This window comes from Vibrio makurazakiensis (assembly GCF_050337375.1).
GTDB classification, from domain to species: Bacteria; Pseudomonadota; Gammaproteobacteria; order Enterobacterales; family Vibrionaceae; genus Vibrio; species Vibrio makurazakiensis.
Genome location: NZ_JAKJSW010000030.1, coordinates 1 through 56169, shown reverse-complemented (window position 1 = coordinate 56169; position 56169 = coordinate 1). Strand labels below are relative to the sequence as shown.

At 42.4% G+C, this 56169-nt stretch carries 52 protein-coding genes, 1 tRNA gene, 1 rRNA gene, 3 pseudogenes and 1 riboswitch; of the genes and pseudogenes, 40 read left to right on the top strand and 17 right to left on the bottom strand.

Translation table 11 applies throughout. The features are described 5' to 3' along the window. Nucleotides 1-2: 2 nt before the first annotated feature. Nucleotides 3-79, top strand: a tRNA-Asp gene (locus L4C33_RS05250). 514 nt (nucleotides 80-593) lie between these two features. On the opposite strand, the gene L4C33_RS05245 is transcribed toward L4C33_RS05250, so the two are convergent. The 4 genes and pseudogenes from L4C33_RS05245 to hemC form a co-directional block, all read right to left on the bottom strand. Further along, complete coding sequence (locus L4C33_RS05245) at nucleotides 594-1775, bottom strand: heme biosynthesis protein HemY (protein WP_428811395.1); 1182 nt, start codon at nucleotides 1773-1775, stop codon at nucleotides 594-596. Further along, nucleotides 1775-2830: pseudogene (locus tag L4C33_RS05240) on the bottom strand (uroporphyrinogen-III C-methyltransferase); the annotation flags it as partial. The pseudogene L4C33_RS05240 and the gene L4C33_RS05245, both read right to left, overlap by 1 nt. Before the next feature lie 192 nt (nucleotides 2831-3022). Continuing rightward, nucleotides 3023-3751 carry a uroporphyrinogen-III synthase gene (locus L4C33_RS05235; RefSeq protein WP_428811394.1) on the bottom strand — a complete coding sequence of 243 codons (729 nt, stop codon included), beginning with the start codon at nucleotides 3749-3751 and terminating at the stop codon, nucleotides 3023-3025. Nucleotides 3752-3753: 2 nt separating this feature from the next. Continuing rightward, nucleotides 3754-4692: a hydroxymethylbilane synthase gene (gene hemC / locus L4C33_RS05230; RefSeq protein ID WP_428811393.1), complete on the bottom strand. Its 939-nt coding sequence runs from the start codon at nucleotides 4690-4692 to the stop codon at nucleotides 3754-3756. 344 nt (nucleotides 4693-5036) lie between these two features. Between hemC and L4C33_RS05225 the strand changes: the two genes are divergently transcribed. Continuing rightward, nucleotides 5037-7565 (top strand): class I adenylate cyclase, encoded by a 2529-nt coding sequence (locus L4C33_RS05225; RefSeq protein ID WP_428811392.1) that lies wholly within the window; start codon nucleotides 5037-5039, stop codon nucleotides 7563-7565. A 65-nt stretch (nucleotides 7566-7630) separates the two neighbouring features. Here L4C33_RS05225 and cyaY read toward each other — a convergent pair whose 3' ends face one another. Continuing rightward, nucleotides 7631-7945, bottom strand: coding sequence for an iron donor protein CyaY (gene cyaY / locus L4C33_RS05220; RefSeq protein WP_428811391.1), 315 nt, complete (start codon nucleotides 7943-7945; stop codon nucleotides 7631-7633). A gap of 75 nt (nucleotides 7946-8020) precedes the next feature. On the opposite strand from cyaY, the gene lptM reads away from it, so the two are divergent. The 8 genes from lptM to L4C33_RS05180 all read left to right on the top strand — a co-directional run bounded on the left by lptM (nucleotide 8021) and on the right by L4C33_RS05180 (nucleotide 17911). Next, complete coding sequence (gene lptM / locus L4C33_RS05215) at nucleotides 8021-8149, top strand: LPS translocon maturation chaperone LptM (RefSeq protein ID WP_428811390.1); 129 nt, start codon at nucleotides 8021-8023, stop codon at nucleotides 8147-8149. Between the two features lie 41 nt (nucleotides 8150-8190). Continuing rightward, entirely contained in the window at nucleotides 8191-9444 is a 1254-nt protein-coding gene (gene lysA, locus L4C33_RS05210) for a diaminopimelate decarboxylase (RefSeq protein ID WP_428811389.1), read from the top strand. A gap of 11 nt (nucleotides 9445-9455) precedes the next feature. Further along, the gene (gene dapF, locus L4C33_RS05205) at nucleotides 9456-10286 is read left to right on the top strand and encodes a diaminopimelate epimerase (protein WP_428811388.1); all 831 of its coding nucleotides are present in this window, start codon (nucleotides 9456-9458) and stop codon (nucleotides 10284-10286) included. A gap of 28 nt (nucleotides 10287-10314) precedes the next feature. Beyond that, on the top strand, nucleotides 10315-11019 hold the full coding sequence (locus L4C33_RS05200) for a DUF484 family protein (protein ID WP_428811387.1): 705 nt from the start codon (nucleotides 10315-10317) through the stop codon (nucleotides 11017-11019). Then, nucleotides 10985-11917 (top strand): tyrosine recombinase XerC, encoded by a 933-nt coding sequence (xerC, locus tag L4C33_RS05195; protein ID WP_428811386.1) that lies wholly within the window; start codon nucleotides 10985-10987, stop codon nucleotides 11915-11917. Before L4C33_RS05200 ends, xerC begins: the two co-directional genes overlap by 35 nt. Nucleotides 11918-11929: 12 nt before the next feature. Beyond that, entirely contained in the window at nucleotides 11930-12646 is a 717-nt protein-coding gene (gene yigB, locus L4C33_RS05190) for a 5-amino-6-(5-phospho-D-ribitylamino)uracil phosphatase YigB (RefSeq protein WP_428811385.1), read from the top strand. 124 nt (nucleotides 12647-12770) lie between these two features. Continuing rightward, complete coding sequence (locus L4C33_RS05185) at nucleotides 12771-15266, top strand: bifunctional diguanylate cyclase/phosphodiesterase (RefSeq protein ID WP_428811384.1); 2496 nt, start codon at nucleotides 12771-12773, stop codon at nucleotides 15264-15266. A gap of 161 nt (nucleotides 15267-15427) precedes the next feature. After that, nucleotides 15428-17911 (top strand): bifunctional diguanylate cyclase/phosphodiesterase, encoded by a 2484-nt coding sequence (locus L4C33_RS05180; protein ID WP_428811383.1) that lies wholly within the window; start codon nucleotides 15428-15430, stop codon nucleotides 17909-17911. A 125-nt stretch (nucleotides 17912-18036) separates the two neighbouring features. On the opposite strand, the gene L4C33_RS05175 is transcribed toward L4C33_RS05180, so the two are convergent. Together L4C33_RS05175 and L4C33_RS05170 are read right to left on the bottom strand one after the other, a co-directional pair. Then, complete coding sequence (locus tag L4C33_RS05175) at nucleotides 18037-18651, bottom strand: tRNA-uridine aminocarboxypropyltransferase (protein WP_428811382.1); 615 nt, start codon at nucleotides 18649-18651, stop codon at nucleotides 18037-18039. An 18-nt stretch (nucleotides 18652-18669) separates the two neighbouring features. Further along, nucleotides 18670-19599: pseudogene (locus tag L4C33_RS05170) on the bottom strand (COG3650 family protein); the annotation flags it as partial. A gap of 5 nt (nucleotides 19600-19604) precedes the next feature. On the opposite strand from L4C33_RS05170, the pseudogene L4C33_RS05165 reads away from it, so the two are divergent. Beyond that, nucleotides 19605-19808 (top strand): annotated as a pseudogene (locus L4C33_RS05165) (EVE domain-containing protein); the annotation flags it as partial. A 71-nt stretch (nucleotides 19809-19879) separates the two neighbouring features. On the opposite strand, the gene L4C33_RS05160 reads toward L4C33_RS05165, so the two are convergent. Both L4C33_RS05160 and L4C33_RS05155 read right to left on the bottom strand, forming a co-directional pair. Next, complete coding sequence (locus L4C33_RS05160; protein ID WP_428811381.1) at nucleotides 19880-20710, bottom strand: Cof-type HAD-IIB family hydrolase; 831 nt, start codon at nucleotides 20708-20710, stop codon at nucleotides 19880-19882. Between the two features lie 156 nt (nucleotides 20711-20866). Next, entirely contained in the window at nucleotides 20867-21862 is a 996-nt protein-coding gene (locus L4C33_RS05155; protein ID WP_428811380.1) for an alpha/beta fold hydrolase, read from the bottom strand. Nucleotides 21863-21952: 90 nt separating this feature from the next. On the opposite strand from L4C33_RS05155, the gene rhtB reads away from it, so the two are divergent. The 7 genes from rhtB (at nucleotide 21953) to L4C33_RS05120 (ending at nucleotide 28377) form a co-directional block, all read left to right on the top strand. Then, on the top strand, nucleotides 21953-22570 hold the full coding sequence (rhtB, locus tag L4C33_RS05150; protein WP_428811379.1) for a homoserine/homoserine lactone efflux protein: 618 nt from the start codon (nucleotides 21953-21955) through the stop codon (nucleotides 22568-22570). Nucleotides 22571-22605: 35 nt separating this feature from the next. Further along, entirely contained in the window at nucleotides 22606-23829 is a 1224-nt protein-coding gene (locus tag L4C33_RS05145) for an EAL and HDOD domain-containing protein (protein ID WP_428811378.1), read from the top strand. 95 nt (nucleotides 23830-23924) lie between these two features. Then, entirely contained in the window at nucleotides 23925-24266 is a 342-nt protein-coding gene (locus L4C33_RS05140; protein WP_428811377.1) for a metalloregulator ArsR/SmtB family transcription factor, read from the top strand. A 16-nt stretch (nucleotides 24267-24282) separates the two neighbouring features. After that, a complete protein-coding gene (locus L4C33_RS05135; protein ID WP_428811376.1) occupies nucleotides 24283-25284 on the top strand; it encodes an ArsJ-associated glyceraldehyde-3-phosphate dehydrogenase in 1002 nt (333 codons plus the stop codon). A 41-nt stretch (nucleotides 25285-25325) separates the two neighbouring features. After that, complete coding sequence (locus L4C33_RS05130) at nucleotides 25326-25817, top strand: cyclin-dependent kinase inhibitor 3 family protein (protein ID WP_428811375.1); 492 nt, start codon at nucleotides 25326-25328, stop codon at nucleotides 25815-25817. A gap of 203 nt (nucleotides 25818-26020) precedes the next feature. Beyond that, nucleotides 26021-27241: an organoarsenical effux MFS transporter ArsJ gene (gene arsJ, locus L4C33_RS05125; RefSeq protein WP_428811374.1), complete on the top strand. Its 1221-nt coding sequence runs from the start codon at nucleotides 26021-26023 to the stop codon at nucleotides 27239-27241. Nucleotides 27242-27363: 122 nt separating this feature from the next. After that, the gene (locus L4C33_RS05120) at nucleotides 27364-28377 is read left to right on the top strand and encodes an acyltransferase (RefSeq protein ID WP_428811373.1); all 1014 of its coding nucleotides are present in this window, start codon (nucleotides 27364-27366) and stop codon (nucleotides 28375-28377) included. Between the two features lie 62 nt (nucleotides 28378-28439). On the opposite strand, the gene L4C33_RS05115 is transcribed toward L4C33_RS05120, so the two are convergent. Further along, on the bottom strand, nucleotides 28440-28769 hold the full coding sequence (locus L4C33_RS05115; RefSeq protein ID WP_428811372.1) for a DUF2500 domain-containing protein: 330 nt from the start codon (nucleotides 28767-28769) through the stop codon (nucleotides 28440-28442). 242 nt (nucleotides 28770-29011) lie between these two features. Here L4C33_RS05115 and L4C33_RS05110 point away from each other — a divergent pair, with 242 nt between their 5' ends. From L4C33_RS05110 to L4C33_RS05095, 4 genes are all read left to right on the top strand, one after another. Continuing rightward, entirely contained in the window at nucleotides 29012-29386 is a 375-nt protein-coding gene (locus L4C33_RS05110) for a DUF4145 domain-containing protein (RefSeq protein ID WP_428811371.1), read from the top strand. A gap of 922 nt (nucleotides 29387-30308) precedes the next feature. Continuing rightward, complete coding sequence (locus tag L4C33_RS05105) at nucleotides 30309-30929, top strand: lysoplasmalogenase (protein ID WP_428811370.1); 621 nt, start codon at nucleotides 30309-30311, stop codon at nucleotides 30927-30929. Between the two features lie 83 nt (nucleotides 30930-31012). After that, nucleotides 31013-31249, top strand: a complete 237-nt coding sequence (locus L4C33_RS05100) for a YecH family metal-binding protein (protein WP_428811369.1) — start codon at nucleotides 31013-31015, stop codon at nucleotides 31247-31249. 82 nt (nucleotides 31250-31331) lie between these two features. Beyond that, complete coding sequence (locus L4C33_RS05095; protein WP_428811368.1) at nucleotides 31332-31916, top strand: YhgN family NAAT transporter; 585 nt, start codon at nucleotides 31332-31334, stop codon at nucleotides 31914-31916. Between the two features lie 59 nt (nucleotides 31917-31975). Here the strand turns inward: L4C33_RS05095 and L4C33_RS05090 are convergent, their stop codons facing one another. Both L4C33_RS05090 and rsmD read right to left on the bottom strand, forming a co-directional pair. Next, nucleotides 31976-32242, bottom strand: a complete 267-nt coding sequence (locus L4C33_RS05090) for a DUF1145 domain-containing protein (protein ID WP_428811367.1) — start codon at nucleotides 32240-32242, stop codon at nucleotides 31976-31978. Beyond that, entirely contained in the window at nucleotides 32239-32838 is a 600-nt protein-coding gene (rsmD, locus tag L4C33_RS05085; RefSeq protein WP_428811366.1) for a 16S rRNA (guanine(966)-N(2))-methyltransferase RsmD, read from the bottom strand. Before rsmD ends, L4C33_RS05090 begins: the two co-directional genes overlap by 4 nt. Nucleotides 32839-33052: 214 nt before the next feature. Between rsmD and ftsY the strand changes: the two genes are divergently transcribed. The 6 genes from ftsY to glpG all read left to right on the top strand — a co-directional run bounded on the left by ftsY (nucleotide 33053) and on the right by glpG (nucleotide 38603). After that, nucleotides 33053-34294 carry a signal recognition particle-docking protein FtsY gene (ftsY, locus tag L4C33_RS05080; RefSeq protein WP_428811365.1) on the top strand — a complete coding sequence of 414 codons (1242 nt, stop codon included), beginning with the start codon at nucleotides 33053-33055 and terminating at the stop codon, nucleotides 34292-34294. A gap of 64 nt (nucleotides 34295-34358) precedes the next feature. After that, the gene (ftsE, locus tag L4C33_RS05075; protein WP_428811364.1) at nucleotides 34359-35033 is read left to right on the top strand and encodes a cell division ATP-binding protein FtsE; all 675 of its coding nucleotides are present in this window, start codon (nucleotides 34359-34361) and stop codon (nucleotides 35031-35033) included. Further along, nucleotides 35023-35991, top strand: a complete 969-nt coding sequence (gene ftsX / locus L4C33_RS05070) for a permease-like cell division protein FtsX (protein ID WP_428811363.1) — start codon at nucleotides 35023-35025, stop codon at nucleotides 35989-35991. Before ftsE ends, ftsX begins: the two co-directional genes overlap by 11 nt. A 181-nt stretch (nucleotides 35992-36172) precedes the next feature. After that, nucleotides 36173-37030 carry an RNA polymerase sigma factor RpoH gene (gene rpoH, locus L4C33_RS05065; protein ID WP_428811362.1) on the top strand — a complete coding sequence of 286 codons (858 nt, stop codon included), beginning with the start codon at nucleotides 36173-36175 and terminating at the stop codon, nucleotides 37028-37030. A 405-nt stretch (nucleotides 37031-37435) separates the two neighbouring features. Next, entirely contained in the window at nucleotides 37436-37756 is a 321-nt protein-coding gene (gene glpE, locus L4C33_RS05060) for a thiosulfate sulfurtransferase GlpE (RefSeq protein WP_428811361.1), read from the top strand. Between the two features lie 7 nt (nucleotides 37757-37763). Beyond that, nucleotides 37764-38603 (top strand): rhomboid family intramembrane serine protease GlpG, encoded by an 840-nt coding sequence (glpG, locus tag L4C33_RS05055; protein WP_428811360.1) that lies wholly within the window; start codon nucleotides 37764-37766, stop codon nucleotides 38601-38603. 100 nt (nucleotides 38604-38703) lie between these two features. On the opposite strand, the gene L4C33_RS05050 is transcribed toward glpG, so the two are convergent. After that, entirely contained in the window at nucleotides 38704-39114 is a 411-nt protein-coding gene (locus L4C33_RS05050) for a flagellar basal body-associated protein FliL (protein WP_428811359.1), read from the bottom strand. A gap of 161 nt (nucleotides 39115-39275) precedes the next feature. Here L4C33_RS05050 and L4C33_RS05045 point away from each other — a divergent pair, with 161 nt between their 5' ends. Then, a complete protein-coding gene (locus tag L4C33_RS05045; RefSeq protein WP_428811358.1) occupies nucleotides 39276-39815 on the top strand; it encodes a chorismate lyase in 540 nt (179 codons plus the stop codon). Further along, on the top strand, nucleotides 39816-40670 hold the full coding sequence (gene ubiA, locus L4C33_RS05040) for a 4-hydroxybenzoate octaprenyltransferase (protein WP_428811357.1): 855 nt from the start codon (nucleotides 39816-39818) through the stop codon (nucleotides 40668-40670). A gap of 80 nt (nucleotides 40671-40750) precedes the next feature. Here ubiA and plsB read toward each other — a convergent pair whose 3' ends face one another. Further along, a complete protein-coding gene (gene plsB, locus L4C33_RS05035) occupies nucleotides 40751-43174 on the bottom strand; it encodes a glycerol-3-phosphate 1-O-acyltransferase PlsB (protein WP_428811356.1) in 2424 nt (807 codons plus the stop codon). Between the two features lie 220 nt (nucleotides 43175-43394). Between plsB and L4C33_RS05030 the strand changes: the two genes are divergently transcribed. The 4 genes from L4C33_RS05030 (at nucleotide 43395) to dinF (ending at nucleotide 46859) form a co-directional block, all read left to right on the top strand. Next, the gene (locus L4C33_RS05030) at nucleotides 43395-43757 is read left to right on the top strand and encodes a diacylglycerol kinase (protein ID WP_428811355.1); all 363 of its coding nucleotides are present in this window, start codon (nucleotides 43395-43397) and stop codon (nucleotides 43755-43757) included. Nucleotides 43758-43852: 95 nt separating this feature from the next. Next, nucleotides 43853-44473: a transcriptional repressor LexA gene (gene lexA / locus L4C33_RS05025; protein ID WP_428811354.1), complete on the top strand. Its 621-nt coding sequence runs from the start codon at nucleotides 43853-43855 to the stop codon at nucleotides 44471-44473. 100 nt (nucleotides 44474-44573) lie between these two features. Beyond that, entirely contained in the window at nucleotides 44574-45413 is an 840-nt protein-coding gene (locus L4C33_RS05020) for a class I SAM-dependent methyltransferase (RefSeq protein ID WP_428811353.1), read from the top strand. Nucleotides 45414-45554: 141 nt separating this feature from the next. Next, nucleotides 45555-46859 carry an MATE family efflux transporter DinF gene (gene dinF / locus L4C33_RS05015; RefSeq protein ID WP_428811396.1) on the top strand — a complete coding sequence of 435 codons (1305 nt, stop codon included), beginning with the start codon at nucleotides 45555-45557 and terminating at the stop codon, nucleotides 46857-46859. Between the two features lie 112 nt (nucleotides 46860-46971). Here the strand turns inward: dinF and sthA are convergent, their stop codons facing one another. Then, nucleotides 46972-48372, bottom strand: a complete 1401-nt coding sequence (gene sthA / locus L4C33_RS05010; protein ID WP_428811352.1) for a Si-specific NAD(P)(+) transhydrogenase — start codon at nucleotides 48370-48372, stop codon at nucleotides 46972-46974. A gap of 330 nt (nucleotides 48373-48702) precedes the next feature. On the opposite strand from sthA, the gene fabR reads away from it, so the two are divergent. Next, nucleotides 48703-49344: an HTH-type transcriptional repressor FabR gene (gene fabR, locus L4C33_RS05005; protein WP_428811351.1), complete on the top strand. Its 642-nt coding sequence runs from the start codon at nucleotides 48703-48705 to the stop codon at nucleotides 49342-49344. Then, entirely contained in the window at nucleotides 49344-49715 is a 372-nt protein-coding gene (locus tag L4C33_RS05000) for a YijD family membrane protein (RefSeq protein WP_428811350.1), read from the top strand. Before fabR ends, L4C33_RS05000 begins: the two co-directional genes overlap by 1 nt. Before the next feature lie 85 nt (nucleotides 49716-49800). Here the strand turns inward: L4C33_RS05000 and trmA are convergent, their stop codons facing one another. Next, the gene (gene trmA / locus L4C33_RS04995) at nucleotides 49801-50916 is read right to left on the bottom strand and encodes a tRNA (uridine(54)-C5)-methyltransferase TrmA (RefSeq protein ID WP_428811349.1); all 1116 of its coding nucleotides are present in this window, start codon (nucleotides 50914-50916) and stop codon (nucleotides 49801-49803) included. Between the two features lie 153 nt (nucleotides 50917-51069). Further along, nucleotides 51070-51275, top strand: a riboswitch (cobalamin riboswitch). A 41-nt stretch (nucleotides 51276-51316) separates the two neighbouring features. Between trmA and L4C33_RS04990 the strand changes: the two genes are divergently transcribed. Genes L4C33_RS04990 through murI form a run of 3 tightly spaced genes read left to right on the top strand, consistent with a single transcriptional unit; the run spans nucleotide 51317 to nucleotide 54844 of the window. After that, on the top strand, nucleotides 51317-53260 hold the full coding sequence (locus L4C33_RS04990; protein ID WP_428811348.1) for a TonB-dependent receptor: 1944 nt from the start codon (nucleotides 51317-51319) through the stop codon (nucleotides 53258-53260). Between the two features lie 45 nt (nucleotides 53261-53305). Then, entirely contained in the window at nucleotides 53306-53980 is a 675-nt protein-coding gene (locus L4C33_RS04985) for a Dph6-related ATP pyrophosphatase (protein WP_428811347.1), read from the top strand. 60 nt (nucleotides 53981-54040) lie between these two features. Beyond that, nucleotides 54041-54844 carry a glutamate racemase gene (gene murI / locus L4C33_RS04980; protein ID WP_428811346.1) on the top strand — a complete coding sequence of 268 codons (804 nt, stop codon included), beginning with the start codon at nucleotides 54041-54043 and terminating at the stop codon, nucleotides 54842-54844. Here murI and L4C33_RS04975 read toward each other — a convergent pair. Next, the gene (locus L4C33_RS04975) at nucleotides 54807-55259 is read right to left on the bottom strand and encodes an RNA recognition motif domain-containing protein (protein WP_428811345.1); all 453 of its coding nucleotides are present in this window, start codon (nucleotides 55257-55259) and stop codon (nucleotides 54807-54809) included. The two genes, murI and L4C33_RS04975, sit on opposite strands and share 38 nt — an antisense overlap. 620 nt (nucleotides 55260-55879) lie before the next feature. Here L4C33_RS04975 and L4C33_RS04970 point away from each other — a divergent pair. Next, a 16S ribosomal RNA gene (locus L4C33_RS04970) occupies nucleotides 55880-56169 on the top strand; the annotation flags it as partial.

Below are 56169 nucleotides of genomic sequence, written 5' to 3'. Positions count from 1 at the left end.
GCGGAGTGGTAGTTCAGTTGGTTAGAATACCGGCCTGTCACGCCGGGGGTCGCGGGTTCGAGTCCCGTCCACTCCGCCACTTATACTAAGCCCAAGTCGAAAGACTTGGGCTTTTTTACGTCTGGATTATCAATACTCTATCCCACAGATAATATAATCACCCCTCATTAGCACGACCTAAAATAAAATTTACTACTTCTTCATGTCCTTTCTTCTGAATACTTATCAGATCTAACGTAAACACAGATATGAAGCCTAGCTAGTCTCAGGCTTGCTATGTATTCATAATGCCAATCGCTGTCCCTACAACCCAAGGGGTGTATCTTCCCTCTGGCCCCCCCTTATGGGCGGGCGCAAACAAGCTATTGAATTTACTTAGTTCCTATGTCGTTTGGAGCTTAAAAACGTTTCTAGAAGGAAGTATTAAGGATCTACGAGTCAGTATTTAATGTTTACTTGTGGAGTCTTACGATAGGGCTCTACGAGGGTAGTGAGCTATATGATGGGCAGACACTTGCAGGTAATAAAAAAGCCAACAGCGAGTGCTATTGGCTTTGGTTTAGTCAAATTATCACGAATTCTTACATGCTTATTTAAGCGGACTTAACTAGTGTTAAGGCTTTACGAGACACTTCATGCGCAGCCTTAGTTAGGTTCTGTTTTTCTAGTGCATCAGATAAGTAACTGTAATCAGAAACGTTGGTTCTAACTGCCAGAGCTTTTTCTAAGTGAAATTGCGCTTCAGGCCATTTATTATCACGCATGAAAAATTGTGCAAGAGCGCTGTGTGCTTCTGCGTTGTTATCATCCTTTTTCAGTGTTGCTTGCAGCATTACAATTACTGGATGGTGATCTGGTAGATTCATTTCAGGAAGCAAAGCATAAAGTTCCGGTGTTGGAGACTTCTTAATTGCTTCTTTAATCACGGTGTAAGCATCTGAATCAGCTTTACGGGTGATAAGTTGTTTAGCAAAACAAGCGATAAGATGTGAGTTTTGCTTTTGCTTCTTCGGTAATTTATCCCAGTGGGTTATTAGCCCTTCACTGCCCTGTTGCTTCGCTACATCATGTAGTAATCCACACTGAGCTTTTTGTTCAAGCTCTTGTTTTTCATCAGTAGTTAACAGCTTACTCTTAATAAGCTTTGGTGTTAGCTCTAATAGAGGCTTCCATAGCTTTAGCTCTATATAGGTCACTTTGAGTAAACCTAAAACCGCAGTGTTGCTTGGATAACTACCCTTTAAAGATGACAGTGTATCAAAGGCATCACTATAGTTGTTTTCACTGATTTGCTGCTTGGCTTTCGTTAATTCAACTGCAAGCTGAGAATCGTCTTGTTGGTTCGCTAATTCAAGGTATTTATCACGTTGAGCTGTATTACCTTGCTCATGTGCAGCCTGAGATGCGACTAGGTAACATAGTAGTGGCATGTCGTGATGATTCGCCCAGCGAGTAACTTTCTTCTCTGCAGCTTTCCAGTCACCTTCAAGAAGTTTCACAATCCCTTCGTTTGTATAGCGACGTGAACGTTTAAGTTTGCGAACACTAAACCAGTTCCAAGTTGTTGAGCTAGCTCTTAGTGCTTTTTTTAATAAGAACTCTAGGCCAAATAGACCAGCTAGAAGTGCAACAATGAAAATAACGAGTGTAGTTACACTCATCTCAACGGTTTTGTTGGCAATCGAGATGAGCACGTACCCTTGCTGACCTGCGAACTGAGTCCCTGCAAATAAACCAGCCCCTAAAACGGCTAATAGAAAAATCCAACGTATCATTATTTAGCCTCCGCAGGAGTCATTGTTGTGACTTCACGGCGAAGACGCTCACGAATGACATCAGACAATGAGTTTTGAGATTCAAGCTTAGCTGGGTAGTTAACCGTAATGTTTTGTTCACTTAGCTGTTTAATGGCTTTTTCAAACTCGATGACGGAATTGTTGTCTTGATTTAAGTAAGAAGTGGACCATTCGTTTGCTGTTTTAAGTGCAGCTGAATAAATGTCTCCTTGCTCTTTATATACTGCGCGAATAGCCGTTTCTAATTTTCCTTTAATATTCTCACGTAGGTAGAAATGCTGCTCTGGGGATAAAAGCGGAACCACTTCTCCATCACGGCTCCTGAATGTAATGAAGTTTTCAGAAAAGCCTTTTAATGAAGTCATTAAGTTGTTTTGCCAATCATTAATGTCTTGAGAGACGACTTTCTTTTCTTCTACCGTAGCTTCAGGAAGAATCGCGTTCGCGAGAGGCAATGAGTCAACTTGCTGTTGAAGGCTAGTTAGACGTAGAACTAGGCCGTCTTGGTCAATAAGAGGAATGGTGCGTAGCTTAGTAATATCATTAGCCATTGATTGACGAAGAGTTACCAAGCTAGGGTCATTAAGGGCTGCGATACGTTGATCGGCACTTTCCATTAATTTTGTCGCACTAACTGCATCATGCTCTAGGAATAATTTACGGCCTGCGAGTTTTACAAGGTAATCAGCTTCTGCCAATAGCCAGTCGTTCGGTCGTCGCCCTTTAACGTCTGCGACTGCCAGTTGTAGGCTCTGAATGCTTTTTTGTTGTTGGGACTGAATGACTTGAGTTTTTTCAACTGCTTGAGATACTTCTTGAATGGTTTGCTGTTTGACTGCTTGTAGGTCGTTATTTACCGCTGATTGGGTACTTTGCAGTTGTGCTTGCAAACTTGCTATTTGAGTAGCGTATTCTGCATTCTTTTGCTGCATCTGGAAGGCAATACCACCACTGAAAATGATAGAAATTGCTATAGCAATCGCCCCCAGTTTTACGCCGCGCTTACCCTGTTTTTGAGCTTGCTCGATCTGGTCGTCTTTCGCTTTGTTCGAATCAATGGTTGTTTCTATTTTGTTTGACTCTGTTTGTTCTGGTATTTCTTTAACCTGCTCAGCTTTCGTTGACTCTGTAGTGTCTTCTTTAACTGCAGGTTGGTTGTCTTGTTTTTTCCCAGGTTCATTATGCTCATTATTGTTTTTGCTTGTCATGCTTATGTCCTGTGTTAACTATGGCCGGAGAGTCGCCAGTAATGTTTGGTTGTTCGCACTTAACGYGTTTTCAACATGAGAAAACCCTAGTTGAAGTGCTCGGGCAGCAATACGTTGGCTAGGTACAAATAATTGTTGTTGTTGGAGCCAAGGTAAAAATTCTTTTGGGGTCGAAGAGGTAAGGAACTCTAATTGCCCCTGACTGGTGATCACAACTTGATTAATGTTGTGTGCTTTCCATTTTAGAAAGGTGTGCTTATCTTGAATTTCAATAAACTCACGGCGATAAGTTTCACAATATAAAACATGTGCGCCTAGGGATAATAGAGTCTCACGTATGAGTTCTCTTCCGCCGTTACCTCGTAAAATGGTAATGGTTTTCCCTGTAATAGCTTTGAGTTCATTTAATTGGAGAAGGTGCTCACTATCACTCGTTTCGGGGTAGTTTACGATTTGTTGAGTGACTTTGCTTAATTCGTGTGCGGTTTTTTGACCAACACCAAGGTAAATAGCGTGTTTTGGCCAGGTTACGTTTTGTTGTGTGAGAAGGCTGTGGGTAGAAGTTACTGCATGCTGGCTTACTGCGATGATGATATCGCTTTGAGCGAGTGTTTTGAAAAGCTCTGGTGTGGCGTTGCTATTCACAATGCGAATGAGCGGATGATGGAGAGAAGAAACTCCAGCATCCGCAAGCTGTTGGCACAGTGCTAGCCCTTCATTACCAGGCCGAGTTACCAACACTGCCATGATTATTCGTGGTCAGCGTACAGTTTGGTTAGGATTTCTTTTGCGCCATCATCAAGAAGTTGATTTGCTAATGTTACGCCTAACTCTTCTGCATTCACACGTGCGCCACGGATCTCACCGCGAACAATTTTAGAACCATCCGGTTCACCAACTAACGCTCGTAACCAAATATTGTCGCCATCAAGTAATGAGTAGCTACCGATTGGTACTTGGCAGCCACCTTCAAGTGTGAGGTTCATTGCACGTTCACACAATACGCGGTCCGCAGTGTCTTTGTCGTTTAATGGCTCTAATAGTTTGATTAGACGCTCGTCGTCCAAGCGACATTCGATACCGACAGCGCCTTGACCAACTGCTGGCAAAGATTGTTCAGGTTCGATGAAGCTACGGATACGATCTTCAAGTTCTAAACGTTTAAGACCTGCAGCAGCAAGAACTATCGCATCGAACTGACCATCATCAAGTTTACCCAAACGAGTGCCTACGTTGCCACGTAGCTCTTTAATGATAAGGTCTGGGCGTGCTTCTAATAATTGGCACTGGCGGCGTAAACTACATGTACCAACGGTCGCCCCTTGTGGAAGCTCTTCGATGTTGTTGTAAGTATTCGACACGAATGCATCTCGTGGGTCTTCACGCTCACAAATCGTTACTAAGCCTAAACCTTCAGGGAAATCGACCGGTACATCCTTCATTGAATGCACAGCAAGATCGGCACGACCTTCTAGCATGGCTACTTCAAGTTCTTTGACGAATAGCCCTTTACCACCGACTTTTGCTAATGGTGTATCTAGAATGATGTCGCCCTTAGTAACCATAGTCACTAACTCAACTTCTAAGCCTGGGTGAGCGGCTTGCAGTGCATCTCTTACGAAGTAGGCTTGCCATAGGGCGAGAGGGCTTTTTCTAGTAGCAATACGGATAGGTGCTGAGTTTGTCATGATGTTTCCAGTACGAATTCTTTAATGCTCTAATCCTACCACTGTGAGGTAGAAATTCTTACTGTTTGATCATGAGTTAGTTTGTTCGCGAGAGGATTTGCATAAGTTCACCAAAATAGTGTGATTGGTATCTCATTTGAAAGCTGGGCTATTATTAGAAATAGCAAATAAAGAGGAAACTAGGAGAGTGCGGTCATTCATACCTTTTAATGAATACCTCTAATCGGAGTAAGTGCATTTCCTTTACCCATTAGATTAAAAGTGTTAGATTGATCACGTTTTGTTGCTTCTTTCGGACAGTAACTAAACAAAAGTGCATTTACCTTCAAACCAAGGATATACCCTTGCAGGCTTACGTTCAGACTTTGATTCAGCGATTGGATAATCTTAATCAGCAGCGCGTTGATCGTGCTCTTGCATTGATGGATTTACAAAGTCAGCGTGTATTTCATCTTATCCCTGCTTTACTACACTTCAATCATCCTGTTATTCCTGGCTTTTACGATCAACAAGTTCCTTTTGGAATTCATAGCTTTTCGCTGAATGAATTCCAAAAGCAATTTGTCGACGACACTCAACTGACTATCGGTCAATCGTTACCTGAATCTGAAACCCCAGCTATTCTTGGTTTATATACCATGGGTAGTACTTCATCTATTGGTCAAAGCACATCTAGTGATTTGGACATTTGGGTGTGTGTTTCGCCAACGATGAGCCGAGACGATCGCGAAAGCCTGACCAATAAATGCTTATTGATTACAGACTGGGCACAAACTCAAGGTGTAGAAGCTAACTTCTTCTTAATGGACGAAGAGCGATTCCGTTCTAATTACTCAGAAGAAATGACAGGTGATAACTGTGGTTCATCTCAGCACCTATTGTTACTTGATGAATTCTACCGTAGTGCTGTCCGTTTAGCTGGGCAACGTTTGCTATGGCAAATCATTCCACCAGAAATGGAAGAGTGCTACGAAGAGTACGTGAGTGACTTATGCAGTAAAAAGTATATTGATTGCTCGCAATGGATAGATTTTGGCAAACTGAATAGCATTCCTGCGCAAGAATACTTTGGGTCTAACCTATGGCAACTCTACAAGAGTATTGATTCGCCGTATAAATCAGTATTGAAAGCGATTCTCCTTGAGGCGTACTCATGGGAATATCCGCACACTCAATTATTGAGTATTGATACTAAGCGCCGTTTCTTTACCGATGAACCCGATCTCTATGGGATGGATACGTATTACCTAATGCTAGAAAAGGTAACGCGTTATCTTGAGCGTATTAATGATACGACCAGATTAGACTTAGTGCGTCGCTGCTTTTATCTAAAGACTCATGAAAAATTGTCTCGCGAACCTGGAATGGGCTCAGTGGCATGGCGCCGTGAAGCATTAAACGAAATGATTCAGTCGTGGGGATGGGATGAAGCAACAATCGTTGAGCTTGATAATCGCCGTAACTGGAAAGTTGAGCAGGTTAAAGTTGTCCATCACGCATTATTAGATGCATTGATGTTGAGCTACCGAAATTTAATTCAGTTTGCTCGCCGTAACGACATTACTTCTGCAATCAGCCCGCAAGATATCAGTATCTTAGCGCGTAAGCTGTATGCAGCCTTTGAAGTGTTACCAGGTAAAGTTACGTTACTTAATCCGCAAATTTCACCTGACCTTCATGAGTCGGACTTAAGTTTTATTGAAGTTCGCAAAGGTCGTACTAACCAGGCTGGTTGGTATTTGTATAAGCAACCACTTGTTGCTCAACGTATTCTTGGTCAGCCAGCTTTGGAACACCACGAATATCTGAGTAAGCTTGTCGCTTGGTCGTTCTTTAATGGACTGATTACTGAATCGACGCGCCTTCACTCGGTAGTTCGTGATGCACAGATTGATATCGATAAGTTCTACCAGATGGTGAGTGACTTACGTAATACTTTTTCTTTGCGTAAACGTCGCCCAAGTATGCAAGCCCTCGCAAGTCCTTGCGAAATCAGCCAGCTCGCGATGTTCATCAATTTTGAAAGCGACCCTACTTCTGAACTGAGCGGTCGTGAACTAAAAGTTGATTTGAAAAACGTAGATATTTTTAGTTTTGGCGCAGAAGGTAAGAGTTTAGTCGGTAGTGTCGACTTGGTTTATCGAAACTCTTGGCACGAAGTGCGTACTTTGCACTTTCAAGGTGAAACAGCAATGTTAGATGCCTTGAAAACAGTTCTGGGTAAAATGCACCAAGATGCGATTCCACCAGAGTCGGTCGATGTATTCTGCTACAGCAAAAACTTGCGTGGCATTATGCGGAACATGGTGTATCAGTTGCTCGCAGAGTGTATCGATTTACGTTTGAAGCCAATTGAGCAAGAAAAACGCCGCCGTTTTAAAGCGATTCGTTTAGCGAACCAAATGTTTGGTTTGTTCTTTGAACGTCGTGGTGTTTCTGTTCAGAAGTTAGAGAACTCGGTGGACTTTTACCGCAGTATTTCGTCCAACAAACTGAAAGGTTCGCCGTTATTGATGCTCGATAAAGAGCAAGAATATCAGTTGCCAGAGGTGGTTGATGGTTTTGCTAGCGAAGGTCTGATTCAGTTTTTCTTTGAAGATACGGATAAAGGCTTCAATATTTATGTATTGGATGAGTCAAACCAAATCGAGGTTTATCATCAATACAGCGGTGAGAAAGACGAAATGATTGCGAGCGTGAATACCTTCTACACATCAGTGAAAGGTGATACTCAAATTTCGTCGCAGTTGATTAACTTTAATCTTCCTCAGTATTATCAAATTGTTCATCCAGAAGAGGGTGACTCATATGTCATTCCTTATCGTAATGATACGGTCCAATGTTCGAAAACCTCTAGGGTTGTGAACATATAGTGATAATAAAAAAGGAGTGATAATTCACTCCTTTTTTGTATTTATTTGATAAGATCTCGAGGTGTTTATACCCAATGGATCTCTTCACCTGCGTGTTTTACGCACTCTTCTTTTACCATCGAAAACAGCTCTACGCCTGTCTTTGAACAAATCCACTGCCCTTCAACAAGCTTGAAGTGGAAGCCTCCAGATTTTGAAGCTAACCAGATTTCATGCATAGGTTCTTGGCGGTTGATGATGATCTGACTGCGGTCTTCAAATTCCAGTGTCATTACGTTACCTGTTACTTCGTAATCCACATCTGCTTCTGAATCATCAATCGCTTCTTCGATGTTTTGCATCTGTATGTCGACCAGTTGATGAAATTCGGTATCGTTCATCCTTTCTATCCTATTGCTTTTCCTGAGTGTGGTGCGATTATAGGGGGCATTGAGTTAATAATCACGAATTGCAAAATGAAAAAATTAATCACTGCTCTGTTTATGCTGTCTGTTATCGGTCTTTCCGGCTGTGGTCAAACTGGTGGTTTATACATGCCAGACGAGTCACAGCAACAAGAACAACAATCACCAGCAAGCGAATAGATATACGCTGCAGCAATCGTTATTTATAAGGGAAAAGAATTTTGGATTACTTCAACTATCAGGATGATGGCCAGCTTTGGGCTGAGGACGTCGCACTTTCACAATTAGCAGAGCAATATGGTACACCTTTGTATGTTTATTCTCGTGCAACCTTAGAACGTCACTGGAATGCGTTTGATTCTTCTGTAGGCAAACACCCTCATCTTGTGTGTTATGCCGTTAAAGCCAACTCTAACTTGGGTGTGCTTAATACACTTGCTCGCTTGGGTTCTGGCTTTGATATTGTATCAGGTGGTGAACTAGAGCGTGTTATCGCCGCTGGCGGTGAAGCTTCGAAAGTAGTTTTCTCTGGTGTGGGCAAAACTGAAGCCGAAATGAAGCGCGCGCTAGAACTTAAAATTAAATGTTTTAACGTTGAGTCTGAGCCTGAATTAGAACGTTTGAATAAAGTGGCTGGTGAGCTTGGCGTTAAAGCGCCGATTTCGTTACGTATCAACCCAGATGTTGACGCAAAAACTCACCCTTATATTTCAACAGGTTTGCGTGATAACAAGTTTGGTATCGCTTTTGATCGCGCGCCAGCGGTCTACAAGTTTGCACAAAGCTTAGAAAACTTGAGCATTCACGGTATTGATTGCCACATTGGTTCTCAACTGACCGACATTGAACCGTTTATTGATGCGACTGATCGCTTACTAGCGCTTATTGATCAGCTTAAAGCCGACGGTGTGAGCATCAAACATCTTGATGTAGGCGGTGGTTTAGGCGTGGTATACCGTGATGAGTTACCGCCACAGCCTTCTGACTATGCAAAAGCATTGTTAGCGCGCTTAGATAATCATTCTGATCTAGAGCTAATTTTCGAACCAGGAAGAGCGATTGCGGCGAACGCTGGTGTATTATTAACGAAAGTTGAGTTCCTCAAGCCAACAGAGCATAAAAACTTTGCCATCATCGATGCTGCAATGAACGACTTAATGCGTCCCGCTCTTTACCAAGCATGGCAAGATATCGTGCCAGTAAACCCACGTCAGGGTGAGGCTGTGACTTACGATTTAGTTGGCCCAATTTGTGAAACGGGTGACTTCCTTGGTAAAGACCGCGACCTAGTATTAGAGCAAGGTGATCTTCTAGCTGTTCGTTCTGCTGGTGCTTATGGCTTCGCAATGTCATCAAACTACAACTCTCGTTCACGAGCTGCTGAAGTAATGGTAGACGGCGATAAAACTCATTTAGTACGTCAGCGTGAAGAGCTAGCGAGCTTGTGGGAACTTGAAAACATTCTTCCGGAGTAATTTGAAGCGTTATGCATTTCCACTTTTCTAAAATGCATGGTTTGGGTAATGATTTCATGGTTGTGGACTGCATTACTCAAAACATATTTTTCTCCCCTGATTTGATCCGTCGCTTGGCGGATCGTCATACTGGGGTGGGTTTCGACCAGCTACTTGTTGTCGAAGCCCCTTATGATCCTGAGACGGATTTCCACTATCGAATCTTCAATGCTGATGGCAGTGAAGTTGAACAGTGTGGTAACGGAGCTCGTTGTTTTGCTCGTTTCGTTCGTATGAAAGGGTTAACTAACAAATACAGCATCAATGTCAGCACTAAAAAAGGCAAAATGGTGCTGAAGATTGAAGATAATGACCAGATTACAGTGAACATGGGTGTTCCTGAATTTGAGCCAGGTAAGATCCCATTTAAAGCGAAGCAAACTGAAAAGACTTATATTTTGCGTACTGATGAACATACCTTGTTCTGCGGCGCAGTGAGTATGGGTAACCCACATGTGGTGACAGTTGTTGATGACGTTGACACTGCAGATGTGGATACCTTAGGGCCTTTACTGGAATCTCATGAACGCTTCCCTGAAAGAGTGAACGCAGGTTTTATGCAGGTAGTTAGCCGTGACGAAGTACGCTTACGAGTGTATGAACGTGGCGCTGGTGAAACCCAAGCATGTGGCAGTGGCGCTTGTGGCGCGGTTGCTGTCGGTATCTTACAGGGTTTGTTAGCTGAAAATGTAAAAGTGAGTTTACCTGGTGGTGACTTGCACATTAGTTGGCAAGGTCCGGGTAAACCATTGTTTATGACCGGCCCCGCAACCCATGTGTTTGATGGCCAGCTGTCTTGCTAGTTTCAGTTATTAACTCTAAGGAATAGTTTTGTCTTACGTAGAAGCCGATGCTTTAACGGCTGAAGTGGTTGCTGAATACTTACGGGATAACCCCGATTTTTTTCAGCATCGCAAAGAACTGGTTGATCGCCTATCAATCAATAACCAAGAGCAGGGCGCTGTATCTTTGGTCGAAATTCAATTAAAACGTCAGCGCCAACGTATTGAAGAGCTGGAAGAAGAAATTACCAGTTTGATGTCGCTGGCTGCTAATAACGATAAAACGTTTTATGAGTTTATGGAGCTGCAAGATCAGATCCTAAAATGCGACGATTGCATACAGGTGGTGAAAGCCATTGAGGCAAAAGCAAAAGATTTGGGGCTGAAGGCGCACATTAAATTACTGTCGCAAGAGTCTGGTTGCTACTCGTTGTCGCAAGAAAAGCTGCAGCGATTCACTTTAAATCACTTAAATGGCAAAGATGCGTATTTAGGTCGATTGAAGAAAGTTGATCGTGAAAACCTATTTGGTGGAAATGATAGCCCAGAACTTGGGTCATACGTTGTTATGCCTCTGATCAAAAAGTCTACACTAGGGGTACTTGCGTTCTCTAGTGAAGATGGTGGCCATTTCCAACCTTATATGGACACTTTGTTTTTACGCCACTTAGCACTTGTTGTGGCTCATTTGGCGAACTCACTACCATGGCAGAGCCAGAATGAATCCAGCACCCAGTACTCCACTTCCTACTAGCCTGCAAAAGCCTCTTGACCGTTTCTATGAATATCTTCGAAGCGAAAAGGGGCTAAGCCTTCACACTCAACGTAACTACCGTCAGCAGCTTGAAACCATGGCAGAATACTTGGTGGTTCTTGGTTTAAAAAACTGGGAACAAGTTGATGCTGCGTGGGTTCGTCAACTCGCCAGTAAAGGTATGCGCGATGGTATGAAAGCGAGCAGTATTGCTACGCGTTTATCATCGTTGCGTAGCTTTTTCGACTTTTTGGTCTTGAGAGGGATTATGTCGGCAAACCCTGCGAAAGGGGTGTCGGCACCAAGAAAGCAGCGTCCACTACCTAAGAATCTCGATGTTGATGAGGTCGGTCAGCTATTAGAAGTGAATGAAGATGACCCACTAGCGATTCGTGACCGCGCAATGATGGAAGTGATGTACGGAGCAGGACTTCGCTTAGCTGAAATGGTGGGTATTAATGTTAAGGATTTGAGCGCGGGTCGAGGTGAGATCCGTGTTATCGGTAAAGGTGATAAAGAGCGAAAGGCTCCATATTCTGGTTTGGCAGAAGAGTGGGTAGGAAAATGGTTAAAGGTACGTAGTAGTTTAGCGCACCCAGATGAACCGGCTCTATTTGTGTCGAAACTTGGTACTCGAATTTCTCACCGTAGCGTACAAAAACGCATGGAAGAGTGGGGTAAAAAGCAGTCCGTAGCGAGCCATATTAGTCCACATAAATTACGCCACTCATTTGCTACCCATATGCTTGAATCAAGCCAGAACTTGCGTGCAGTACAAGAGTTGTTAGGTCACGAAAATATTTCTACGACCCAAATTTATACGCACTTAGACTTTCAACACCTAGCTCAAGCTTACGACAAAGCTCATCCTCGAGCTCGCAAGAAAGACGAAAAATAGTAGAGGTAACTTATGCACTTTTACCGTAGTCCACGACCAATTAAAGCTATGACGTTTGATTTAGACGATACGCTTTATGATAACTGGCCTGTGATTGCTCGTGTTGAAAAGAAAATGGCAGAGTGGCTTTTTCAGCACCATCCAGTTTCAAGTTCAATCAGCTTGCAAGAGTGGGCGCAGGTCAAACAAAAAGTGGCTAAGCTCAATCCTGATTTGATGCATGATGTGACGGCTTGGCGTCATGCGCAAATTAAAACGGGGCTGATCGAGCTAGGCTATACAGAACCACAAGCAGAGCAAGCGGCAGTGGATGGGATCCAAAGAGCGCTATTTTTACGTAATCAAGTCGATGTACCAGCTGAATCATTAAGAGTACTGGCTGAGTTAGGTAAGAAAATACCTCTAATTGCGATTACGAACGGGAATGTTGATCCAAATAAAATTGGATTAGGTGAGTATTTCCAGTTAATACTCAAAGCCGGTCCTGATGGTCGTGCAAAACCGTACCCAGATATGTTTGTTCAAGCTCAGCAACATTTGAATGTTGAAGCCGATGAGATTCTTCATGTGGGAGACCATTTGATTACTGATGTGCAGGGAGCGAAGCAAAATGGTTTTCAAGCCTGTTGGTTTAATGACGGGAAGCTAAACCTTTTTCAGCAACCTAAAGCCCGTGTATTACCAGATCTTGAAATCCATCTTATCTCGGAGCTTTTAGAAATACTGTAAATAGACATGCCATTAATAGTAAACTGATGCATATGAATGATCGTTTACGAATAATGCTTTGGTTCTTTCTTTTAACTTTAAAGTTATGGGGAAGTTCTAGAGCGTTTGTTATACAAGGTTTGGCATGCAAACATCGATATACCTGTCTCATACGCAAGAGCTGCTGGAGTCGCAGCTAATTGAACGAGAGTGGAGCAGTGATCATCACCACTTAGTTCAAATATTCTCGACTCAACCAGCTACTGTTGTGCAGAGTTGTGCCTCTATTCTTCTAAAGAACCTCCCGAATAGTACGATCATTGGTCAAAGTGCCACTCACCTAATTAAAGGTAATCGCTTAGAAACCTCCGGTACTATGGTGATGGTCAGTGAGCTTTTTGAATCTCACTTAACCGCTTCCGTACAGCCATTCTCTCATCAACCTGAACTCGACAGTCTAGCGTTAGTCGGTGACTTACAATTGACGCCAGCATCGAAAGCCGTCATTAGTTTTTGTGACCAGGTTGATGGTCGAGATTATCCTATTTATTCCGCTTTTGATGAATTGACCCATGCTGTGCCTGTTGCTGGTGGTTTATGCCAGGAAAATAAGTACGGACGTTGGGTGCTGTTTCAGGATCAGATCTTTCAGCATGCCTGTGTCGCCGTCGCAATTCACAATGAAAACCTGAATGTTTGGACGGGGGCATACTCAGAGTGGAACCCGATTGGGATGAAACACCGAGTGACTCACGCAAAAGGTAAGCGATTATTTACTCTGAATGATAAGCCTGCCGTTGATGTGTTCAAACACTATCTTGCTGATGGCCAAGAGCTGCCTTTTCAACAGTTAAAAAACTTTCCTTTGTACCGAGATGTTGGTGGAACGAAAAGTGTCAGTACTGTGTTGAACGTGTTTCCTGATGGCAGCCTTGAATTTGATCGTGAATGGCGAGAAGGGGAAGATACTCAATTTTGCTACAGCCACCCATCATTAACTGTCGAGAAAGTACGCCATGGGGTTGAATCTCTGGTGATGCACCAGCCTGAAACTGTGATGATATATAACTGCGCTTCACGGTTAGATTTTCTTGATGGGATGACAGAGTTAAAGCCGTTTGAAGGGATGCGTAATAATGTCGGCGGTGTGTATTGTATGGGGGAGTTGTACCTTCAAGGTAACTCCCAACAAACGTTACACCACAGTTTAACGTATCTAGCGCTTAGAGAGTCGAATGAACTGCCGGAGTTTAACCGTCTCAATTTCAATAGCGAAGAAACTGTCTCGCCATTACTGAACCTAGTTCGAAATGCGATTTCAGACTTAGATACCATGAATATCAATATGGAACATAAGTTGAATCTACAGGCGAAGAAGCTCACTGATAGCTACCGAATTGATACTCGTACGGGATTGCCTAATCGCATAGCGCTAAAGGAACGCCTGGCTAAGCTCAATGTTAGAGAGCACTTACTTACTCTTAAATTGATCAATTTCCATCAAGTGAATGAAAAGTATGGGTATCAGGTAGGGGATCAGTTATTACGCGATCTTGCTAGTCACTTTAAGACTCGCTTGGAGGAACGTGGCGCTAACCCTTACCCTATTTTGCTATATAGCATTGGTATTGGGGAGTGGGCGATCATCTTTCATGCTGCGAATGATAGTGAGTTTATTAAGCAGAAATTTATCCATTTTGCTGATGCTATTGAGCACATCAACTTTGAACCATATGGTTTATCCGATGTGGACTATTTATCCGTATCTTTATGTGGTGGCTTAGTCAGTCGCCGTGACTTTATGCAGGATTCCTGTGACGACCTGCTACTTAAAGCGATTGAGGCTCGTCGTTATGGCGTCAGGAATAACACGCACATTACCAATGCTAAAGACATTCAGGTGAATGAAGAAGATAGAAAGCATCAGTTGGGTTGGTTAAGTTGTGTAAGTCGCGCAATTTTAGATGAAAATATTATCGCGTATAGTCWGCCGATTGTTGCTGCTCATAGCCATCAGCAAATCGCGCAAGAATGCTTAGTACGTATCATTGAAGGCGATGGTTCAATTATTCCACCTGGTCAGTTTCTACCTATTATCGAAGATACCCACTTATACACACGCCTTAGCCGTCATATGATTAAAAATACTTTGTCGTTTATGGCCGATAAACAAGGCTCGTTTTCGATAAACTTATCACCTCAAGATTTGATGAGCGACAGGACATTAGAAATTCTTGAATCATCCATAGGTTTATTGAACGACCCGAGCAGAATTGGCCTTGAAGTATTGGAATCGGAAGAGATAAAAGACTACGGAAGGATGATTGAAGTGTGTAATTATTTCCGCGCTTTAGGAGCGAGAATCATCGTTGATGATTTTGGTTCTGGTTATTCTAATGTGGATGAAATTATCAAGCTTGAGCCCCAAATTATCAAACTCGATGGTAGCTTAATTCGTAATGTTGATAAAAATCCAAAACAGAGAAAGATAGCCTCGCAATTGGTGCAACTGTGCCAGGTGTTTAATGCCAAAACCGTTGCTGAGTTTGTACATAACCAAGAAGTTTGCTCGATAGTCGAAGATATGGGTGTGGATTACCTACAAGGTTATTATTTAGGTGAACCCAAGCGCCTATATTAAGAGGTCTAGCCCCTAATAAGTTGAATGCATATTGGTAGGGAGTACAATTGAGCTTCCTATCATCTAGCTCACATTATTTATAAAATGACGCGGTGAATTCGTGCAAAGCGTATAAATTGCGAGCAGTATGTTTCTTCATTAACTTTTCAATTAATGTGTCTATGCAGTCTACTTCTATTTGGGTTAAGCATTTCGAACAACTCGAAATAGAGTTAGGGCGACTTAACTTTGATGCTAACGAACCATTATTGGTTCAGCTGTTCTCTTCTATGACGAAAGAGCAGGTTGAATATGCCAGTGTATTGATTCAAACGGTGCTCCCAGCAGCAACCTTAGTTGGCTGCAGCGCCAATCATTTTATCGATAAAGGTAAAATAAGGCATCAAGGACTGTTTCTGGTTGTTACGCGTTTTGATAGCGTTTCACTTTCCCCAGCACTAGCTCACTATGGTAACGACCTCACAAGCGCCAGCGTCGAACTTTATCATCAGTTAAATTGCTCTGAACATACTCAATCGGTGATTTGCTTTGCTGATCGTTTGGACATGGGTAAAACCGAATTGTTTTCCGCATTTAGCAACTCGCTACCTGCCGTACATATAGCTGGTGGTGCATCAACTATTACTGATAATGGCCGTTGGGTTATGCTCAACGGACAATGCTACGAAAATGCTTGCGTAGCCGTGTCTCTAAACAGTCAAGACTTGTCAGCTTGGACTGGGTATTACACAGAGTGGAACCCGATTGGTAAAACCTTTCGAGTGACGAGTGCTCAGGGCAAAACCATCCATACTATTGATAACCAACCCGTTCGACAGGTTTATAATCGTTACTTAGCTGATGGTGGGGAAGTCCCGTTTAATCAGCTCCATGACTTCCCACTAATGGTCGGCGATCCGCGAGAGCAAAATATCTTCTTGCCAATTAAGGCGACAGAGTCAGATTCGATTGAGTTTGATGGTGAATTTCATATCGGAGATGAAATTCGTTTTTGCTATGACCATCCTTCACTAACGCTAGAGCAACTACGCCTAGGCGTTCAGCAAATGGCTACCTCGTTACCTGACCAGTTTTTTATCTATAACTGTACTTCGCGTCTCGATTTCATTGAAGGCAATCAAGAGGTCAACGTTTTTCAAGAAGTCAGCGACGGTTATGGAGTGTATTGCATGGGTGAACTCACTCATGACAATGGGCAGCAGCGGATCTTACATCATAGCCTTACTTATCTTGCATTACGTGAAGGTCAGTCTTGCGGTTCTATTCCTAAGATTGTTAATGAAAGGACGAACTCCATTTCCCCATTATTCTCATTGATCCGTAATTCATTACTGGATGTCGATGAAATGAATGTAGGGATGGTGAGTAAGATACAAGAACAAGCGAATGACCTAACTGCCAGCTATCGTCTCGATAAGCGAACAGGCTTACCTAATCGAAGTGTTTTGCGCGAAAAACTGGTGAAGATGGATCTTTCGAGCCACTTGTTGAGTTTGAAAGTCATTAACTTTGGTCAGATTAATGAAAAGTATGGTTACTCAGTTGGCGATAAGTTACTGCATGATTTGAGCGAGTATTTTCAGTCGGTATTACGCGATCGTTTTAACGAAGAGTGCCAGTTGTATAGCATTGGTGTTGGTGAGTGGGCGACAGTCTTTAAAAGCTCTGCCAGTAACGAGTATATCCTGCAGCGCTTTTCTGACTTTGCCGATGAAATTGAGCATGTGAATTTCGAGCCTTTGGGTTTGCCTGATATCGACTATTTGTCGGTGTCGGTTAGTGGAGGGCTTGCAAGCCGAAGTGATTTCCCTAAAGAATCCGTTGATGACTTACTTTTGAAATCGATTGAAGCTCGTCGACATGCGGTCAGTAATAATAAGCACTTTGTAAACGCTCGAGCATTAAAGTCTCTAGAGAGTAATCGCCAAGAGCAGTTAGGTTGGCTGTCTTGTGTGAGTCGAGCGGTGCTTCATCAGAATGTCGTGGCGTGTGCTCAGCCGATAGTTGAGGCTGGAACTCATCAAATCGCCAGTTATGAATGTTTAGTTCGTATTGAAGAAGATGGTCAAATCATTGCTCCGGGTAACTTCTTACCTATCATTGAAGGGACGCATCTGTATACACGCCTTAGCCGTCAGATGATCCAGCGTACTTTTGATTATATGAGTGAAACTACCGATTCGTTTTCTATTAATTTATCTCCTCAAGACCTTTTGAATGAAAAGACCTTAATCCACTTAGAAGAGTCGATTAAGAAAATTAGCCACCCACAGCGTATTGGTTTGGAAGTGTTAGAAACGGAGCAAATCAAAGACTATGGACGAATGATTGAAGTCTGTAATCACTTTCGAGAGCTTGGGGTGAGTATTATTGTTGATGACTTTGGCTCTGGGTATTCCAACATCGATGAAATCATTAAGCTTGAACCACAAATTATCAAGCTTGATGGGAGCTTGATTAAGAATATTGACCGAGACTCTAAACAGCGAAAAATTGCCCATCAACTGGTGAACTTATGCCAAATTTTGAATGCTAAAACCGTCGCTGAATTTGTACATAACCGAGAGATTTGTTTGATTGCTGAAGATATGGGGATCGACTACCTGCAAGGTTTCTACTTTGGCAAACCGGAACGAATTTTCTAGTCACTAATGGTAATTAGTTGATAACTTTCAATCGTTTCACGTGAAACATAAGTGCGAGTGTAGCCATACATTCGCACTTATGTGGTTCTGGTTGGTGATGTGTGAGCACTAAGCACAATGAGTCATTATGAAAGTGCGTGCCCGCATTTATCCGCTTTAAACACTCGCATATACAAATCAAAATATTGGTCGAGCTGCTGTGCGTGATCTGTATGACCAGACTCCACTAATAGCTGGCTGCCTACCTCACAAGTACAGAGATGCCCTTCATCTTGGTTTCGTCTCAATTGATAGTTAGAAGTCTGCTCTACTTTTAGATGTACGCTAGGGAGTTTACTTAACCAGTCACTCTTATTGATCATTTTCTTTGCTTCTTGCCACGTACCATCAAGGATAATAAATAGCGGAGTTTGCCCAGATAAGCTTGAAGTAAATGCTTCGCTGGTCGTAATGCTATCTTCTGTTGGGTAAACCACAAAAGCTTGTATTTTAGGGTTAGCAATTTTATCTAATAAGTCTTGAGGTGGTGACTTACGCTGCCACTCGTAAACGTTGCAATGGTTTAGAGTTTGAGTGAGCAGCTTCCCGGTGTTGGTATCACGGGTGAACTCGTTACTGTGGGTAAGAAGCGCCAGTTCTATATTACTGTCAATGCGGGGTACGTGGTGACAGATGCATTGATGACGAAAACCACATTCAGGGCAAGGTTCTGGCTGAGTCTGAGACATAAGTTTAGGCATCGATTACTGAGTTCCCGTAGATTGCTTGAGTGGGGCTTTGAATAATGTCAGCCCACCATTTGCTATTGGGTAAACGACATTGCCAACTTTTTCTTTTTCTGCGGTTAACTGGTTGTCTGTGCGACTAAAGATGCGTTCAGAAACTAAATACTGTTGCTGATGACGCGTCATGACGACTTGAACTTGTTTATCATTTAACTGTTGCCAAAAACCTTTCTCGATAGTCGGTAAGTCTTCTCCGGTATAGCGATAAGTTGTAGATGCACTGTGGTCATCATTCAGTTTTAGTTCTACAGAGAAGCCTTCATTTTTAATTGAGTTTGCTACGTAAGAACCTGCCCATCGTAGAGTCGGGTCTTGGTTTGCTAGTGTCGCGCAGCCTGAGTACTGTTTATCAGAATCCGTCAGGCTTGCTTGCCAGCCATAGAGCGAGTCGCTCATTCCATCGCTGCAGGTTACCTGCTTGAGTTTGAGTTGCCCGTCGCTGAGTTGATATTCACGGCTTGTGCTGGAGATGTGACTGCTGGTAATTGGGAGCCTGCGTTTATCTTCTCCCATCTTAGAGAACTCTAAATGCTGTTTTGTGAAGCTTGCTGACCAAAATGGTTCAGTGCCGAACACTCGGGTTGAACGAATGGGTTGTTGGCAGCGATTAGGGTTTTCTGCGGTCAGCATATTGATCTGTTTTACAACAAAGCGAGCAGCGTAGTCGGCGTTGTAACCCGTTTGACTTGGTGGGGCTAAATAGCCAATAAGTTCGCTATACATTGGCTCGTAAGGTTTTCTAGCCAGTTGCAAAGCGAGTTGGGTTTGCTCTGGTTTCATGTCTAACCAAAATTGTTGTTGGCTACCGCAAGGTGTAAAGGTTCGTGTTTCATGGCCGACGACAGCTTGACCTCGAATAATAAAGGTTTGAGGCTGAATGCTTTCAGGGACATCTAAACGAGCTTGTCTCTAAATCAACGCAAGATAATCCTCGTTGGATTATGGTCGATGTTGAATTTGTGCGTAATACGGAGCGCATAATTCCACTCGCGACAATGAAAGCTATGCCCGAACTCGAAAATATGCCGTTGGTGAAACGTGGCAACCGTTTATCTATCATGCCGGTATCAGAATCGGAATGGCAGGCTATTCTAACGAAAGAAACACTCTAGCTTTTGCTATCCAAAACTGAATAAAGAAAAGGCAGCGAACTCGCTGCCTAGTGTGTCTTTGAGTTAACTGTTTATAGCAGGTTATCTTTGAGGAAATGAGCCACAGCATCATCGGCATGACTACCAATTACAGGGTTGTTGGGTAATGCTTGCATCACTTTTTCGTGTGACGTTGCCATAATTAGTCCATGACCAGCCATATCCAACATTTCAACATCATTCATACCATCACCAAAAGCGACACAGTTATCTAAGGCAAGGTTCAGTGACTTTGCTACCGCTTCCAAAGCGTGACCTTTAGACACTTCCGCTGCCATCACTTCTAAGCACCAAGGTGTCGAAAATGCGATATTCAGTTTGTCACCAAAAGTATCTCTTAGCTTTTTCTCAAACGTGACTAAGTGTTCATGATCGTGCTCTGGGTGTGTGAAGAAAACTTTAGCAATACCTTCACTCGGCGCTTTATCAGCCTCGAAGCGTTTGTAACTAAAGCCGGATTCACTGTGGAATTTCGCTAACATTTCGTCTTCGCGGTCCAATAACCAATCTTCATTTTGGTACATGTGAATAAAGATATTTGGATCTTGGCGAACCACATCAACAACCGCTTGCACTAAATTTTGAGGAACATTTTGGCTGTACATCAGCTGATCATTTTGGTCGTGCACACGCGCGCCATTTGAAGTGATCATATACGCTGGGATCCCCGCTATTTCACGGATACCTGCAACATCAACGTGGTGACGACCTGTCGCGAAAATAAACGTATAACCTTGCTGGTGGAGCTCAGTTAAAGTTTGTTTGGTGAAGGGGCTTAACTGGTGGTTAGGTGCCAGTAAAGTACCATCTAGATCCGATGCAACGATTTTAATGCTGTCTTTGTTGAATGTTGATGTCGTCATGTAGCCCTCATTAGGTTATTACTTGGATGCTAAAGCTTTACGCGGTTGCTTAATACTGTCGATTTCGACTGATAAATTGTATGCGAAATCGGAGACATAAAAGAGGGTAAAGCTCAGGTTGTTCTTTTCCTCTTTATTCCACACTCACTTGTATCGTTATTTGCCGGGATGGTTAGTGAAAAACTGATTGATGGCATCTAGCCCCTGATTACGGAACTCATCCTTTTCAAATAACACTTCATGCTGTGAACCATGGACAATTTTAAATGCACAGCCTGGATTGGTCTTCGCTAGTTTTTTGATAAATCGAACGTGAGCTTGATTGCTTACGATACGATCGTCCCCAGCTTGAACTAACAGTAGCGGCACCTTAATTTGTCGAGTCATAAGGATGCACTGTTTAGCCGCCATAAGCCCTTGCCAAACCCATTGGCTACTTGCTCCTCCCACTTTCAGTTGTGGCTTATCCTCATAGAGTTTTCTAAACCATTCGTAACGCACTTGACTTCGAGTGAGTGGATTGTTGTCGAAAGGTTTTGGAAAGTAGGCTTGCTGACCCGGTGCGTAGGTAGGCCTTGGGTAAACCGCTGCCAGAATTTGACTTAATAAAGGGGCAAAGGGCTTCAAGTACCACTCCAGGTTCACTCCAAACATAGGTGCACTTAATGCGACCTTTTGGAATGGGTGATTTGGATTTGTCTGTAAATAGCGAGTGGCGATCGCTCCCCCCATAGAGTGCGCAAGTAAGTAGCATGGCTTGTCATCTGATAGAGAAAAATGTTCGACTATTTGCGCCATGTTATTCACGTAATCATCAAACTCAATCACATGACCAATATCAGAGCCCTTAACAAGCCTATCTGACATTCCTTGCCCCTGGTGATCGTAGGAGTAAACATCAAAGCCCTGTTGATATAAGTCGTAGAACAGTTCTTGGTATTTCCAACAAGATTCAATGCGGCCATTGACGACCAGTACTGACTTTTTGTGGCTTGGGTTCGTGAGCTTACACCAGTAGAGTTTTTTCTTATCTGCCGTTTTGAAATACCCTTCTTCTCGCTGTTGCCAAAGCTGAGAAATTGTCTGTTTAATCGCTTGCTCGAAGCTTGGCTCTTGCGTATAAGTGTGATTATTGGAGCTAGATTCAGCCATGTTACTACTACCTAAAAAATGCTGCTGGTTTTGAACTTCAGAAAACCCTATTTGATAAATGTTAGATTAAACCACTAATAAGGAAATGCAATGGATACTCATGTTTGGTTGGCGTATGTCGTTACTGCGATTGTATTTAGTTTGGCTCCAGGCTCAGGTACGGTTAACTCTATTAGTAATGGTTTGAGCTACGGTACTCGTAAATCTTTGGCATCTATTGCTGGTCTTCAAATTGGGTTGGCTTTCCACATTATGTTGGTTGGTGCGGGAATTGGTGCGTTAGTTGCACAGTCTGCATTAGCTTTTACCATTATCAAATGGGTAGGTGTGGTGTACTTAGTTTGGCTAGGTATTCAAAAATGGCGAGATCGCTCAAGCATGATCGCTCAGCAAGATGTGGAGTCACTTTCTGGTTTTACTCTTATGCGCAAAGCGGTGCTTATTAATCTGACTAACCCTAAGTCGATTGTATTTTTAGTGGCTCTTTTTCCTCAATTTTTGAACCCAAGTGAGCCACAGCTGCCACAACTTTTGGTGTTAGGTGTTACCACAGTAATCATTGATGGTGTCGTTATGTTAGGCTATACATCATTGGCTGCGCAAATGGGACGATTCATTCGTTCAGATCGCGTCATGGGCCGAATTAACAAAATCTTTGGTGGTATGTTTATGGGGTGTGGTGCCTTATTAGCTGCGGCTAAAGCGTAATAATATTTAGCACTTAATATTTGAGTTATTCATAAATGACTACGACATACGTTGCTCGTCAACCTATCTTTAATCGAAAAAAGCATACTCTGGGTTATGAGTTGCTATTTCGTGATGGTGAGAGCAATGCTTATCCAGCGCACATAGATTCGAATCGAGCGACGTATCGTCTAATAGTTGAAAACTTTTTATCAATAGGGACGAACCCATCGATCCCTGCTTCTCGATGCTTTATTAACTTCCCATATTCGAGTTTGATTCGCCGGTTACCACTGAGCTTGCCAAAAGATAAGGTTGTGGTTGAAGTACTAGAAACATGCTTACCAACCGATGAATTATTAGAGGCCATTCAAGACCTTTACCAGCAAGGCTATATGATCGCACTGGATGATTTTACTTTTACTCCAGAATGGGAACGTTTCCTACAATACGTACATATTGTAAAGCTCGATATTATGCAGATGGGGTTGGATGTTGCGTGTGATGTAGTGAAGCAGCATAAAGGTAATAAGTACCAATTTTTAGCGGAGCGGATCGAAACTGAATCTGAGTTTGAGCAAGCAAAATTAGCGGGTTTTAAATTCTTTCAAGGTTACTTTTTTAGTAAGCCTGAAGTGGTGAAAACCAAATATATAAGCCCAGAGCAAGTGATTGCCATGGAGCTGTTTCAAGAAGTGTGTAAGCCTGAAGTAGACTTTGTGCGAATAGAAAAAGTAGTCGCGAAAGATGTCGCACTTTCTTATAAGTTACTGCGTTTTGTGAATAGCATGTCGCCTAGGTTAGAAGTGACGATATCTTCATTTAGGCAGGCTCTTGTTTATTTAGGACAAGACAAACTGAAGATGTTTGTTTCACTCGCGGTTGCGTCTTATGTGTCAGACAAAAAACCGAAAGAGCTTTATAGCTTATCGCTACAGCGCGCACAGTTCTGTCAGTTGATGTCTCGCTATCATCCATTTAAAAGCCACTCGGAACAGGCGTTTATGATAGGACTATTTTCTATTTTGGATGCGCTTCTCGATCTCTCTCTTGAGTCTTTAGTCGAGCAACTACCTTTGTCTAAAATGATTAAAGTTGCTTTATTGCGTAGGGAAGGGCCTTTGGGTACCTTGCTAGCGTTAGAAGAAAGCTTTGAACTTGCCGATTGGCAAGGGATTGAAAAGCACTGTAACCACCTGGGGCTACGGGTTGAAGATGTTCGTTATGAGCTTATTGAAGCCCAGCGTTGGAGCCAAAATATGAGTCATAACCCCGCATAAAGCTCTGTGAATGTTTTATTACAATGAAGGCACACGTATTGACGTGTGCTTTTTTTTACCTAATATATACGCATATCCATATATGAGTATGTTAGATGTTACCCCACCAATTTTTCAAACTGCTTTCAGATGAAACACGCGTACGTTGCGTGATGCTGATTGTGCGTCAGGAATGCCTTTCTGTCGGTGAACTCACACAAGCGCTTCAAGAAAGCCAACCTAAAATTTCTCGTCATCTTGCTCAGTTAAGATCGGCTGGAATCGTAACGGATGTTCGCCAAGGTCAATGGGTGTTCTATCGCTTATCTGATGGGCTTCCTGGTTGGATGAATAAGTTAATTGAAGATTTAGTAGCATCAAATTGTTTAAAAACTGAATATCAAGCAGACATGGTCAGGTTGCAGGAAATGTCGAACCGCCCCGTATGTTGCCAATAAAAGTAGAGATTAAATTATGACGGTAAAAGTAGGAATTAATGGATTCGGTCGTATCGGTCGTTTGGCTCTTCGCGCGGCGTTTGATTGGCCAGAGTTAGAGTTTGTTCAAATCAATGATGTGGCAGGTGATACAGCAACGCTTGCTCACCTTCTAGAGTTTGACTCGGTCCAAGGTCGCTGGAGTCACGAAGTTGTGGTTGAAGGCGATGAGATGATCATTAACGGTCAACGCATTAAAACAACGCAAGAACGCGATATTGATGCGATCGACTGGTCTGGCTGTGATGTGGTAATCGAAGCGACAGGTGTTCACCGTAAGACATCTTTCCTAAACAAATATCTAGAGCAAGGCGTGAAGCGTGTTGTGGTATCTGCGCCAGTAAAAGAAGAAGGCATTGCAAACATCGTTGTCGGTGTGAACGACAACATCTTTGACCCAGCAGTACACAAAATTGTTACGGCAGCGTCTTGTACAACAAACTGTATTGCGCCTGTGGTTAAAGTGATCAATGAAAAGTTAGGTATCGAGAATGCGTCTTTTACGACTATTCACGATCTAACCAACACGCAAACTATTCTTGATGCGCCACATAAAGATTTACGCCGTGCACGTGCATGTGGCATGAGCCTTATACCGACAACAACGGGCAGCGCTAAAGCGATTGTTGAGATCTTCCCTGAGCTTGAAAATCGTATCAACGGTCATGCGGTTCGCGTACCTCTAGCGAACGCTTCTCTGACAGATATCATCTTTGAAGTGAAGCAAGACACGACAGCAGAAGAAGTTAACGCGATGCTGAAAGAAGCGTCTCAGAATGAACTGAAAGGTATTCTTGGCTTTGAAGAGCGTCCACTGGTTTCTATCGATTACAAAGGCGACCAACGCTCAACCATCGTAGATGCACTATCAACTATGTTAGTTGGTAAGCGCATGGTTAAGATTTACGCTTGGTACGACAACGAGATGGGCTACGCAACGCGTACAGCAGAGCTAGTACGCACCGTTGGCCTTGCATAAGCCTGCATACTTAAGAAATAGTAGAATCTGGAGAATACATAATGACACATCCAACATGGCAACTAGATTTAGAAACTGGTGCGTTAGTGCTTACTCCGTGTCCTGGCACCAAAGACGCTGATCTAGATGCATCTCTAGCTCAACTTAAAGCGCAAGGCGTGGAAGCTATCGTGACAGCGCTTGATGACCATGAGCTTGCTAGTAAAGATGTTGCGGCACTTGGTGAGAAAACACGTGCGTTAGGTATGCAGTGGTTCCAAATCGAAATTGAAGACGATTGTGCACCAGGTGCGAATTTTGCTGAAAAATGGCAGGCAGCTAGCCTAGCATTACATCAAGTTGTTGATAATGGCGGTAAGGTAGCAATGCATTGTATGGGCGGTTCTGGTCGTACGGGGTTGCTAGCAGCACATCTGCTGTTAGAGAAGAGCTGGGATCTAGGCAAGATTGTTCAAGAAGTGCAATCACTTCGCCCAGGCGCATTCACTAAACCAATCCAGGTTGAGTATATCAATGGCGTAGCTTCTGCGTAGCTCTTCATACTTGAACCTGCAGCGTTGTTAACTGCGCAAGTTCACCCTAATCACATAGAACACCTATGCTCATAGGGCTGAACTTGCTTGTTGCCTAGCTGCAACTCCAATTATTTTGAGTATAAGTTAAGTGGAAAGTAAGGAATTAGAGCTTTTGGACATCTATGATCTAGAAGCTCTTTTTAGATTGCAGAGATAGCGTTATGTTTTCAAATCTAAGTAAGAGCGTTCGCCAGTACATGTTGGTGACATTCAACTACTGGAACTTCACCATTACTGATGGTGCACTTCGTATGCTGGTGGTTCTGTATTTTTACGATCTTGGCTACAGTTCGTTAGAAATCGCCTCACTGTTCCTTTTCTATGAGTTTTTTGGTGTGGTGACGAACCTAATCGGCGGCTGGTTAGGGGCCCGTCTTGGACTCAACAAGACCATGAACATCGGGTTAGGAATGCAAGTCGTCGCGCTCGGTATGCTTGCGGTGCCATCCGCAATGTTGACTATCCCTTGGGTAATGACAGCGCAGGCATTATCTGGTATTGCCAAAGACCTCAATAAGATGAGTGCCAAGAGCTCAATCAAAACCTTGGTACCTGATGAACAGCAAGGCGCGCTTTATAAGTGGATTGCGATTTTGACCGGATCTAAGAATGCGCTTAAGGGTGCAGGCTTCTTTATTGGTGGCTTATTGCTTTCAACGATTGGCTTCCAATACGCAGTGATTGCGATGGCAGCTGTATTGGCATTGGTCTTCGTTGGTAGTGTGGTGAGCTTAGAAGCGGACATGGGTAAAGCGAAAACTAAGCCTAAGTTCAAACAAATCTTCTCTAAGTCTGAATCAATCAACATTTTATCTGCTGCGCGCATGTTCCTATTTGGTGCTCGTGACGTGTGGTTTGTGATTGCTCTGCCAATTTATCTCGGTAGTGTATTTGGTTGGGATCACTCATGGGTTGGTGGTTTCTTAGCGGCTTGGACTATCGCTTACGGTTTTGTACAAGGCATAGCGCCTAAGATTACTGGTAAAGCCCAAGGCAAGGTACCTGATGGACATGCGGCACTATTATGGGCAGGAGCTCTGGCTATCGTGACCGCTAGTATTGCTTATGCCGTGCAAATTGGCTGGCAACCCGAATTTGTTATCATCGGTGGCTTGATGGTGTTTGGTGCTATCTTCGCGGTGAACTCATCATTGCACTCATACCTGATTGTGAGCTATGCGAAAGGTGATGGTGTGTCGCTTGATGTTGGTTTCTATTACATGGCGAATGCGATGGGTCGTTTGATTGGCACTATTCTTTCGGGCTTGGTATTCCAAATGGCCGGTTTGTCTGCATGCTTGTGGGTATCATTTGTTTTCTTGGCTATTACCACTGTTATTTCACTTCGTTTACCTAAGGTGCCACAAATTACGGCCGCTTAAGTAACGATATTGTGTATCGTTTTGAACTCGCTAGAGCTTTTACATTAAGCTGACTCGGTATTCATACCAGTCAGCTTTTTTGTTGCTATAGTGTGAAGATTAGAATTTAATCAGGTGGTTACATGAAGCAACGCGTATTATTTTTTGACTTGGCTCGGTGTGTCGCTGCGGTTGCTGTTATTGCCATTCATGTACTTGCCCCGTATCGACATGAATTGAACTCTATTCCTTTCGACCAATGGTTTACTGCCGTTGGTGTTAACAGTATCAGCCGTTGGGCGGTTCCAGTATTTATTTTGATTACTGGTGCTTTGATGCTTAGCGATCAAAGACCTTTAGATGCTAAATATTATGTAAAGCGTCGTTTAGGCAAGGTATTGGTTCCATTCATTATTTGGTCTCTCTTCTATACCTATTTGTCTGGTTGGTCACTGGCTGGATTTGATAGTGAGACGAGCTGGAAGGTCCTTGCGGAAAGCTATCATCAGTACACCTACTACCATCTAGGCTTCTTCTACTATTTCATACCACTGTATTTTGTGATCCCATTTCTACAAATCATGGTGCGCAAAACCGGTGACACAGGGGTCTACGCATTAACCGCGGTTTGGCTATTTACGACGTTACTGTTTTTGCTCGGTATTGACGGGCCGTGGAGCCATGAATTGTGGCTATATGCTGGCTACTTACCGTTAGGCTACATTCTTTATAAGAAAGTACCTTTAAATCGACTGTCATTGATAGTCAGTGTATTGCTGGGGGGAGTTGCGCTGGTCAGTACTGTTTATATGGTTGTTGAGATGAGCGTTGCTGCTGATGAATACACGGTGGGGCGCTGGCTATCGTATAAAACTTTAAATACCGTGTTGGCGGCAAGTATGGTGTTTATGGTTTGTCGTTATTACGGTGAGAATTTATCCCAGAACGCCAATAAGGTAGTTAGTATTATTAGTCAGCACAGCTTGGGTATTTACTTGCTTCACCCAATCTTCTTATGGCCAATGAAAGAATTTGAGTGGCACCAAGGTCACCCTGCTTGGGTTATTCCATTATGGATAGTGATCAGCGGTAGTGGTGCATTATGGATGAGTTGGATGTTATCTAAATCGAGTAAAACACGTTGGCTGCTGCCTTAGCGCCAACGTGATATTTATGAAGTGGCTAGCTTAATCGTTTAGCTTACTCGCTAAATAGTAAGTTAACGTTTTAACGCGAAGTGCAAGAATTTGTCACCTTGGTAAGTCAAGGTACCCTTATCGCCAGGGTTCAATGCATGAAAGTAGTGAATACCCACTTGAAACTCACGCTTTGGCCCTAATCGGCCACGTTGCACATAAATCCAGTACTCTTGGTCTTCTTGGCCTGGTTGTGCTTCTGGTATATCGATAGACTGTTTATCCAGTACAGTGACATCGGCTTTTTGCTCTGGCGCATTTTCACCTTGCATGTGCTTTCGATAAAAGCCAACAAAGACCCAGCCAGCAAGTAGAGCAAGAGTGAGTATCGCGAAAAATATTGAGCTTGGCATAGAACCTCCAAAGATAAACTGTCGCTATTCTAATGTGACATTAAGGAGAGCTGTGTGTTTAAAGGCATTATTCGTGAAGTCTAAAACTAAGCTTTGTTTTTTTTCGACTTACTTCACGCTTATCAACGATTTAGTTTAGGATATTGAAACAAACAACTGCTAGGTCACTCAAACCTATAACGGAATATAGAAGAATAGGGCAAAGCTCTACTAAAATAATTAGGCATAGTAGGAGGGCTGAAATGTCAGATATTGAAACAGTCGTCGTAAGAACTCGACGAATAGAAAAACTACTCAGGCTGCAATACCATGCAGAAGGGAAAGGCTTACATCAGCTGATAACCAGTAGTGAAGAACGTTTACCACATGATGTGATAGGTAAACTGCGTTTTATCGCAACCATTCGAAATAAAATTGTCCATGAAGAAGACTATAAGTTAGAGGATAAAAAACAGTTTCTATCGGTGTGTGATGAATGCGAAAAAGAACTAACGCCTCGAAGTGGGCGCTTTGTTTGGCGCGCTGCAATCCTACTTATGACCGTTATTACCTTGGCTGCGGCTGGTTTCTACTATGCAAACTGGGATTTCTTTTCTCAACATATTTCAATCCCATAGTGATATACATAAATAAAAAAAGGGACGCATGAGCGTCCCTTTTTTTATTTAATGCAAATTGCTTAGTACATCATTGGCAGTGTCATTAGGCCAACAACTACTGCAATCATTACAAGGCCTTGTTTTTGTGAAGAAGAAATCATAACACTGCTCCTTTATTCTGTTGATTCTCTCTATGTTTTTAAGAATAGCACTAATAAATGGGTTAGATCAACTATTACTTTCGAAAGCCCTAAAAGTACAGGTAAGTTTGTCAGGTTTTGGTTGTTTTTAGGTGTGTTTTCTTGTGGTTTTGTGGTGGTTTAATAATGTTCGTTGTGCTTTTTGTTTGTTCTGTTTTGTTTTAACTTGTTGATTTTTTGGTGTTTAATTGAGTGAATTACTATGTTAAGAGATGTTAAAGTGTATTAATGGCTTGTCGGTTGTATCAGCTTGGTGTTTGTAGTGTTTGTTGTGTTTTACTTTATTTTAAATCCCGTAGATCGTAATTATTCTCAATATGGTGTCGATTGAAATGGACGAATAACCTTACTAACCTCCAATATGAAGTCTACAGCTCCTCTCTAGCTATTTTGTCTTAATCTATATCTTGTTTGATTTTAACTTATTGTTTTCAAAGGTGTATTATGTTTTGGTGATTCACTGTTATTTCCGTTTTTTCTAGAGTTTTATTGTTTTTAACTCTTCCATTGTAGAGGCAAGCTAGCTGTGGGTTAGCAAGGGCTTACTTTATTGAGTTTTCTCATTTTATGGTAAGACTTGTATCGTGAGGCGAAGGGGAGTTGGCAAACTAGGGTAAGTTTGAGGGTATAGATTCAATTCTCACGGAATCACAATCAAGATCGAAGTTTCAATGATTGATACTTTACTTCATGCTTAGTCCGCCTAGACTAGCGGCGATTTGTCGTAAGAAGGTAAGTGTATGTGGAGTTGGGTGGCGGTTTCATTGTCTGGTATTGGTGCTGTATCAGGAACCAAGCAGGGACATAGAACACAGTCTCTATTCTACAAAGTACTGACCTTTGCGCTTTTAGCAGCTATGGTTCTTACACAGGCTCCTTCCGTGGAGTTCTCGTACTGGGTTATTGCTGGGCTGCTTGTTTCTGCTGTGGCTGATTCTTTCCATACTCTTACTAAAAAACGCTCACTGTATTTTTTATGTTTCCTCGTAGCACAACTTTGCTATAGCAAATCATTTTGGTTACAGCTTTCTGGAGAGTTTGTTTGGTGGCTGCTTGCGTTACTGCTAGCGGCAAGTGTAGTGGCGTTTTTCTTGTTATTACCTCAACTCGATAAAGTCGTATTTCCCGTTGTTATTATGGGCATTATGCTTATTCAGCTCACTTGGGCAGCTGGAGAAGTATGGCTCGTTGATCCTAAACTAGAGCATGCTCTGGGGTTGATGGGATGTATAGTGCTTGCGCTCTCTGCGTTAGCCAGCGCACTAAACCGCTATCGAAAGCCAATTGCTCGGGCATACATGTGGGTGACAGGGAGTTACTTCTTGGCTCACGGGTTGATTGTCGCGTCGGTCGTTGTGTGATTATCTGAAAGCTGCTCTGAATCAAAGTCGATTTTTGATTGTCCGATACTATGATGGTCTCATTAAATAACTCAGAGGCGAGCATGACGACAGAAATCCACGCACATAACGTACTTAACTTATTACACGAAAAACCAATGACTCGTAGCGAGTTGGTTGATTTTCTGGCGGGTGAATATGGTGCAGAAGCTCGCTTTCATACCTGCAAATTGAATAATTTGGATATCGATGCGCTGCTGACCTTTTTCTTTAAAATGGAAAAAGTTGTTCAAGACGGTGACAAGATCATGACCAATATGGCACGAGTATGTAGCCACTAAATAGTAATAAAGTCTGTCATAATTCGAAAAGCAAGAATGGGGCTGCTATACTCCGCGGATTCTAGCTTTTCGAGACATTTTCATGGAAATCTTATCTGCAGCAACCATGCTGTTCCTTATCATGGACCCACTTGGTAACCTACCAATTGTTCTATCCATTCTTAAACATATAGATCCAAAACGTCGTCGAATGGTTTTAGTTCGCGAGTTGGTTTTTGCTCTGATTATCCTGATGTTGTTCTTGTTTGCTGGCCAAAGTATTCTGAACTTTCTACATGTTCAGCCAGAAACATTGAGTATCTCGGGTGGTATCATTCTATTCATCATCGCGATAAAAATGATTTTCCCTAGTGCTGGTAGCATTACTGGTTTAGCTGCTGGTGAAGAACCGTTTATTGTGCCGATGGCAATCCCTATGATTGCGGGTCCTTCAGTTATTGCTGCATTAATATTGCTGTCGACCCAGAACCCAGACAACATGCTTGAGCTTTCTCTCTCAGTGTTACTTGCATGGGGTGTGACCTTCTTCATCCTGATGTTTAATGGTTTCTTCTTGCGAATACTCGGTGAAAGAGGCTTGAAAGCGATCGAACGTTTGATGGGCCTATTATTGGTCATGCTATCAACCCAAATGTTCTTAGATGGTATCAAGGGCTACATGTCTTAATTGTCGAATTGATAAAAAAACGCCACTCAATTGAGTGGCGTTTTTGTTTGTTCTCTATTTTACATCATATGTTTACGACGAATGTCGAGTAGAGCGAAAATACCAAATATTAGAATGGACCATTTTTCCCATTTACTCATTGAGATTTTGTCGCCAAATGCGCCGATGAAAATCAACATTTGAATACCGTGCATGAACAGCAAGAAAGCGGTCATGATGTATAAGGCAATGGCTGCATTTCCCGGAAACGGGTTGAAAATATTCACAATTAAAACAAACCAAACGAAAGCGATAGAGGCTTTCGCTAGCATAAGTAAGATTTTCATTTAGTTGTCCTTTCAAATAGTCGGTAACTCGATTGGCCTGTTGTTTTATCTCGGTACAATTCCCAATTGTCAGGCATCGCTTCTAGCTGAAGTTCTTTTTCTGTTTCAATATAGATGATGGCATTGTCGGTGAGCCAGCCATTTTTCTCTAGTAGTAAAACCGTTTCAGCAAGCAGCCCTTTACGAAATGGAGGGTCAATAAAAACCACTTCATATGGCGTACCCGGTTTACGTAAGTAGGCAAGAGCATCGGTATTTACGACATTAATATTTTCTGCTTTTAGCTCTTTTGCATTATCTTGAAGCTGTTTCGCGGCTTTAGGGCTCATTTCCAATAAGGTAACAAGTTTAGCGCCACGAGAGGCAGCTTCGAAGCCTAAGCCTCCTGAACCAGAGAAAACGTCTAAACAGGTTGAGCTTGGAATGTCTTGAGCTAACCAGTTAAATAATGTTTCTTTAACTCGATCAATCGTTGGTCTAAGACCTTCAAGATCATGAACTGGGAGTTTTCTTCCTCTCCATGAGCCACTAATGATTCGAACAAAGCCACCGGATGGCTTTTTTTGTGATGTGTTTTGCTGGCGACGTCTTACCATAGATTTTTTGACCGCTAATAAAGTGATACTATACCGAGCCCAAATTAATTTGGTTCGAGTATTAAATAAATTTGCAATGACAAAGTGTAGCAAGCTAAACGTAAAGTTTTCACTGCTTTGTCATTTTTCTTTGCTATTCGCTTTATGCTACCAGTAAAGAGTGGAATTGCATTGAGTCGATACAGTTAATAAGTAGATTTAGGAAACCCCTCTGATGGCGGAAAAAAAGAAGCGCGGATTATTATCGTGGCTTGGCTTTGGTGATGAAGAACAAAGCACACAAACTCAGAACGAGACAAAACAAGAACAGCAGACAGAAGTTGAACAAGAGATTGTTGAGTCTGAAGTTCAAGCTGAAGTACAACAAGAAGCTGTAGAAAAAGTTGAACCGGTTGAAGAAACCGAACAACCTGAACTAGCAGAAGCAGAAGCAGAAGCAGAAGCAGAAGCAGAAGCAGAAGCAGAAGCAGAAGCAGAAGCACCTATAGTTGAAGTCGCTGAACCACAAATTTCTGAAGTACAAGAAAAGCCAACAGAAAGCTTCTTTACACGTTTAAAGCGCAGCTTAAGCCGTACAAAAGCAAATATTGGTGCGGGTTTCTTTGGTTTGTTCAAAGGCAAAGAAATTGATGAAGAGCTTTTTGAAGAATTAGAAGAGCAATTATTGATTGCTGACGTGGGTATGAATACCACGGTTAAGATCATTGAAAACCTAACAGAGAAAGCTTCTCGTCAAGATCTTAAAGACGGTGAAGCGCTGTACGGTCTGCTAAAAGAAGAAATGGCAGAAATCTTAACTCAGGTTGAGCAGCCACTGGTTATTGATAGCACGAAAACGCCTTACGTTATTTTAATGGTCGGTGTAAACGGTGTTGGTAAAACAACAACAATCGGTAAGTTAGCGAAGCAATTCCAAGGCGAAGGTAAAAAAGTGATGCTTGCTGCGGGTGATACATTCCGTGCGGCTGCGGTAGAACAGCTTCAAGTTTGGGGTCAACGTAACGATGTACCAGTTATTGCTCAACATACTGGTGCAGACAGCGCTTCTGTTATCTATGATGCAATTGAAGCGGCAAAAGCTCGTGGAGTAGATGTTGTTATCGCTGATACTGCGGGTCGCTTGCAGAATAAGAGCAACCTAATGGAAGAGTTGCGTAAGATTGTTCGTGTAATGAAGAAGATTGATGATTCAGCACCACACGAAATTATGTTAACGCTTGATGCGGGTACAGGTCAGAACGCAATTAGCCAAGCAAAACTATTCAGTGAAGTTGCCCCTGTCACTGGTATTACGTTAACGAAGTTAGACGGTACTGCGAAAGGTGGTGTGATCTTCTCAATTGCCGACCAGTTCCAAATCCCAATTCGCTACATTGGTGTGGGTGAAGGTATTGATGACCTGCGTCCGTTTGAGTCTCAAGATTTCATTGAAGCACTATTTAGTCGCGAAGAATAACTGTATCGGTCGAAGATCGAGTTTCAATTAGCGTGATAAGAGTTATCGGTAAGAGGATTTTTCGGTGATAAAATTTCAGCAAGTCAGTAAAGCTTACCGTGGTGGAAGGCAAGCCTTACAAAAAGTAGATTTTCATCTTCGTCGTGGAGAGATGGCTTTTTTAGGCGGGCACTCTGGTGCAGGTAAAAGTACCTTGCTGAAATTGATTTGTGCGATTGAACGTCCAACAGACGGGAAGATTCGCTTTAACGATCACGATATCACTCGGATACCAGCGAAAGACATTCCATTTCTGCGTCGTAATATCGGTATTGTTTTTCAAGATCATCGTTTATTGATGGATCGATCGATCTTTGACAACGTTGCTCTGCCAATGCGAATCGAGTCAATTTCTGAGAATGAAATTAAACGCCGCGTCAGTGCTGCGTTGGATAAAACAGACTTACTCGATAAAGCTCGTTGTTTGCCGAGCCAGTTGTCTGGTGGTGAGCAACAGCGTGTGGGTATTGCTCGCGCAGTGGTAAACCGCCCAACATTGCTATTAGCCGATGAACCAACAGGTAACTTAGACCCTGAGTTGTCTAATCGCGTATTACGTCTGTTTGAAGAGTTCAACAGAGCTGGGGTTACGATTCTACTTGCGACCCATGATATAGGGTTAGTGAACACTCGCCCTCAATATCGTCATTTAGAACTGAATCAAGGCTTCTTAAGTGAGGTTGAAGATTATGGCCGCTAATAAACGTAACAAGAAAACCAAGCAAAACCGCGAAAGTAAACGTCCAAGTACTGACGGATTTTTCACGATTCATTTTGCTCAGGCGAAAGCTTCTTTTGCGGAGCTTTGGTTGCGTCCTTTAGGGAACATCCTCACGTTAGCCGTTATTTCAATGGCGTTAGCAATGCCAACAAGCCTATATCTGTTAGGTAAAAATATCGGAGAAGTCGCTCAAGATGTAGCGAGCCCTTCCCAGATCAGTGCTTACTTAAAAGAAAGCACCCCAGACTCGAGAGTAATGGTGCTCAAAGATGAACTGGAAAGTTGGGACTCAGTGGCCTTGGTGGAATATATCTCTCCTCAACAAGGCCTAGAAGACCTGAGCCAATACTCTGGTTTTGACCAAGCCTTATCGCTGCTTGATGATTATGCTTTACCTGGGGTTCTTATCATTACCCCGAGCGCTGAAAGCGATCAAAAAATAAAAGACATCGCGACGAAAGTTAGAGCTGAACAAGAAATTACCGATGTTCGACTTGATGAAGATTGGCTAGCTCGACTTGATGCAATCAAAGCGCTGGCGAGCGTCGTTGTTATTACACTGACATTGCTTATGTTAGGTGCTGTATTCTTAATTATTGGTAACACGCTAAGGTTTAATGTCTTAGCAAATAAAGATGAAATTCAAACGATGAAGCTGATAGGTGCAACTGACAGCTTTATACTGAGACCTTACTTGTATTCAGGCATGTGGTTCGGTGTCTTAGGTGGTATTACCGCTTGGGTACTGACAGCATTAATCACGATACTATTGAATAGCGCTGTAGAAGATCTTGCTCAATTATATGATAGCCACTTTAGACTTATAGGTTTGAGCTGGGACGAGTCATTGCTGTTATTGATCATTGGAACCTTGCTTGGTAGTGTGGCAGCCAGGTTATCCGCGCAGCGTCACTTAAAAGAAATTGAACCTGTTTAGGTGAATGCGGTCATATTTACGGCATAAATAGACAGATATTATACGGTGTTGAACTTGTATAGATGATTTGATTATGCATAATTGCTTCCCCCTTCTTGAATCTTGTTCATTTTAGGTTCAAGATTGATGGGTTTTAATACAAGTAAGTACTACTCCAGATCAGAGATTGATGAGGAAATGAATGGCAAACCAAGCGTATCAAATGGCTTTAGTCACACAAGATAGTTTAGATAGCTATATCCGCTCAGCGAACAGCTACCCAATGCTGAAGCCTGAAGAGGAGCGTGAACTAGCAGAGCGATTACATTACAAAGGTGAGATCGATGCAGCGAAAGGGTTGATCCTTTCACATCTTCGATTCGTTGTTCACGTGGCAAGAGGTTACTCAGGCTACGGACTTCCAATGGCAGACTTAGTTCAGGAAGGCAATATTGGCCTAATGAAGGCAGTGAAGCGTTTTAACCCTGAAGTGGGTGTAAGACTGGTTTCATTTGCTGTTCACTGGATTAAAGCTGAGATCCATGAGTATGTACTACGTAATTGGCGTATCGTTAAGATTGCGACAACTAAAGCACAACGCAAATTGTTCTTTAACTTACGTAAGTCTAAAAAGCGTTTAGGTTGGTTCAATAACGGTGAAGTTGAAACGGTTGCTCGCGAACTGGGTGTAGAACCTTCAGAAGTTCGTGAAATGGAATCGCGTTTAGCGGCTCAAGATGCAACGTTTGAAGCGCCAATGGACGATGATGATTCTAGTTCGGCTTATACGGCTCCAGTTTACTACTTAGAAGATAAAGCTTCTGATGTTGCAGATACTGTTGAAGCGTCTAACTGGGAGTCTCATACGAATAATCGTTTAGGTCTTGCATTGAAAAGCCTAGATGATCGTAGCCAGCATATTGTTCGCTCTCGTTGGTTAGACGACCAGAAAGCAACGTTGCAAGAATTAGCTGAAACTTATGGCATTTCTGCTGAGCGTGTTCGACAGTTAGAAAAGAATGCGATGAAGAAGCTGAAAACAGCAGTGGGCGAGTTCTAAAACGTAAATACAGCACTAAATTTAAAGAAAGCCGAGATCGAGAGATCTCGGCTTTTTTGTTTGGATCGAAAAGTGACCGGATATGATCGGAATTATAACCAGTTGCCTGTGGGTAACTCTGTGAGGTATTTATTTACCAGTTGTCTAAAAGTAGGGTGTAGTAAGGCTAAGAGAGCTTTTGACCTGTGGGGATACTTTTCTACTAACCCACAGCTAGATCAGGATCATCACTATATGTTGTGGATCGATCTTCTAAAAAATACTTTATTCACGCAATCCACAAACTTATCCACAAATGGTGTAAAAGTGATCACTGGTGGATAACCTTAATAACTGGATGTGATTGTTCGTCTTGGGATAGGTTACAATGGCACCAAATAATAATGTCTATAAAATGAGAAAGTAATGGACCAGTTTAAACACATTGATGTTCAAGGCGCTCACGCTTTAATCGAAGAAAAAGAAGCAAGATTAGTGGATATTCGAGACCCGCAATCTTTTGCTGTAGCACACCCACAAACAGCCTTTCATTTGACCAATGACACCATGGTTTCGTTTATGGATGAGGTAGAATTTGAACAGCCTGTACTGGTGATGTGTTACCACGGTATTAGCAGTCAAGGTGCGGCACAGTATTTAGTAAACCAAGGCTTTGAAGAGGTATACAGCGTTGATGGTGGCTTTGAAGCATGGCATCGCGCAGAGTTACCGGTGATCACTGGATAGAAAAACTATGATAAGACTGATTTCGTTAGATAACCCGAGGCTAGGGCAGGCATTTATTGACTATATGGCTTCCCGTAACATTGAGCTGAAAATGGCGCCTGAAGGCAGCGGACAGTTTGCTTTGTGGTTAACGGACAGTCAGCTTCAGGTTGAAGCCGAGGCAGAACTAAAACGTTTTCTATCTGAGCCTAGGCACCCGCGCTATCAAGCTGCTTCTTGGGATATGGCTGAAACTCGACAGAATAACTTTAGTTATCACACGCCAAGTTTCTGGAATATGCTAAAAGCCAAAGCTGGCCCTGTCACGCTAAGCTTGATGCTCATCTGTGTTGTGGTCTTTTTGCTTCAGCAAGTGGGTTTCGGTAGATCAATATTCTCAGCATTACATTTCCCAGCTATAGACGGCCAACAATGGCAGGTTTGGCGGTGGTTAAGCCATGCGTTACTGCATTTTTCAGCGATGCATATTGCTTTTAATATTTTGTGGTGGTGGCAACTGGGTGGAGATATTGAGAAAAAGCTAGGTAGCCTTAAGCTGCTTCAGATTTTTGTTGTGTCTTCCGCATTATCAGGGGCTGGTCAGTACTGGATTGAAGGGGCAAACTTTGGCGGCCTATCTGGCGTTGTGTACGCACTGGTTGGTTACCTTTGGGTTGTCGGCACAAAGGCTCCACAACTTGGGCTTGCTATTCAAAAACCTATCGTTGGTTTTATGCTGGTTTGGTTAGTGTTGGGATATGTTCAGCCATTTATGGCGATTGCCAATACTGCTCACTTGGCTGGGTTGGCTGCTGGTGTTGGCTTAGCGTTTATCGATTCAGCTAAGTACACCTCAAAAGAGGCCTAATCTATCTCTGACTACTTCCTAGAAGTTAAACCCAGTGAAGAGAAATGAAAAAAGCGGCTATTGGCCSCTTTTTCTGTGTTATTCAGTAGAGATGAGTGAATTACTGGTATAAATATTTAGTAAACAGCAAATCTGCAATAATCGTTTTACCTGTTTCAGGTAATAATATCTGATTGAGACGATCGACTAATATATTGCGTAAGTCTTCACGGCCAGAAAGTGACTTTATGGTATCTTCGTTTTGCTTACCCAGTAACTCGACCACAGCATCGCGTATTAATGGCTGGTGCAGTTCTATTAAGCCTAGATCGGCGCTGTTTGCGACCATAATGTCGATTCGCACCTGGATGTAACCTAGCTTTTTCCCTTTGGTGAAAAAGTTTGTTGTTAGATCTGGCTCAAGCGTGAAATACGCGGCTTTAGGGGCTGCATTCTCTTCTTCTGCAAAACTTGGTAGCGAAAAAAGTAAGCTAATCGCTAGAAATACTTGGGTTACATAACGTTTGTGCATATTTTTGACTTTTCTTTAGTTTAATCGCGATATTCGAAACGCGTTTGTCTTGGTACAATGAACGGTCTAAATCTATATACAGATATAACATGACTTTCGGTTTAATTAGACCAAAAGTTGAAGCTTTATTGTACGTGTAAAGCCATTTATTGAATACTAGTATGAATCAGTTGATATCGCCTTATCTACATTCTTTATCGAATGTAGATTGGCAAAGTACCGAAAATTTTATATTTCCAAGTGAATCGGCTAAGCAATGGTTGATGGAACAAGGATCTCTGTCTCGCCGTTTAGGTGCCTGCTGCCAACATTTATCTGTTGAGCTTCTGCACAACCATACTCTTGAAAAGGGTAGCTTAAAAAGCGATGAAACACAGTTATTGTCATCATCCGACTGCTTATTACGAGAGGTTGTGCTGCAAGGTGATAACCAACCTTGGGTTGTTGGAAGAACACTGATTCCAAAAGAGACGTTACAAAACCAACATCATGATCTCTCGCAACAAGGTGAAATCCCATTGGGTTTAACCGTGTTCAGTGCAGAGAGCGTGAAGCGTGATGCGTTACAAGTAGGTTGGGTCGAAAGTGAACATGGATTGCTATTAGCACGTCGCTCTCGATTATGGATGAATCACAAACCTATGCTAGTGGCTGAGTTGTTCTTACCCACTTCCCCGATTTACTCTAAGGAGAGAGTGTAGATGCTTGCTGTAAAAGCCAGAGCGTATTTGCAACTGATGCGTATGGACCGGCCCATTGGTACATTATTATTATTATGGCCGACCTTATGGGCACTTGTTGTAGCAGCAGAAGGAATGCCAAGTCTTGATGTACTAGTCGTCTTTACACTTGGTGTTATTTTTATGCGAGCTGCGGGCTGCGTGATTAATGACTTTGCTGATAGAAAGGTGGATGGGCATGTAAAGCGAACTAAGCTGCGCCCTTTACCTTCTGGTGCTGTCACCAGTAAAGAAGCGATCGTACTTTTTCTTATACTCGGTGTTGTGTCATTTCTATTGGTGCTGACCATGAACCCGTTGACCATCAAGTTGTCTTTCGCGGGTATTGTATTAGCTTTCATTTACCCATTTATGAAGCGCTTTACTCATTTACCGCAATTGTTTCTTGGGCTTGCATTCAGTTGGGCTATTCCAATGGCATGGGCTGCGCAAACCAACGAACTCCCTAATATTGTTTGGTTCATCTTTGTGATTAATGCGTTATGGACCATTGCTTACGATACTCAATATGCCATGGTCGACCGTGATGATGACTTGAACATAGGCATAAAATCCACCGCAATTCTATTTGGTCGCTTTGATAAAATGATCATCGGTGTTTTACAGCTCATCACTTTAGCAATGTTGATTGTGTTGGGAATGGAATATCAGTTAGGTGATAGCTTCTATTGGAGCTTGCTGGTGGTTGGTAGTTTATTTGTGTATCAACAGCACCTAATTCGTCATCGCGAACGAGATTTATGTTTCCAAGCTTTCCTGAATAATAATTATGTAGGAATGGCGATTACAGCTGGTTTGCTGGTCGCGTTCTGGTAAATCAAATCGGCGAGTGACAGACAAAAGAAAAGGCATCCAATTGGATGCCTTTTTTATTCGTAGCTGACTATATAAATGAACTAGTCTGCTTGATGGATACTTTCATGAATCGTCAAATGAATTTCAGAGTCGAGCATCGAATACAGGATGCTGGCAAATTGCTTCGTTTTTTCTAAGTCACAATTCCCATCATTATCTAGATATTGCTGCTGCTTCAAGGTATTAAATAACGCAGAGAATACGCCTTTATCAAAGAACTCTGGAGCGTTGATGCCGTGTAGACGACCAAGGCGCTGAGCAATGTCTTGACTCTTTTTCTCCAAGTCTGATTTATCCAGCTCTGGATTTTCAGAAAGTAGGTTCAGAGCGATTGAGTAGCGCTGTAGTGTTTCTGAAATCGTACGTCCCAATAACATCAACGTTTGGTTGTTGGCTTGGTTCATACTGATGGCATCACCATTGATTAGCAGCATTTCCTGAGACACTAACTCTTCAATAATATTATTCACAACAGAGTCGAGTTTATCTTCCTCGTAGCTAAGGAATAGCTCTGTTTTTAAGAAAGGATAAATGGTCGCTACATTTTTCTGAATTTGCTCCAACGTGACTTCTCGATTACGTACCACGATTTGTGCAATCAATGATGGCAGTGCAAACAAGTGAATGATGTTGTTGCGATAGTAGGTCATTAGAATCGACTGATGACGGTCTAGTGAAATAATATCGCCCATAGTGTCAGACTCGATAATGAACTTATCTAATGACTCTGCATGTTTTACTAAGTCTTCAGCGCTGTCAGTTGGAACGGTATAAGTTGTCGAGTAAGGCACGTTCTTTAAAATCGATAAGTAACTTTCGATTTGAGACACAAGTGAATCACGAGACAAAGCGCGCTGACGTGACGCAACCAAAGCCGTAGCACATAAAGTCAATGCGTTAGTGGCTGCCGCATCATTAATGTGGGTCATCATCTTAGTTGCCAGACCATTAACAACAGGTGTCATCCATTGTGGTTTTGTCGAACCCATTGGGTCGATATCTTGAGTCCACTCTGGAGCATGTTCATTAAGGTATTGGTTCAGTGGAATAGGCTCACCAAAGTTAACGTAGCCTTGCCCGAAGTTACGCAGCTTACGTAGGGTTCGAAGCACTAATCCTGCGTTCTCTTTTTCTTTACGCTGACCACGTAGCTCTTTAGCGTAAGTACTTACTTCCATCACATGCTCATAGCCAATGTAAACAGGAACTAAGGTTACTGGACGGTTTAGGCCACGCAGCATCGCTTGAATGGTCATCGCTAACATGCCGGTCTTCGCTTGAAGTAATCGACCAGTACGTGAACGACCACCTTCACTGAAGTATTCTACCGAATAACCTTTAGCGAAGAGCTCTGCTAGGTATTCACGGAAAATTGTTGAATACAGTTTATTGCCTTTAAAACTACGGCGAATAAAGAAAGCACCCCCACGGCGGAATAGAGGACCAGCAGGGAAGAAGTTCAGGTTGATACCCGCAGCAATATGAGGAGGAACCATCCCTTCGTTGTACAACACATACGAAAGTAGCAAGTAATCCATATGGCTACGGTGGCAGGGCACGTAAACGATCTCATGGCCGTCTTGTGCTAGTTTTCGTACTGTCGAGGCATTGTTGATATTTAAGCCTTGATACAGTTTATTCCACAGCCAACCTAAAAGTTTAGAGCCACGCTTAATTAAAGAATAAGAGAAGTCAGCAGCAATCTCATCCATGATGGCTTGCGCTTCTTTATTCGCTTTCTCGATAGAGATGTTCTTCGAACTAGCTTCATCTTCAATTGCTTTTTTAATCGCTTCTGATTTTAGTAGGCGATCAAATAATGCTTGGCGACTTGGTAAACTTGGCCCAGATGTAGCCAGCTTTTGACGAGAAAAGTGAATGCGTGCAACTCGCGCTAGCTTGTGTGCGATTGAGCTATCTGTCCCGTGAGAGTCAGCCATATAACGCAGAGATACGACTGGGCTAAAGCGGACTAAGCAATCGCGACCCGCAACGATAACCGTTTGAGCTTTCTGTAAGCCATTCATCGGTTGCAGATAAGGTTTTTCTTTGGATTCTTTACCAGGCTTTCTTCCCCACAGTACAGTTGCAGGAATTACTTGTACGTCTAATCCTGCATCTTGGTTGTGCAGTTGAAGTAAATCAGTAAATGCAGCAATAGATGAGCTAGGCACTGATTGATCATCTTGTACCAAGGTTGGTCGAGATGAAATAAATACATAACGCTGATATTGGCTTCCGTTGATCTCTAAAGGTGTTAGCGGATCGGGAAGGCCTAATTCTAATGCGTGCTTCTGCAATGTGAGCAAGTCCACAGCAGAACGAAATGGAAGTGCGTAGACAATCGGTTTGTTGATATCAATACTATGATCTTCAATAGGATTAGAAGGAATCGACGTTCCTTTTACTAGCATTGATAATGGTAACTTTAGTAATGAACGTGAAAAAGCTTGTCCAGAAGACATAAAGGTTCACAGCCTCAATAATGATTTCAAGTGGCTTAAGCGCACCTCTGTTTTTAACGATGGTTAATAAACCTCAGTGTAAAATAGAGATAGGCCTAGGCGTAAAATTAAGCGATGCAAGAATATACCAGAAACTGGTCTAACCTTTTAATGGATTTAGTCATATTAGGGTTAAGTTTGTAGAAAAGTATTCACCATCTGATTGAGTATAGAATCAAATATGACAAAAAAAACGAACCAAGGTTTCAAACGGATATATAAGGCTGCTGGCTTTTCGTGGCAAGGTCTCAAGTCAGCGTTTAAAAATGAAGCAGCATTCCGGCAGGAAATTTATCTCGCCATAGTGTTAATCCCGATAGCCTTTTATTTAGAGGTGAGCCAGATCGAACGCATTCTTATGATTGCGTCCATAGTGTTGATTATGGTTATGGAGTTGATTAACACAGCCATCGAAGCTGTGGTGGATAGAGTAGGCACAGAACATCATGAATTAGCGGGCGTCGCGAAAGATACGGGGTCGGCAGCAGTATTTGTCTGTATGATCTTGGCTGGGTATATATGGGTAGAGATTCTTTTCTTATAGAAAAAGCAAAATGAATTAAAAAACAACCAATTGCTTTGCTTTTGTCCTATTACTGGATATACTCACAGTTAACTGTATAAAAAGACAGGTGACTCATGAAGCCGTTAACGCCCCGCCAGCAACAGGTTTTCGATCTTATTAAGCGTAAGATTGAAGATTCCGGAATGCCACCGACTCGTGCAGAAATCGCACGTGAACTTGGCTTCCGTTCTGCTAATGCAGCAGAAGAACATTTAAAAGCACTTGCTCGTAAAGAAGCGATTGAAATTATTCCGGGAGCATCTCGTGGTATTCGTATCCTTCTTGAAGATGCAGCGAATGATGACCAAGGGCTTCCACTGATCGGCCAAGTCGCTGCTGGTGAGCCAATTCTTGCTCAAGAGCATGTCGAGGCACATTATCAAGTTGATCCTGGTATGTTTAAGCCGCAAGCTGATTTCCTACTGCGCGTAAATGGCGAAAGTATGAAAGACATCGGTATTATGGATGGCGACTTACTTGCTGTACACAAGACTCAAGATGTACGTGATGGTCAAGTTGTGGTTGCGCGTGTCGATGATGACGTGACAGTAAAAAGACTAGAGCGTAAAGGTGCGACTGTTTTACTTCATGCTGAAAATGAAGAGTTCTCGCCAATTCAAGTCGATCTACAATCACAGCACCTTGCAATAGAAGGTATTGCTGTGGGTATTATTCGTAATACTGACTGGATGTAATATCATAGCTCAACTTCTGACTGATATTCATTCTCAATAGCTTGAAGTTGTAATTGATATTCATTATCATCTTCCTCATGGTGACATAAGGAAGATGAAGATGCCCCGCCAAACTAACCCAGCTCAAGAGCAAGCAAAACTAAAAACTCCCCAACGTGAGTATCAAGTTCCTGCTAATTTGGTTCAGCCTCTATGGTTTCGTAGCCGAGAAAGCTTGGTTGATAATGGTTTAGTTTACGATCCTATTGCTGCTCAGGCATGTACTCGCTGCCAACTAGCTCCCGAATGCCTATCAGGTGATGTCGATCAGCAGCAACTTCTGCACGCTACTTTGACTCAGTTATGCGACTCTCAAATACGTCTATTCTTATCTCTTCATCCGGATGCTTGGATCATTAATGTAGGCGCAGGGCTAGATACACGTTTTTATCGTATCGATAATGGTCGCTGTCATTGGGTGGAACTCGACGTCACGGAAAATTTACTCTGGCGTCAAAGGTTGTTCCATAAGAATGAGCGTTACCAACTTCAATGTGGGTCTGTAGAAGACATTGATTGGCTCGATTCTTTATCCATCCCGGAAGATGCACCCGTAATGATTGTGTGTGAACACGCATTATTGGACTGTACCGAACAACAAGTCGCCCGATTTGTTCAAAACTTAAGTCGCCACTTTGTACATGCTCAAGCTTGCTTAGTTTTAGCTGGAGATAAAAGTTCGACCTATTTGGGACAAAAGCTTGGTTCTGGCGAGTACCAACATGGTATGGAATCACCTGCTGATAAAATTCTAAACTGGTTACCTTGGGCTCAATGGGTGAAGTCTTTTTCTCCACTTGACCAGCAGTGCAGCCGTTGGAAACTGTGGCAGCGTTGGCTATGTAAAATTTCTCAATTCAAAAAACGTCTCACTCCTTTATTAGTCCAAATCAAATGGTAGTTAAGGTGCACAACTGGCGTAGTGTAAGTGTTCATTCTTCTCTAAGTAGTAGTGCCATAATTTGGGCTAGGGTAAACTGCCACCTCGACTAAAGAGGTGCTCGTGAACCAATCCATTCTTCAAATCTTATCTAATATGGCAATGCACAAGCGCGTATTATTGCTAGCCATCCCTATGGTGCTTTCTAATATTACTGTGCCACTACTAGGCTTAGTTGATGCGGCAGTGATCGGTCATCTAGAACATGCTTGGTACTTAGGTGGGGTAGCGTTAGGTAGCACGATGATCAGTGTGACCTTTTGGCTACTCGGCTTTTTAAGGATGTCGACAACAGGTTTAGCGGCCCAATCTTATGGTGCCGATAATAGCAGTCAGCTTGGTTTGGTCTTTGTCCAAGGTATAGCTATGGCTTTGGGCTTTGCGGTCGTATTTTTATTATTACATGGGGTTGTTGCTGATAGTATTTTTGCGTTGAGCGATGCCAGTGAGCAAGTTAAGAAATACGCTGAGCAATATTTTACTATCCGAGCATGGAGTGCGCCTGCTGCCTTAGCTAATTTTGTTATCTTGGGTTGGTTACTGGGAACACAAAATGCCAAAGCGCCAATGTGGATGGTGGTCATCACGAACGTAACCAACATCGTTTTAGATTTACTGTTTGTTATTGGCTTAGGTTGGCAAGTGGAAGGAGCTGCCTTGGCTTCGGTTATTGCCGATTACTCAGGTATGAGCTTTGGTTTATTGTGCGTGTGGCGTGTGTGGAATAGAAAGCAGCTACCTTCACCTTTATTGTTAGTTACACAAACGACTCACGGTTTGAGCCGATTTGTGAAATTGAATCGTGATATTTTTCTACGCTCTTTGTGCTTGCAGGCCACTTTTACTTTTATGACTTTCCAAGGTGCAAGCTTTGGCGATGAAATTGTTGCAGCCAATGCAGTATTGATGAGCTTTCTAATGATTATCTCCTACGGCATGGATGGTTTTGCTTATGCGATGGAAGCCATGGTAGGCAAAGCGATTGGGGCGAAAAATAAAGAAGAGCTTAACCAGTCGTTGATTGGCACTTTCTTTTGGAGCCTTATCACATGTTTACTACTCACATTCGCTTTCTATATCTTCGGATCGAATTTGATCCAGATGATCACGACTATTCCTAATGTACAGCAGCAAGCGTCAGCTTATATGCTGTGGCTGGTGGCAATGCCTATTGTTTCTATGTGGTGTTTTTTACTTGATGGTATTTTTGTTGGAGCAACGAAAGGTAAAGAGATGCGTAATAGCATGTTCATCGCGACCTGCTGCTTTTTTGCTATTTTCTATTTGTTTATAGATTGGCAAAACCATGCACTATGGCTAGCAATGCTTAGCTTTATGGGAATGCGTGGTGTTGGACTTGGTATATTGTTTGCTGTTCAGTGGCGTAGGGGGGAGTTTTTAGCGTAACGGCAGGAGATCAGCTGTTGGTGAAAACTCTAGAAGAGCCGTCTAATTTATAAATAAAAACAGCAAGCTAATTTAGCTTGCTGTTTTTATTTAATCGGTGGAACAAAATCTATTAGAACAGTCGGTTCAGTCCGTTCAACGCTGCAACGCGGTATGCTTCTGCCATTGTCGGGTAGTTGAAAGTGGTATTAACGAAGTATTCAATGGTATTAGCTTCGCCTTTTTGTTCCATAATTGCTTGTCCGATATGGATGATTTCAGCAGCACGCTCACCAAATACATGTATACCAAGTATCTCTTTCGTTTCGCGATGGAACAAAATTTTCAGGCTACCAATGTCTTTACCGGCAATTTGCGCGCGAGCTAAGTGTTTAAATGACGCTCGGCCTACTTCATAAGGCACTTTAGCAGCAGTAAGCTCTTGTTCTGTTTTACCTACAGAGCTGATCTCTGGGATGGTGTAAATGCCTGTTGGGATATCTTCAATTAGATAACCCTCAGCTTTACCGTGAACAATCGCTTGAGCAACAAATCGACCTTGGTCATAAGCAGCACTAGCAAGGCTAGGGTAACCAATTACATCACCTACAGCATAGACATGGTCGATTGATGTTTGGTAGTTGCTATTAACGGCAACCTGACCACGAGAATCGGCTTCTAAACCAACAGCTCCCAAATTCAGTTTATCAGTGTTACCCGTTCGTCCATTCGCGTAAAGAATGCAGTCGGCTTTCATTTTTTTGCCAGACTCTAAGTGAATGACAACACCATCATCAGTACCTTCGATTTTCTCAAAAGTCTCATCATTACGGATAACAACACCACTGTTCCAAAAGTGGTAAGAAAGCGCGTCTGAAGTTTCGTTATCTAGGAAAGAAAGCAGACGATCGCGAGTGTTAATCAGATCGGTTTTTACCCCTAAACCACGGAAGATAGAGGCGTATTCACAACCGATAACGCCAGCACCATAAATAATGATGTGTTGAGGGTCGTGTTTTAGTGAAAGGATAGAATCACTATCGTAAATACGCTCGTGCAAGAAATCCACATTATCTGGCTGGTACGGGCGAGACCCTGTAGCAATAACAAACTTATCCGCTGTGTAAATTTCTTCAGTGCCATCACTTTGCATTACTGACACGGTATGAGTGTCTGTGAATTTGGCCGTACCAAAAATAAGAGAGCAAGAGTTGCGGTCGTAGAAACCTTGGCGAAGTCTTGTCTGCTTGTCGATGACCGACTTAGCGTGACCAAGAATGTTTGAAAAAGTAGAGTGGATACTGGTGTTGTTATTACAAAATAGTGGGTTGCTGTTGAATTCAATAATACGACTAACGGCATGGCGTAGAGCTTTTGAAGGAATAGTACCCCAGTGGGTACAACCGCCACCAACGCTCGATTCTTTTTCTATTATCGCGACATTCAATCCGGCTTTGGTTAATCCCATCGCTGACCCTTCACCGCCTGGGCCACTACCAATTACGATCACATCAAAGTGGTTTGAATGTGGCATAGATATCTTCCTTGTTATATTTGATTAACATTGCTGTAGCGAGATTTTAACTGATTATACCTGTCGGTAAATGAGAAGCGCACTATAGAGTGGATCGGATCACGCAGAATCACGCAAAATAAGCATTTGGTATGCTGTATGTCTACAAATTACAGTCGAATGATTGAAATTCACTTATTGAACGTATTAACTGCGTGGCGTGAACAAAGAGGACGTTGTAATGTCTTATATATCTCGAATGTCTTATATAAAGAAGGGATTCGCGTTATATTGAAAATTGGATTTAACACACCTTTTTAGGCTGTATCAAAAAGAAGACATGAATCAAGTATGAAACCGATGGGAATTCGCGCACAGCAGAAAGAAAAAACACGCCGAAGCTTAATTGATGCTGCTTTTAGCCAACTCAGTGCCGACCGTAGTTTTTCAAACTTAAGCTTAAGAGAAGTTGCCCGAGAGGCTGGTATTGCACCTACTTCCTTCTACCGTCATTTTAAAGACATGGATGAACTCGGTTTAACTATGGTTGATGAAGGCGGTTTATTACTTCGACAATTGATGCGACAGGCAAGACAGCGCATAGTTAAAGAAGGCAGTGTTATCCGAACCTCAGTGGAAACTTTCATGGAATTCATTGAAAGTAGCCCAAACGTATTTAGACTTTTGTTAAGAGAGCGCTCTGGTACCTCATTTGAGTTTCGTACCGCAGTTGTTCGAGAAATTCAGCACTTTTCTGCCGAGTTGGCTGAATACCTGATCACAACGGGCACGACCCGAGAAGAAGCTTTTACCCAAGCGGAAGCATCGGTGATATTGGTATTTAACTCTGGAGCAGAAGCATTAGATTTAGATCGACGCGAACGCGATGAACTCGCGGAGCGATTGATCATGCAATTGCGAATGATGGCCAAAGGGGCTTATTGGTATCGCAAAGAACGTGAACGTAACCGATTAAAAGGCGGGATAGAATAATGTCGAAAGAAAACAATACACTGAACCGTGGCTCAGAAAGAAAAACATTGGTACTAGCACTTATCGCAGGTATGTGTGGTGATGCTTTATTATCATGGGTAACTATGAGCGAAGTGTCTTTCTCAATTTTTCCACTGATTGCATTAGTCCTTTCAGTGCAAGCGCTTTACCAAGAATACCTAAACAACCCAGTATCTGAAGATATTCCATTAGTTGGTTTGGCGTGCTTCTTCGTAGGTGCATTTGGCCACTCTGCTTTTGTAAAAGCGCAGCACCCAGAAGCCGGGTCTAACTTCTTTGCGATTATGGTAGCAATGCTGCTGTTAGCGTGGGTAGGTAAAAAACTAGGCTTTATTGCTAAGACAGCTTAATAAAATCAAAATAGACGAATAATAAAAACGAGCCATATGGCTCGTTTTTTTGTATTTATCGTTTTCTGCAATTGATAGCTTCTATCTAAATCTCAGTTTTTCTTTCTAAGAAAACGCCCGCTTCCATATGGTGGGTATACGGGAATTGATCAAATAGAGCAAAGCGAGTGATATTGTGTGTTTGGCTCAAAATGTCCAAATTGTCTTTCAACGTATCAGGGTTACACGAGATATACATGATGCGCTCGTAGCCTTGAACCATCTTACACGTATCTTCATCCATGCCTGAACGCGGAGGATCAACAAAGATAGTGTTGCAGTGGTAGCTTTTAAGATCGATGTTCGCTTGCTGTAAACGACGGAACTCTCGTTTCCCCTCCATAGCAACAGTAAAGTCTTCTGCTGACATGCGAATGATTTGGACGTTTTCGATTTTATTCGCTGCAATATTGTATTGCGCAGACTCAACCGATGGCTTGGCTAGCTCTGTTGCTAATACGCGTTCAAAGTTTTGTGCTAGCGCTAATGAAAAATTTCCGTTACCGCAGTAAAGCTCTAGCAGGTCACCTTTGCTATCTTGAGTACAGTCGACTGCCCACTCAAGCATCTTTTCAGCAACTTTTCCGTTTGGCTGAGTAAAGCTGTTTTCTACTTGTTGGTAGATGTAGCTGTCACCGTTCACATCCAACTTTTCAATTACGTAGTCGCGGTCTAGTACGATTTTCATCTTACGCGCACGGCCAATTAGGTTTAGGTTAAAACCTTCATCGTTCAATTGCTGCTTCAGTGCTTTAGCATCTTGGATCCACTGCTCACCCAGTTGACGGTGGTAAAGGAGTGATACCAAAATCTCACCGCTAAGGGTAGAAAGGAAATCGACTTGGAAAAGCTTATGTCGTAGCGATGGGTTGTCTTTCATCGACTCAACCAGTAATGGCATTAGATCATTGATCAAACGACTTGCTGCTGGGAATTGGTCTACGCGGTACTTTTCTTTGGTTTCTTGATTGAACATGACGTAGTACATGTCTTCGCCTTCGTGCCAAACACGAAACTCAGCACGCATGCGGTAGTTTTGCTCTGGAGATTCATACACTTCAAGTTCAGGCACATTGTATTGTGCAAACATCTCCGTTAGACGCTCGGTCTTTTCGGTCAGTTGCTCTTGGTAGCGTTGTGGGTTTACATCTAAAGTCGCCATGGGTTGCCTTTTTCTGTCGTGTGTTCAAATCAAGAGCGCAGATTTTATTCAATCCTATGAACTTGTCCAGTGCTGTCGTGAAATCTGGGCAAATCGTGTCTTAAAAACTATAGCTAATATCAATCTTTAACTAGACAAAGTATTAATAGCTTAATACTATCCTCGCCAAGCTGGTGCCAATATAGAAGTATAGATGGCTGAAGAGGGAATCTGGTGTGAATCCAGAACTGACGCGCAGCGGTAAAAGAGAACGAGTATTCAGAAGACACTATCCATAGTTTTGGACGGGAAGTCGTATACAAGGTAACCATAAGGTTGTGCTCTTAAGTCCGAATACCTGCCAGTAGCTAAGTCATGCCGTTATGACTTGGTAGGAATTTACGCGATTTAGGATCACAACATGAACAAATCCCTTTTGGCGATTGCTGTAGCATCGCTGCTTTCACCTATCTCTTATTTACACGCCCAAGAAACCTCTGCTGACGAAACTATGGTGGTTTTAGCTCGTAGTGACTTCAATAATTCGATTGATGACATTCCTGCGAACGTTACGGTCATTACATCTGATGATATTGCTGCTAGTGGCGCGAAGAGTCTTGATACACTTTTAAGAGCAAGAGCCGGAATTCAGGTATCAGATACTAATAGTGGCCCTGCATTTTCGTTGCGTGGCTTTACTGGTGGTCAAGCGGCAAATAATACGCTTATCTTAGTTGATGGTCGTCGTCTCAATAAACAAGATCTGTCTGCCCCTCAAATTAGTTCAATTCTTGTTTCACAGATAGAAAGAGTAGAGATTTTGTCTGGTAGTGCTGGTGTCCTATATGGCGACCAAGCAGTTGGAGGTGTGATTAATATTATTACTAAGAACTCTTCTGAAGATGGCGGTAATCTATCTGTGAGCGCTGGTAGCTTTAATTCATTTGCTGGAAGTGCTGATGTTTCTAAAAAGCTCAATGAACATTGGGGTCTATTCTTTAGTGCTAGTCAAGATAATAGCGACAATTACCGAGAACATAACGCACGTGAGAGTGGGTCTGTTTTAGGTCGAGTTAACTATGCTCAGGATACGACGGAGTTTTTTGCTGAAGCTAGCTATTATGACAATAATAGAGAGTACGCGGGTTCTTTGACTGAAGAGCAATATAAAAAAGACCCGACTCAAGCAGGGTCTGCTAATCCGACTGATTATTCTCATGACATAACAAAAGCTATTCGTGCAGGATATAAACGTGGAGTAAGTGACTCGTGGGTGCTTGGAACTGATGTTATTTATGATAACACATCTGGTTCAGGTTCTGCTTGGGGGAGCTCAACGACAAGTAATAGCAAGCAGTTATTTGGCTCATTGAAGCTGGAAAACCAATTTTCAAATGATTCAGGAACAGGTAATGTTTTACTTGGCTTAGAAGGTGCAAATAGAGACCATTCCTATAAATCATCTTCTACTGATCGTGCAAATGAGCAAGATAATTATAGTGTTTTTGGGCAAGTGAACTACCCACTAATTGAAAAGTTAACTCTTACGACTGGTGCTCGCTATAGTGCAGTTGAAGATAAACTATATGATGCAGCCATTTACCCGAACAAAGAAAAGTTGTCAGAAGCTCAAGACGCATATGAACTAGGCCTTAATTATAATATTAATCAAGCTCAGCGAATTTACCTAAGGGGTGAAACCAACTTTAGGTTCGCCAAAATAGACGAGCAGGCGTATACATCTCCGGGTGTCTTAGGCTTAAAACCTCAAACAGGCAAATCTATTGAAGGTGGCTGGGGGCTAACGGCAAACAACTACAGTGTCAGAGTGGATGTATATAACCTACAACTTGAAGATGAGATAATTTTTGATAGCAGCGCCCCAACGCCAATTGGCGGTAGCTTTACCGGTGCTAATGTAAATGCAGATGCTTCTGAAAGAAATGGACTCACGGTAAGTGGTGATTTTTATGCAACTGAAGATGTCCTACTTGGATTGGAGTACAGCTTAATTGATGCTGAATTCTCAACAGGGGATAACAAAGGTAAAAAATTACCTTGGGTAGCTCGAAATACAGGTCGAGCGTTTGCAACATATGACATTACATATAACTGGCAATTTTTTGTTGAGGGCATATACACGGGTACTCGATTTAAAGACGGTGATACATCCAATAGTCTAGATAAACTACCAGCATATTGGTTAGGTAACCTTGCAGTTAACTTCACCCAAGATGTTTGGGCGGCTAGTCTACGTGTCGATAATGTGTTCGATGAAAAATACCCAGCGAACGTAAATAACTGGGGTTCATATTACCCAGGTGATGGCCGCAAGCTGATGCTTACAGGTTCTTACCATTTCTAATCATCCAAACCGCCTTCGGGCGGTTTTTTATTATTAGGTTCCTTTATGCAAAAGAACATTGTTATAAGTTGGTCATCAGGAAAAGACTCAACTCTGGCGCTAGAACGTTTGTTAGAAGACCCAAACTATAAAGTCGTTGGTTTATACACAACCTATGTAGGTGACGAAGTTCCATTCCAAGTAACACCAATCGAAGTGGTAAAGATGCAGGCACAGTTAATTGGTCTTCCGCTTATCACAATCGAGTTGCCCGAGGTATTCCCACCTAACGAGGTTTATCAATCAACAATTGTAAATGCACTTCAACAATCAGGCTTAGAAATTGATGCAGTCGCATTTGGTGATATGTTTTGTAATGGTATTGCCGATTACAGAAAAAGCTATATAGAGCCTGCGGGGTGGGAGTGTGTATTCCCATTATTGGGAGAAAGTAGTAAAACACTTGCCGATGAAATTATTCAAAGAGGTATTCGCACATTTTTAGTGACGGTAGATGGAAGTCAACTTGATGGTAGTTTCTGTGGTAAAGAGTATACACAAGAGCTGGTGGATCGCTTACCTGAAGGAGTTGACCCCTGTGGTGAAGATGGAGAGTTTCATACGTTAGTCACTATAGCTCCTAGCTTTAAAGGTTCTATTGAGATCGACAAAAGAGAAATCGATGTAGGGGAGCGTTTTATACATCAACGTTACAAGGCGTTATTACGAAGTCATGGATAGATTGGCGAAAGCGGGTAGAGCGAGTATCATTGCCTGAATATATATAAGTGAGAAAGCGCAGTGGCAGATCGTCAAACAAAAAACGTATTGGTTTTTGACTCAGGTGTAGGTGGGTTGTCCGTCTACCTAGAGATAAAAAAGCAGCTGCCTCACTTTAACTACGTATATACCTTTGATAATGAAGCTTATCCATATGGTGAGTTGAACCCAAAGAGATTAATCGAGCGAGTATCTGCAATAGTCGCTAATTTTGTTGCCTCTCATAGTATTGATATCGTTGTTATCGCTTGTAATACAGCAAGCACTATCGTCTTACCAACTTTAAGAGAACAACACTCTATTCCTATTGTTGGTGTTGTTCCTGCTATCAAACCTGCTTCAATGCTTGCAAATAAGGCCGTAGGGTTAATAGCAACGCCAGCAACGATTACACGTCAATACACCCACGATCTAATAAAAGATTTTTCGTGTGATAAAAACGTAGAGCTTTTAGGTTCAACGCGTTTAGTTGATATAGCTGAAGATAAGCTACGCGGCGAAGATATTTCCACGGAAGAGTTAAAACAAATACTAGAACCTTTAATTCACCATATAGATGTGGCTGTCTTAGGTTGTACTCATTTCCCCTTGATAAAAGAAGAAATCCAAGAAGCACTCGGGAGTCATGTAACTTTAATTGATTCGGGGAAGGCAATAGCAAATAGAGTGAAAGGACTAATGTCGGTAGTTGCTGGGGATGAAGGAAACGAAGGGAAGAGTATTATTTTTTGTAGTGCGCCCCCTTTAAAAGAGAGCGCGCTAAATCATAGTTTGAAGCAGTTAGGTTTTACCCCTGTTCAGATTCATCCGCTTCAGGGTGTTTAGGATCATTTGCGACGCGAACTTTTAGGGTTCGTTGCATATAATCTTTATCGTTAAGTGCTGCGATAGCTGATTGAACATCATCACTTGCTACAACAACAAAGCCAAACCCTCTTCTTTTACCTGTACGTTTGTCTTTCATTAAGCGTACGGCAAATACTTCAGAGTGTTCAGAGAACAACTCACGAACATGAGATTCATTTGCCTTGTAAGGTAAGTTACCCACATATAGCGTTTTTGTTGAAGCCTTAGGCTCAGAATCAGTTTTTGTCGTAGTGCTTGAAAGGTTTGCGATAAAAGCGGAAGCCAAGACACCGAGAACGAAGGTGATTGCAGGCGAGATTTCCACCTGAGAGAAAACAATGCCACCTAGTACAGCGGTAGCGACAATTAATAACATTGATTTTTTAGAGTTCATATTTGAATACTACATTTTAATAAACGAAATAGACGCATCTACCATTAACAAAATAGACACATGAATCTTACGTTTATGGTTTGCAATTTTCCAACATATTGCTGTGATATGTTTCAAATGTTTAGTTTTTATTCGAAAAATGCCGATTTGATGGTGTTTTGAGCGAACGGAATTTAATTTCTAAAAAGCCCTTGCGCTTGTTTGGCATCTCTCTATAATGCCGCCTCACCGACACAGAGTGAGACGAAAGTCACACAGTCGAATCGGTAGAGAGAAAAGAAGTTGAAAACAACGCTTGACTCTCAATTCGGTGCGAGTATAGTACGCACCCCTAGCGAATGAGATTTAAATCACAAAACGCTAGAAGCTCTTTAACAATTTAAACCTATCAATCTGTGTGGGCACTCGTTGATGATATCAAAAAAGATTTCTTCGGAAATCGACTTTGGTTTCAATGAACTGAGTGACCAATACGAATAGTTGTTCTCTTTATAGAGAGYGGTTATTTGGCACAGTCAATTCATTACCATTCTGTTGGAATGGTAATAGCTTTAGAATTACATGTTTACTTCGGTAAATAWTAGTTTTGAAGTCAGTATTCATTGAGCCGACAAAATCTTAAATTGAAGAGTTTGATCATGGCTCAGATTGAACGCTGGCGGCAGGCCTAACACATGCAAGTCGAGCGGAAACGACATTATTGATTCTTCGGATGATTTAATGGGCGTCGAGCGGCGGACGGGTGAGTAATGCCTAGGAAGTTGCCCGGTAGAGGGGGATAACCATTGGAAACGATGGCTAATACCGCATAATCTCTATGGAGCAAAGCAGGGGACCTTCGGGCCTTGTGCTACCGGATACGCCTAGGTGGGATTAGCTAGTTGGTGAGGTAATGGCTCACCAAGGCGAC

Coding starts and splice junctions, on each gene's coding strand:
- L4C33_RS05160 (WP_428811381.1), bottom strand. CDS start 20,710: ATGACGACATCAACATTCAACAAAGACAGCATTAAAATCGTTGCATCG.
- L4C33_RS05090 (WP_428811367.1), bottom strand. CDS start 32,242: ATGAAAATCTTACTTATGCTAGCGAAAGCCTCTATCGCTTTCGTTTGG.
- xerC (WP_428811386.1), top strand. CDS start 10,985: ATGAATCCAGCACCCAGTACTCCACTTCCTACTAGCCTGCAAAAGCCT.
- dinF (WP_428811396.1), top strand. CDS start 45,555: ATGCACAAGCGCGTATTATTGCTAGCCATCCCTATGGTGCTTTCTAAT.
- glpE (WP_428811361.1), top strand. CDS start 37,436: ATGGACCAGTTTAAACACATTGATGTTCAAGGCGCTCACGCTTTAATC.
- L4C33_RS05020 (WP_428811353.1), top strand. CDS start 44,574: ATGCCCCGCCAAACTAACCCAGCTCAAGAGCAAGCAAAACTAAAAACT.
- L4C33_RS05115 (WP_428811372.1), bottom strand. CDS start 28,769: ATGCCAAGCTCAATATTTTTCGCGATACTCACTCTTGCTCTACTTGCT.
- L4C33_RS04975 (WP_428811345.1), bottom strand. CDS start 55,259: ATGAACTCTAAAAAATCAATGTTATTAATTGTCGCTACCGCTGTACTA.
- ftsX (WP_428811363.1), top strand. CDS start 35,023: ATGGCCGCTAATAAACGTAACAAGAAAACCAAGCAAAACCGCGAAAGT.
- L4C33_RS05140 (WP_428811377.1), top strand. CDS start 23,925: ATGTTACCCCACCAATTTTTCAAACTGCTTTCAGATGAAACACGCGTA.
- L4C33_RS05105 (WP_428811370.1), top strand. CDS start 30,309: ATGTGGAGTTGGGTGGCGGTTTCATTGTCTGGTATTGGTGCTGTATCA.
- L4C33_RS05180 (WP_428811383.1), top strand. CDS start 15,428: ATGCAGTCTACTTCTATTTGGGTTAAGCATTTCGAACAACTCGAAATA.
- L4C33_RS05120 (WP_428811373.1), top strand. CDS start 27,364: ATGAAGCAACGCGTATTATTTTTTGACTTGGCTCGGTGTGTCGCTGCG.
- ubiA (WP_428811357.1), top strand. CDS start 39,816: ATGCTTGCTGTAAAAGCCAGAGCGTATTTGCAACTGATGCGTATGGAC.
- fabR (WP_428811351.1), top strand. CDS start 48,703: ATGAAACCGATGGGAATTCGCGCACAGCAGAAAGAAAAAACACGCCGA.
- L4C33_RS05155 (WP_428811380.1), bottom strand. CDS start 21,862: ATGGCTGAATCTAGCTCCAATAATCACACTTATACGCAAGAGCCAAGC.
- lptM (WP_428811390.1), top strand. CDS start 8,021: ATGAAAAAATTAATCACTGCTCTGTTTATGCTGTCTGTTATCGGTCTT.
- rhtB (WP_428811379.1), top strand. CDS start 21,953: ATGGATACTCATGTTTGGTTGGCGTATGTCGTTACTGCGATTGTATTT.
- ftsY (WP_428811365.1), top strand. CDS start 33,053: ATGGCGGAAAAAAAGAAGCGCGGATTATTATCGTGGCTTGGCTTTGGT.
- L4C33_RS05045 (WP_428811358.1), top strand. CDS start 39,276: ATGAATCAGTTGATATCGCCTTATCTACATTCTTTATCGAATGTAGAT.
- L4C33_RS05030 (WP_428811355.1), top strand. CDS start 43,395: ATGACAAAAAAAACGAACCAAGGTTTCAAACGGATATATAAGGCTGCT.
- L4C33_RS04990 (WP_428811348.1), top strand. CDS start 51,317: ATGAACAAATCCCTTTTGGCGATTGCTGTAGCATCGCTGCTTTCACCT.
- L4C33_RS05100 (WP_428811369.1), top strand. CDS start 31,013: ATGACGACAGAAATCCACGCACATAACGTACTTAACTTATTACACGAA.
- L4C33_RS05145 (WP_428811378.1), top strand. CDS start 22,606: ATGACTACGACATACGTTGCTCGTCAACCTATCTTTAATCGAAAAAAG.
- glpG (WP_428811360.1), top strand. CDS start 37,764: ATGATAAGACTGATTTCGTTAGATAACCCGAGGCTAGGGCAGGCATTT.
- L4C33_RS05245 (WP_428811395.1), bottom strand. CDS start 1,775: ATGATACGTTGGATTTTTCTATTAGCCGTTTTAGGGGCTGGTTTATTT.
- L4C33_RS05130 (WP_428811375.1), top strand. CDS start 25,326: ATGACACATCCAACATGGCAACTAGATTTAGAAACTGGTGCGTTAGTG.
- L4C33_RS05000 (WP_428811350.1), top strand. CDS start 49,344: ATGTCGAAAGAAAACAATACACTGAACCGTGGCTCAGAAAGAAAAACA.
- hemC (WP_428811393.1), bottom strand. CDS start 4,692: ATGACAAACTCAGCACCTATCCGTATTGCTACTAGAAAAAGCCCTCTC.
- L4C33_RS04985 (WP_428811347.1), top strand. CDS start 53,306: ATGCAAAAGAACATTGTTATAAGTTGGTCATCAGGAAAAGACTCAACT.
- L4C33_RS05135 (WP_428811376.1), top strand. CDS start 24,283: ATGACGGTAAAAGTAGGAATTAATGGATTCGGTCGTATCGGTCGTTTG.
- rsmD (WP_428811366.1), bottom strand. CDS start 32,838: ATGGTAAGACGTCGCCAGCAAAACACATCACAAAAAAAGCCATCCGGT.
- sthA (WP_428811352.1), bottom strand. CDS start 48,372: ATGCCACATTCAAACCACTTTGATGTGATCGTAATTGGTAGTGGCCCA.
- rpoH (WP_428811362.1), top strand. CDS start 36,173: ATGGCAAACCAAGCGTATCAAATGGCTTTAGTCACACAAGATAGTTTA.
- L4C33_RS05175 (WP_428811382.1), bottom strand. CDS start 18,651: ATGCCTAAACTTATGTCTCAGACTCAGCCAGAACCTTGCCCTGAATGT.
- L4C33_RS05050 (WP_428811359.1), bottom strand. CDS start 39,114: ATGCACAAACGTTATGTAACCCAAGTATTTCTAGCGATTAGCTTACTT.
- trmA (WP_428811349.1), bottom strand. CDS start 50,916: ATGGCGACTTTAGATGTAAACCCACAACGCTACCAAGAGCAACTGACC.
- yigB (WP_428811385.1), top strand. CDS start 11,930: ATGCACTTTTACCGTAGTCCACGACCAATTAAAGCTATGACGTTTGAT.
- plsB (WP_428811356.1), bottom strand. CDS start 43,174: ATGTCTTCTGGACAAGCTTTTTCACGTTCATTACTAAAGTTACCATTA.
- L4C33_RS05110 (WP_428811371.1), top strand. CDS start 29,012: ATGTCAGATATTGAAACAGTCGTCGTAAGAACTCGACGAATAGAAAAA.
- arsJ (WP_428811374.1), top strand. CDS start 26,021: ATGTTTTCAAATCTAAGTAAGAGCGTTCGCCAGTACATGTTGGTGACA.
- cyaY (WP_428811391.1), bottom strand. CDS start 7,945: ATGAACGATACCGAATTTCATCAACTGGTCGACATACAGATGCAAAAC.
- L4C33_RS05095 (WP_428811368.1), top strand. CDS start 31,332: ATGGAAATCTTATCTGCAGCAACCATGCTGTTCCTTATCATGGACCCA.
- dapF (WP_428811388.1), top strand. CDS start 9,456: ATGCATTTCCACTTTTCTAAAATGCATGGTTTGGGTAATGATTTCATG.
- lexA (WP_428811354.1), top strand. CDS start 43,853: ATGAAGCCGTTAACGCCCCGCCAGCAACAGGTTTTCGATCTTATTAAG.